The following is a 57,445-nucleotide window of genomic DNA, read 5'->3' as shown; positions in this document are numbered from 1 at the left end:
ATGTCGAACCCGTCGTGGGGCCGGATCGTCTTGAAAGACGAGGCAAAACCTGGAGCGATTGCGCTAAAGTTTTGATCAGCGCTTGCCGTTATCAAGATCAAATCGTTCAGGAAGCCCATCGTGAAAGTCGATTCCACAACCAATTCGAATCTGCCGACGTTGAAAGACGCCCTGTCGCGCTCGCAGCAAAGCGACGCGACGACCGCGAACGGCAACGCGCAGACTGCGGGCACGACCTCGCAGCCCACCACCAGCGGTTCGGGCGACGCCAGCGTCAGCCTGTCGGGTCTGTCGCAGCATTTGCGCAGCCTCGCGGCGTCCGGCTCGGCCGATATCGACACGGCGCACGTCGAGTCGATCAAGGCAGCCATCAAGGACGGCTCGCTGAAGATCGATTCCAGCAAGATCGCCGACGGCGTGCTGAATACCGCGCGCGAACTGTTGCAAAGCAAAACCTCGTCGACCGGCAACTAATCGACGCATCGAAGTACGGTGAATTGCCGGGCGGCATTCGACAAACCCGGCTCGTGAATCATGCGCGAGCCGTCGTGTTCAGCGAGTTGTTGAGATGAAAGACGCCCTGCTTGCCACCCTCATCGAAGAATATTCGGCCGTCGAGGCGTTCGCCTCGATTCTGACGCTCGAGACCAAGGCGCTGACTGCCTTGTCGCCGCTGGAACTGCTGCCGCCGATCGTCGAGAAGAAAACCGAACTGATCGGCCTGCTCGCCAGGCTCGAGACCACCCGTGACACGCTGCTTGCGGAAATGGGCCTTCCGGCCGGCTGGCCCGGCATGGAGCTCGCGGCCAGCGCGGATGCGCGGCTCGCCGACCAATGGGCGCTGCTGCAAAAGGCCGCCGAGCGGGCGCGGCGCTTCAATACGAGTAACGGTGAACTGATCCGCGTGCGGATGGACTACAACCAGCGCGCACTGACGGCGCTGCAGGTGGCCGTGCCGCAGAAGGTCGGTTTCTACGGACCGGACGGCCGGATTCCCGCGCGTCCCGCGGCCTGAAAATTTCGTTGGAGCGGTACGTTTCCCGCCGACGCACTTGAGTAGATTGCTTTGAGCAAAAGGGCTCGTCTTTGACGAGCCCTTTTTGTTTTCCCCTTCCCGCACAGGGCGCCCAAGCCCGCCTCCAACGCGCGTTAGCCATCCGGCCAGGTAGCGCGAAATTCTCCGCCACGTTGAAATCACGGCTTCCCCCACTGGGCCCATCCGCCGTCACGCGCAGCTTTCAAGGCTGCCTTCGACGAACCAGGCGGAACGTTACCCACTAGCGAGGTTGTGTAATCGTGTGTATAGTTCGAGGAGTGCAGTATGAACAGTGCCGAGGTCGTCAAAGTAATTCAAGCCGATGGTTGGCGGCTGATCCGCATATCGGGCAGCCACCACCATTTCCGGCACGCGGTAAAAGCCGGTCTCGTGACCATCCCGCATCCGAAGAAAGATCTTCCGCCCGGCACACTGAACAGCATCTTGAAACAGGCAGGCCTGAAATGAAGAACCTGATTTTCCCGATCGCGATCGAACCCGGTGACACGCATCAAGCGTTCGGCGTGGTCGTTCCCGATATTCCGGGTTGTCATTCGGCGGGAGATTCGCTGGAAGAAGCCTACGCGAACGCGAAGGAGGCGATCGAGGCGCATCTGGATACGCTGCTCGACGAAGGGTTGCCGATTCCCGAACGGCTGACGCTGGACGAGCATCGGCGTAATCCGGACTACGCGGGTTTCACGTGGGGTTTCGTGACAACGCGGAATATTCCGGCGTTGAAGAAGGCGGTGCGTATCAACATCTCACTGCCTGAGGCACTGGTCCAGGATATTGACACCTACGCCCAGGCGCGTGGCATGTCGCGTTCAGCGTTTCTCGCGCTGGCCGCGGAGCATGAGATGGCAGACGCGTAACAGGAGAAAAGACCAGGCGGACGTTGTGCGCACCGCCGGCCAGCCATCCACCTCAGCTCAAGTCGCCTCGGCGTTCGCCCATGCCATTTCGCGCAGACGCGTGCGCAAGCGCGCCACGGCCTGGCTGTGCAACTGGCACACCCGCGATTCGCTGACTTCCATCACCGCGCCGATTTCGCGCAGGTTCATACCGCGCTCGTAGTACAGCGACATCAGCAGCTTCTCGCGTTCCGGCAGGCGGTCGATCGCCTCGACCAGCGCCGAGCGCAGGCTGTCGTCCAGCAGCGCCGACAGCGGGTCCGAATGATCGACGCAGTAACGGTCGAGAAACGGTTCGTCGTCCGCGGAACGGTCGAAGTCTTCGTAATAGATCAGCTGGCTGCCGTGCAGATCCTGGAGCATCGACTGGTACTCGTCGAGCGGCATTTGCAGATGCTCGGCGATCTCCGTTTCGCTCGCCGAGCGGCCCAGATTCTGTTCGACCTTGTGAACGGCAGATTCGACTTCGCGCGACGTGCGCCGCAAGCTGCGCGGCAGCCAGTCGTTGCTGCGCAACTCGTCGAGCATCGCGCCGCGAATCCGCTGGCTGGCGTAAGTCTCGAACTGCGCGCCCTGGTCTTCCTTGTAGCGGCTCGCCGCGTCCAGCAGTCCGATCATGCCGGCCTGGATCAGGTCGTCGAGATCGACGCTTGCCGGCATCTTGGCAACGAGCTGCAAGCCGAGGCGACGCACGAGAGGCGCGTACTTCGTCAGAACTTCGGCTTGGGAAATCTTTCCCTGAGCGTTATACATCGTGCTCCCCTTGTCCTTGTGCCGCCTCTCAGGCGTGCTGCGCAGACGGTTGGTCGGCGTGTTGCGCCGCTGTAACTGTCGCAGGCGCCATCCACGGCGCTTGCGACGACATCGCTGGCCGCATCGGCCAGTACTGCAATTCGGCGGCAAGGTGCCGGAAGTCGCGCGCGGCCGGTGTCGATGGGAACGCATCGACGACACACCGCGACAACTCCAGGGCTCGCGCCATCCGCACATCGGCGGCAATGCAACCGGCGTCTTCCAGCGCCACCGTCAGGTAGCGTCCCGCCACGCCGGCCAGGTTAACAAAGGCGGTGTGCGCGTCTTCCACGCTCTGCACGTGGTTCACCAGCACGCGAAACTGCGCGGTGGCGTGCGCGTAATGCAGACGCTTCATGCACGCGTACGCCTCGGTGATCGCTTGCGCGGCCACCCTTGTTACGATCATCAGGTCGTGCGCCTGCATCGCGAGCGGCGACAGGTGGCCGTGTTCGTCGAGTTGCGCATCGATCAGCACGATGTCGGCGGAACCGCGCAGCAGCACGTCGAATTGCGCGGCAGTGCGGCCTTCGCGGTTGTTGCGCGAGGCGGCCAGCACGGAGAAGCCCAGCGCGTGGCGCGCGGCGGCATCGTCGAGCGTCATCTCGCCGCGCATCACCGCCGCAAAATTGCCTGCGCCGCGCACGCCGCCGAGCATCGCGCTCACCGATTTCTCGCCGAGGCACTCGTCGATCACCAGCACGTCCTTGCCTTGCTGCGCGAGCGCCGCGGCGAGGTTCACTACCGTCGTCGTACAGCCGACGTTGGCCGAGCCGCCCGTCACCGCAATCACGCGCGAGCCGCTACGGGCCAACAACCGCCGCAGTCCTTCTGCCTGATCCGACATGAACTTATCCAAAGCGAACCTCGTGCAGTTCGGCCGTCGAACGCGCCGACAGCGCGGACAGCAACGCCGGAATGTCGTCGTCGTGCGGCACGAATGGGGAGTTGTCGCGCGGGATGCAGAACGTACTCTTGATCAGGAATTTCTTCGTTGCGACGTACAGGTTTTCCGGCACCTTCTGACCGGTCGACACGTAGTGCACCGGCAGCTTGTAGCGGATCACCGTATCGAGCACGCCGCCCAGATTGGTGGCTTCGTCGAGCTTGGTCAGGATGCAGCCGGCGAGCGGCTGTTGATCCGGTGCGCGCTGATAGGCCTGCACGACTTCGTTCAGCGTATCGCCGTGGCTCGTCGCGTTGAGCAGCAGGAGACGCTGCACCGGCTGACCGGCGCGGCACAGCATCGCGATCTGGTCGGAGACCAGGCGGTCGCGCTGGCTCATGCCGATCGTGTCGATCAGCACGATGTGCTTGTTGCGCAATTCGGAGAGCGCGAGTTGCAGATCACCGCCGTCTTTCACCGCGTGAACCGAGACACCGAGAATCTTGCCGAAGATGCGCAGTTGTTCGTGGCCGCCGATCCGGTAGCTGTCGGTGGTGAGGAGCGCCACCTTGCTGGCGCCGAAGCGCATCACGCAGCGCGCGGCGAGCTTGGCGGTGGTCGTGGTCTTGCCGACGCCCGTCGGGCCCATCAGCGCGAACACGCCGCCGCGCTCCATCAGCGCGTCTTCGTCTTCCATCACCGGCAGGTTCGATTCGAGCACCGAACGTACCCACTCCATGCCACCTTCCATGTTGTCGACGTCGTCGGGCAGGTTGTCGACCATCATCTGCACGAGCTGCGCGGAGAAACCGGCGGCGAACAGGTGCTTGGTGAGCGCGGCGCGCGCCGGGCTGCGGCGCTGACGATCGCCCCACAGGAGGCCGGCGAAGTGTTCTTCCATCATCCCGCGCATCGACGACAGCTCGCTCATCACGGTGTCGTTGACGACCTGCTCCATGCGCGTCTTGATCGCTTCGGCGACCGAAGCGGGCGAGCGGGCGTCGTCGGTGGCAGGCATCGATGCGGCCACTTTCTGAGCGGCGCGGCGCGCGGCGAGTTGGGCGCCTTCACGCGCCCATTCGGGCGTATCGGTGACTTGCTGCGCGGCGGGTTTCGAGGCCTGTTGGCCGGCTTCCACTGCGGCGCCGAGGCCCTTGGCCATGGCAGCAGCGGGTGTCATCGCGGCGGGGCGCGCGCTGTACGCGCCTTGCGGTTGCTGTTCGGCGGCGATGCGGCGAGCGTGGTCGATCAGCCAGGGGTTCGATTCGGCCATCGTGCGCGGCGCTTGCGCTTCGGCGGCTTTGAGCAGATCCGCGCGGATGTCTTCGCTGAGACGCGTTGCAGCGGCGCGGGCGCTCGGTTGCTCGGTGTTGACCGCTTGCGGCAGCGACGCGGCAGCGGGTGCGGCCAGTGCCGCTTTGGGCGCGTTCGGCAGCGTGGCCTTCGGCGCGGCGGGGACGGTGGCGGACTTCGCAGCTGCCCCTGAAGCAGTGCCGACGGTGCTAACGACGTTCGGCGTCACATTCTCAGCGCCCGCTTCCGGGCTTGCGCCGAACACCGACGAGAACACATCGGGCATGCCGCTCGCATACGGATTCGCCTGCATCATCGGATTGGCGCGCGGTGCGGCGAGCGCGGGCTGTTGTCCGGCCATGGCATTCATCGGCGTGGCCAGCGGTGCGCCTGCGCTACCGCGCGGCGCTTTCGGCGTAATGGCGGCGAGGTCGCTATCGGCCAGGGCGACGATCTCGACGCTGCCGTCTTCCATCGTGCGGTTGGACAAAACGACGGCATCCGGGCCCAAGGCTTCGCGCACGAGACGCAGAGCATCGCGACTGGTAGCACCGACAAATTTACGAATGTTCAAGCTGGACCCCCGATGAGGTATACGGACTTACTGACTAACGGATTGGCAACATACCGCTTCCCATTGAGATCATTATTGCGAAACCCGTCGAGTGACGATCGATGGATAAAGACCGTTAAAGGCGGGCAATTCGGGCGATGGAAACGCACCTCAATTCACACGCGCGGCGGTTTGAAACAGGCTCTCCGGCGGTGTACGGCGGCGCTTTCGCCGACACAGCATGACCTCCGCCGGTCGCCTGCGGGGCGAAAAGTTAGGCGCGGAAATGAAAACCGGCGCTCGAGGAGCGCCGGCGGAAACCATCGGTCTGGAACGGCTGCGGCTACCTGGCAGGCTTAGCCGCACGGGGTTTAGCCATGCGCCCCGATCAGATTCACCACCTTGATATTGCGCGTATCCGGCACTTCGGCATAAGACAGCACCTTCAACTGCGGCAGGCTGCGGCGCAGGAAGCGCGCGAGCATCGGCCGCAACGCATGCTGCACCAGCAGCACCGGCGAGAGCCCGAGGTTCTGCTGACGCGTCATCGCCTTCTGCGTTTCGTTCAGCAGCGTATGCGCGAGACCCGGTTCGAGGCCCGGATTGGCGCCCGTGGAGAGCGCCTGCGACAACACTCGCTCCAGATTCGAGTCGAGGCCCATCACCTGCATGTCGCCTACACCCGGGAACCACTGCTGCGTAATCGCACGGCCCAGCGCGAGGCGCACGGCGGCGGTGAGATCGTGCGCGTCGGTGACCTTCGGCGTGTGTTCGGACAGGGCTTCGAGAATCGTGCGCAGGTCGCGGATCGGCACGCCTTCTTCCAGCAGGTTTTGCAGCACCTTTTGCAGCGTGGTCAGCGGCAGCGACTTCGGTACCAGATCGTCGACGAGCGAAGGCGTGTCCTTCTGCATCCGCTCCAGCAGCGCCTGCACTTCGCGGCGACCGAGCAGTTCGGACGCATGCGTGACCACCAGGTGATTCAGGTGGGTGGCCACCACCGTGCTCGAATCGACCACCGTGTAGCCGTACACCTGCGCCTGTTCGCGCAGATTCGTATCGATCCAGATGGCCGGCAGACCGAACGCCGGGTCCTGCGTCGGCGTGCCCGGCAGCGCGGCGGACACCTGCCCCGGGTTGATCGCCAGCCACTGCCCCGGATACGCTTCGCCGACGCCCACCTCGACGCCCTTCAGCGCAATCCGGTAGCCGTTCGGCCGCAATTCGAGGTTGTCGCGGATATGGATCACCGGCGGCAGGAAGCCGATTTCCTGCGCGAATTTCTTGCGGATGCTCTTGATCCGTTTGAGCAGTTCGCCGTCCGAATTCTTGTCGACGAGCGGAATCAGCCGGTAGCCGACTTCGAGACCGAGCGTGTCGATCATCGTCACGTCGTCCCAACTGGCTTCGGTATTCTCGACCGGCGCGAGTGTAGCCGGTGCGACATCGACCAGCGTTGCGGTGTTCTTGCGCGCTTCGCTGCGCTTTTTCATCGTGCGGCCGAGCTGGATCAGGCCACCGCCGAGAACCAGAAACGCGAAGTGCGGCATGCCCGGAATCAGGCCCATCAACACCAGAATGCAGCCCGTGATCACCAGTACGCGCGGGTTCGTGAAAAGCTGGCCGGTCAGTTGCGTGCCGATGTCTTCGTTGGTCGCGACGCGCGAGACGATCACACCGGCCGCGGTCGAAATCACCAGCGACGGGATCTGTGCGACAAGGCCGTCACCGATCGTCAGCAGCGTGTAGGTCTTGCCTGCCGACGCGAAGTCCATGCCGTGCTGCACCATCCCGACGATCAGGCCGCCGACGATGTTGATCACCATGATCAGCAGGCCGGCAATCGCATCGCCGCGCACAAACTTGCTGGCGCCGTCCATCGAACCGTAGAACTCGGCTTCCTGGGAGACTTCCAGACGGCGCTTGCGGGCTTGATCTTCGTTAATGAGGCCGGCGTTCAAGTCGGCGTCGATCGCCATCTGCTTGCCGGGCATCGCGTCGAGCGTGAAGCGCGCGGACACTTCCGCGATCCGCCCCGCGCCCTTGGTGATCACCATGAAGTTGATGACCATCAAAATGACGAAGACGACGATACCGACCGCGAAGTTGCCGCCCACGAGGAAGTGGCCGAACGACTCGATCACCTGGCCCGCCGCGTCCGGGCCGGTATGGCCTTCGAGCAGCACGACGCGGGTGGAGGCCACGTTCAGCGACAGGCGCAGCAAGGTCGAGAACAGCAGCACGCTTGGGAAAGCGGCGAAGTCGAGCGGCTTCATCGTGTACATGCTGACGAGCAGCACCATCACGGAAAGCGCGATATTGAAGGTGAACAGCAGATCCAGCAGAAACGGCGGCAACGGCAGAATCATCATGCCGAGGATCATGCAGATCAGCACCGGCCCGGCGAGGGCGCGCAAATTGGTGCCGCTCAAGGCATCCGGCCGTCGGGACAGGAATCCGGCGCGAGCGTTCATGCGGAGGCTCCTGAAGCGTCGTCGTTAGTCGGGTTAAGCACGTCGGCGGCTTCCTGCTCGGCTTCATCGTCCGGCACGCCGCCCTTGTCGAGGTCCGCCGGCACGTCGAACTCGGTCGGTGCGACCGGCGCGACGCCGCCTTCGGTGTTGAAACGCCGCAACTGATACACCCACGCAAGCACCTCGGCGACCGCGCCATACAGCGGGCCAGGAATCTCACGGTTCAGTTCGACGTTGTGATACAGCGCACGCGCGAGCGGCGGCGCTTCCAGCAGCGGCACGTTGTTTTCGGCGGCGATTTCGCGGATCCGCGCGGCCACCAGGTTCACGCCCTTGGCGACCACCTTCGGCGCGCGCATCTCGCCGTCGGTGTACTGCAGCGCGACGGCGAAGTGCGTCGGGTTGGTCACCACCACATCGGCCTTGGGCACCTGGGTCATCATGCGGCGACGGGCAATAGCGCGCTGTTGCTGGCGAATCCGCCCTTTGACGTGCGGATCGCCTTCGCTTTCGCGGTGCTCGCGCTTCACTTCTTCCTTCGTCATGCGCAATTTCTTGTGGAACTGCCAGAGTTGATACGGCACATCCAATGCGGCCACGACGAACATGCCCGCGACCGTCATGCCGCAGCACACCGCGATCAGATGCACGGTGTTGGCGAGCGCGAGATGCAGCGGCTGGGTTGCCAGCGCGAGAATTTCCTCGCGGCGATTCCAGATCGCCGAGCCGCCGATGCAGCCCACCACCAGCGTCTTCGCGAGCGACAGGCCGAGCTGAACCGGTCCGTTGATCGAGAATATTTTGCCGAGCCCTTCGATCGGGTTGAGCCGGTTGAACTTGGGCTCGAGGCCTTTCGAAGACAACTGCCAGCCGCCCAGCGCCATCGGCGCGAGCAAGGCGGCAGCGCCGGTGAAGGCCAGAACCGGCAGCAGCGCATACAGGCCCTCGCGGCCCGCGGCGCCCGCGCCGATCAGCATGCGGCGGGTTTCGAACACGGTGGCGTGGTCGAACGTGAAGGACGCCCGCAGCATGCCCTGCAAATGCTCGCCGATGCTGTCGGACATGCCCCAAACGCCGAAGAATCCCGCTGCCAGCAGCGCAAACGTCGACAGCTCCCGCGAACGCACGATCTGCCCTTCCTCGCGCGCCTTCTGCAGGCGCCGGGGAGTGGCTGATTCGGTTTTTTCGAGGTCGCTATCCTCTGCCACAAACGCTCTCCAGTCGGCTGAGGCACGGCGCCTCTTTCCAGTGAGAGCGATTATTCCCGCTCGACGCAAGCGACGATCGGCGGATAAGGGCGGAGAAAGGGGGGTATTTCGAGGGATGGAACAGCCGGCAAGCAGCGCCGGCTGCGGATGCAGTTGCGACTGCGGTTAGCGGACACCCGCGGCGTTTCGCGCGGGTGTCCAGCCGGTTCTTATGCGTACGACATGCGCCTTAGAAGCCGACGTAAGGCGCCTGAGTGCTGGTCGCGAAGCCGTAGTACATGTAGCGGCCATAAAAGAACGGCAAACCGAGATCGAAGCTGCTGTTGCCGCCAATCTGCCCGGCCAGATCGTTGAACGCATAGTTGCTGGTGTTGCTGAACAGCGTCGACGCGCTCAGGATGCCGATGCTGGCGCTCGCTCTCGTGCTGCTCAGGCCGCCCAGCGTGATCGACCGGGTTTGCGCGGACGACGGGCAATAGAACCCGGCGAAATTACTGCCGCACTGCGCGAGCGAGCTGTCGGCGAAGAAGTACGCGTTCGACCCCGAATCGAAGAACGCCTGCACGGTCGTGCCGTTAAAGACGCTATTGTTCATGTTGCCGAAGGCATCGGTCGTGAAAGTCTGCGTAGCCGCCAGCGCATTGTTCGACTGCGTGCCGATCCCGAACACCAGCGTGCCGGTAGCCGACGATGCACCCGTGTTCGACACCGGCGGCATCTGCACGATCACGCCGTTGTTGTCAGCCGTGAAGTTGGCGACCGGATTGGCGACTTGCTGGCTGAGCGGCACCGTCGCACGGGCGCAGGAGGTGCCACACGTGAAATAATTGCTGTAGTTGGTGGCGGTCCCCGCATTCGCGCAGGTCGCGCCGCAATCGTTGGGCGCCGTGCCAATCCCGAGAATGCCGTTGGCGCCGAGATCACTGGCCGTGTTTTCCGCCGAGCCGCTGCCGCAGCCGCTGGGCGCTGCGCCGGCCGCCGAATCACCAATGATCTGTATCGGGATGGGCGAGGCCGTCGTTTCGCCGCCGATCTGTATGGTCGCGGTGCGCACGGTGCCCCATGTGAAGCCGTCGGCGAAAGTTGCGCACTCGGCGAGTTGCGCGCCGCTGGCGAGGGTACTGATCGGCAACCCACCATTGAGCAACGAACTATTCAGCACCGAGCTGACCAGACGCAGCCCGAAAGAACCCGTATCGACCTGAATATTGTTGATGGTCTGACAGTTGGATGTCGTACCCGGCGGGCATACGGTCACGCTAACCGTTGGAATATTGATGACGCCGTTCACACCCCGCCCGACCGTGATCGCCACGGTGTTCGCCGCCGTCGCGGCGATTGGTTGCTGGGTCGGGCTGGCCGGCAGCGAGCCGCCGTTCAGCGTGGTCGACGAACTGTTGCTGGAACTGGAGCTGTCGCCGCCACCACCGCCACCGCAGGCGGCAATCACCGACACCAACGCCACGGCCACGACGGCCTGCACCCAGCCCCTGAGCTTCACAGCACTTTGCATGGTTCGCATCGTTCGTCCTCGCCCTTACTGGATGTCGGAACCGCTGACGCCGGCCGGCAACGCCGGCGGCAACCAGGCCTGACCGTTGAACCCGCCCATGTGGCCGCCGGAGCGGACCACGAGGTTGCTCTGATCGACCGCAACGGGGCCACGAGCGCCTCCGCGCGCCGCGCGCACGGCCTTTACACCGGCGACGTACTGCGGGAAATAGCTGCCGAGCAGATCGTTCAGATCCGGCATTTGCGGACCATGCCACGCGATGCCGAAGACCGAACCGTCCGCGGCGAGGTATTCGCGCACCACCGTGCCGTTGCCGAGCGTGGTTTCACGCACGGTGTAGGACGCCGAAGCCGAGGTGGAAGAAGCAGCGTTTGATGCAGAACGCATCACGCTTTGAGCCGCCGTTGCCGAACTGGTGCCGGGCTGCACGGTGCGGGAAGAAACCGACGCATCCGTAGGCGGTGTCATCGGGGTGCCGCCCAAGCCCGCATACGCGGACTGCACGGCTGACAACGAACAGGGTAATGCAAGCGCCATAACGAACCCGGCGCGGCGTACGCGACTCCACATGACAAGGCTCCTCCCGAGCTGCTGCTGCTCGGCTCGCACCTCGTGAGAACCGGCCGCATGTATGCAGATCATACGGCACCGCTGCGGTCGCACTCTGGAGGGATGCCTCACGGTGCCACCGACCGGTGACTGTCTCTCACCGGAATGCCATGCCGCTGCTTGAGTCCGTAGTATGCCTGTGGTTTGTGTCGGCAGACAGCAGGCGCACGCCGGAGCGTGGCCTGCCACCTGAACCGATCCGGCGATCCTGCCTCGCACCCGTGAGGGTGCGCCGGCGGGTCAGAAGCCGAGGCTCGCCAGCAGATCGTCGACCTGCGACTGGTCCTGCACCACATCCGTCTTGCCTTCCGGATTGATCTGCGGACCGTTCAGCAGATGTTCGGGGCTGCCGGTGGACGACGGCTCGGCCGCCAGCGCCGCCGCATTCGCTGCGAACTGCTCGCGCCGCTCGAGCGCGATGTTCTCGACCAGCACGCCGAGCAGCTGCTGCTCGATCAGGTACACGACATCCGTGATCTTCTTGATGACCTGCCCGGTCAGATCCTGGAAGTCCTGCGCCAGCATGATCTCCATCAGCTGCGAGTTGGTTGCGGTGGTCGCCTCGGGCACGCCGCGCAAAAAGGTGCGCGTGTCGTTCATCAGCGCGCGCACTTCCTCGCGCTCGATCGGCGCCGCGTACCACTGCTCCCAGCGCGCGTCGAGTTCGCCGGCGTCTTTCTGCAGTTGTTCCTGGATCGGCTTGGCGACGTCGATCGATGACAGCACGCGCTCGGCGGCCTGCTCGGTCATGTTCGCGATGTACTTGAGACGGTCGCGAGCATCGGGCACGGCTTCAGCCGCACGCTCGACATGCTTGTCGATCCCGAGCTCACGCATCGAGTCACGCAGCGTGCGCGTCAGTTGTCCGATACGGGCGAGGATGCGGTCAGACGCGAGGTCGCCGCTCTCGGCCGCCGCTTCGGCACCTTGCGCGTTGGTCGGCAGAGTCACATCAGCTCCCGGCTTTCGCCATCTTCTCGAGAATCTTGTTGAGCTTCTCGTCGAGCGTCGCGGCCGTGAACGGCTTGACGACATAACCGCTCGCGCCGGCCTGAGCCGCCGCGATGATGTTTTCCTTCTTCGACTCGGCCGTCACCATCAGCACCGGCAGATGCGTCAGGTGGGCGTCGGCGCGGATTTCCTTGAGCATGGCCAGACCGTCGAGGTTCGGCATGTTCCAGTCGGAAATCACGAAGTCATACGCACCGCTGCGCAAACGCGCGAGGCCGGCCTGACCGTCTTCCGCTTCGTCGACGTTCGAGTAGCCGAGCTCCTTGAGCAGGTTGCGAACAATCCGGCGCATCGTCGGAAAGTCGTCAACCACCAGAATCTTCATTCCCTTATCCATTTCATTCCCTTTGCTTGATCCATGATGCGGCGCATGACCGCCAGTTCATTCCGATGCGTATTGACCGGAGTGACTTACTCCGGCCCATGCCTGGCGCTCGCCGTCAGGCCCGCGCATCATACCCGCTGTACGCGGTCGCCCATTGACGACAGACGCGCCATCACACGTCGGCTCATTTCCGGCAGCGAAGCAATTTCGTCCGCGGCGCCGAGCGCAATGGCTTCGCGCGGCATGCCGAATACGATACAGCTCGCTTCGTCCTGTGCAAGGGTATACGCCCCCGCTTTTTTCATGTCCAGTAGTCCGGCGGCGCCATCGCGCCCCATTCCGGTCAGGATCACGCCTACCGCATTCTTGCCTGCATGCTGCGCGGCCGAACGGAACAGCACATCAACCGACGGACGGTGCCGGTTCACCGGCGGTTCGTCCGACAGGTGCGCAATATAGTTCGCGCCGCTGCGAGCCAGCAACAGGTGAGCGTGGCCGGGCGCGATATACGCATGTCCTGGCAGCACGCGTTCACCGTGCTCTGCCTCTTTAACGGTAATCCTGCACAAACCATTAAGGCGTTGTGCAAAAGATTTTGTGAAACCCGGCGGCATATGCTGCGCGATCAGCACGGCAGGCGCATCCGGCGGCAGCGGAACCAGCACTTCGCGGATCGCTTCGGTGCCGCCCGTCGACGCGCCGACAATAATCAGCTTCTCGGTACTGAGCAGCGGATTGTTGAAGAGCGGCGCGGCGGCAGCAGGCGCATGCGCCGCATGCGTGGCCGCGTGCTGCACCGGCGCGGCCTGGCGCACGCGTGCGCGGGCCGCGGCGCGAATCTTGTCGGCGAGCTTTTCCGAGTAGTCGAGCATGCCGTCGCGAATACCGACCTTCGGCTTGGTGACGAAGTCGACTGCGCCCAGTTCCAGCGCGCGCAGCGTGATTTCATTACCGCGCTCGGTCAGCGACGACACCATCACGACCGGCATCGGCCGCAGACGCATCAGCTTCTCGAGGAAGTCGAGACCGTCCATGCGCGGCATTTCGACGTCGAGCGTCAGCACGTCCGGGTTGTGCTGCTTGATGAGATCGCGCGCGACCAGCGGGTCAGGTGCGGTCGCCACGACAGTCATGTCCGGCTGGCCGTTGATGATTTCCGTCATCAGGCTGCGGATCAGCGCCGAATCGTCGACGCACAGTACTTTGATCTTTTGCACAGCGCTCACGCCTCCTCTGTAGTTCTGGCGTTGTTTGAATTAATCGGGCGCGGGCTTGCGCCGAACAGTTCGATGCGCGGCTTCGTTGCGCCTGCGCCGGCACTGCCGCCTGCCGCGCCGAACAGTTCGATCTTCGGCCGCGTGGCGGCCGGCGTCGAGAACAACTCGACCCGTTTGCGGGCCGCCGCGAGCCGCTCGGCACGCGCTTCGGCGCTTTGCCGCACGAGCGCCTGTTCGCGCTCCGCCACGCCCGCTTCCTGCTGCAGGCGCAACTTCTTCACCATCACCTGGCCGGTGCGCGGCATGAAGGCGACCTTGCGCGGATGATTGCCCTGCAAATCCTCTGCGACGATGCGGATCTTTTCGAGCGCCAGATAGCGGCGCACGAATTCCGAATTGCGATCGCCGATGTTCATCGTCGTCATGCCGGCCAGTACCGCGCCGCCGCCGAAGACCTTGGCTTCGAAGCGTTCGCGCCGGCCGCCGGCCTTGATCAGTTCGTTGATCAGCACTTCCATGGCATACGCGCCATAGCGCATCGAATCCGATGCGGGTTGGCCGGCGTCCGCGCCGTCGTCGGGCAGCATGAAGTGATTCATGCCGCCAATGCCGGCCGTGCGGTCCTGAATGCAGGCCGCGACACACGAACCGAGCACGGTGACGAGCACCATGTCTTCGCTCGTGGTGTAAAACTCGTTCGGCAACAGCTTCACGCCGGGGCGCTGGAAGTGATTGTCGAAGTACAGATTGGAGGCGATCGGCAGGCTGCTACTCATGCGGTCACCCCGCTCGTCGTTGCGCTGCCGGCATGGCTCGCGGCGCGTGCCGGCGTGCGTGCGGCGCCTGCGTCGCGCGTCAGTTCATAGACGGTCTGACCGCGCAGCTTGAACGCCTGCGTCACATAGGTGAAGTTTTCCGAGTGGCCGGCAAACAGCAAACCACCCGATTTCATCAGCGGCTCGAAGCGCGCCAGCACCTGCCCCTGCGTCGGCTTGTCGAAATAAATCATCACGTTACGGCAGAAGATCGCGTCGAACTGCGAGCGCAACTGGTAATCGCGGTCGGTCAGATTCAGCTGTTCGAAGCGTACCATCGCGCGCACTTCCGGACGCACCTTGACCATGCCGGCGTGCGCGCCGGTGCCCTTCAGGAAGAAGCGCTTGAGCCGCTCGGGCGACAGGTGCTTCACCTGGTCGAACTGATACATGCCGGCTTCGGCTTTCGCCAGCACCTGCGTGTCGATGTCGGTGGCGAGCACGGTGGCCTGACGCGCACCGCTGTCGCCGAGCGCTTCGATCAGCGTCATCGCGATCGAATACGGTTCCTCACCGGTCGAGGCCGCCGAGCACCACACGGAAACCGGCTGCGCGCGGCGCGGCACGAACTCGGCCAGGATCGGAAAATGATGAGCTTCGCGGAAGAACGCGGTCAGGTTGGTGGTCAGCGCATTGGTGAACGCTTCCCACTCGGCCGGATCGTTTTCCGCTTCGAGCAGATCGAGGTACTGCTTGAAGGTCTCGAGGCCACGGGAACGCAAGCGGCGCGCCAGACGGCTGTACGCCATATCGCGCTTGTGATCCGACAGGGAAATGCCCGCGCTGCGATGAATCAGATCGCGAATGCGAGCGAAATCCGCCGACGTGAATTCGAAATCCCGTCCTTGCTCGCCGGCTCTAGCCGGTTCCGCCCGGGCGGGGCGCGCCGGTTGCGGAGGTTGCTGTTCGCGCGTTGCCATTATGAGAGTCCCTGCCTGCAATACGAGCCATCCCGCTTTTCGCCAACCGAATTGCTTCTGGCGAAAGGGGTTGTGTTCGCGGGGTCGCGCCCACCCGCGAGTTCTGCCAACACGCGATCGGCCCGCGACACGCCTTGTAAGCGTGCTTCGATGATTCGCCCGTCATGGAGCGAGATGCCGAATGACCGCATGTCTCTGTGCCACTTCCTAGAACGTTTCCCAGTCCGCGTCCGATCCTGCCGACGCGGCGCTTGCCACGGCCGGACGTGCTGCGGAGTCGGATGCGGCGCGGGCCGTCTTCGGTTTGAGAGCCGGTTCGACGCGCGTAGTGTCGGCACCGTGGGTGGACGAAGCCGGCGTTGCCGCCTTTGCTGCGCTTGCCGTACTTGCTGCCTTGCCTGCTGCCGGATGCGCTGCTGCATGTGCGCTCGCTTGCGGCGCGGCCTTTGCGGGCTGCGCGTGCTGGCTGGCGCTCTTGCTGCCGTTCGAACGTGCCGCCGCTTGCGGACGCGCTGCAGCTACAGCTGCCGTTGCGACGCTGCGCGTCTGGCCGCCGGCTACTTTCCAGCCGTTCACCACCGCTTGCAGTTGTCGCGTCTGGTCTTCGAGCGACGCCGCCGCAGCCGCTGCCTGTTCGACCAGCGCGGCGTTCTGCTGCGTGACTTCGTCCATCTGCACGACCGCGCGATTCACCTGTTCGATGCCGCCCGACTGCTCTTCGGAAGCCGCGCTGATTTCGCCCATGATGTCGGTCACGCGGCGCACCGCCTGAACGATCTCGTCCATCGTGGTGCCCGCGCGGCCGACCAGCGCCGAGCCGCTTTGCACCTTGTCGACCGAATCGCCGATCAGTTCCTTGATTTCCTTCGCGGCGCTGGCGCTGCGCTGCGCGAGGCTGCGCACTTCGCCTGCGACCACTGCAAAACCGCGGCCCTGTTCGCCTGCCCGCGCGGCTTCGACCGCCGCGTTCAGCGCGAGAATGTTGGTCTGGAAAGCAATGCCTTCGATCACGCCGATGATGTCGACGACCTTGTTCGAACTGGTCGCGATGTCCTGCATCGTCGTGACGACCTGGCTCACCACGTCGCCGCCGCGTGTCGCGATATCCGACGCGTTGACGGCCAACTGGCTCGCCTGGCGCGCGTTCTCGGCGTTCTGGCGCACGGTGCCGGTCAGCTGCTCCATGCTCGAGGCGGTTTCCTGAAGCGACGCGGCCTGCTGTTCGGTGCGTTGCGAGAGATCGGTGTTGCCCATGGCGATTTCGCGCGCGCCGGTGTCGATCGATTCGGTGCTGCTGTGAACCGCCGTCACCATCGTCGCCATGCTTTCCTGCATGCGCTTGATGGCGGCGAACAGGCGACCGATTTCGTTACGGCTGAACACGTTGATCTGCTCGGACAGATCGCCCGAAGCGATCCGTTCGAAGCACGCCGTGGCATCGTTCAGCGGCTGCACGATCAGGCCGCGCAGCGCAAAGCGGATACCCAATACCAGCAGCAACGCGATCACGGTGACGCCGATGATCAGCGAGGTCATCAACGAAATGTTCGATTGCGCGCTCGATTGCTGATCCGTTGCGAGCTGCTGCAGCGACTTGATAACAACGGACGCGGCGTTGTCGTAGGCAACGAACCACGGGCTGATCTTCGTATCGGCGACGGCGTGATAGGCAGCCAGATCGTTCGCCCGCAGTGCGGCGAATTCAGGCTCCATGCCGTCGCGCATCAGGGTCGTGCGACGGGCCACCAGTTCGTCCAGTTGCGCCTGATCGACGCCGCTCTTCGGCGTGTCGAGATAGGTCTGCCAGTTCTGGTTGCTCTTGCCGTACAGCTCCTGCGCGCGGTCGAGAACCTTCTTGGCCTGCTCCGTGTCGCCGGCAGCGCTCAACGAATTGAAACGATCCAGCGACACGCGCGACCGCAACAGATACGCCGAAGCATCGTCGAGCGCGTGAATAGCGACCAGATCGCCGCGCGCGATACGGTCGAGCGACTGGCTCGCGCCGTTCAGCGCGGTCAGACCAAGCGCGCCAACCACGACGGTCAGCGCAACCAGAATGACCCCCACCATCGTCAGCGATGTGCGAATCGACCACCTGCTCAGCATCTTGATGCTCCCTCTTCGATCAGTCTTTCTTACTGGCGCGTAGTCATACTCACGCGCTGAGCGTTTCGATCAGCGCCATTTCGCGGCTGGTCATCAGCTTCTCAATGTCCATCAGGATCAGCATGCGGCCGTCGACGGTGCCGAGGCCCGTCAGGTACTCGGTCGTCAGCGTCGCGCCGAATTCCGGCGCCGGCATGATCTGGTCGGTGGCGAGCGTGAGCACGTCCGACACGCCGTCCACCACCATCCCAACCACGCGATGCGCGACGTTCAGGATGATCACGACGGTCTGGTGGTCGTACTCGACGCGGCCCAGATGAAACTTGATGCGCATGTCCACGATCGGCACGATGATGCCGCGCAGATTGATCACGCCTTTGATGAACTCAGGCGCATTGGCGATTCGCGTCACGTTGTCGTAGCCGCGGATTTCCTGCACCTTGAGAATGTCGATGCCGTACTCTTCGGCGCCGAGCGTGAAGACGAGGAATTCCTGACCGCCGGCGTCTGCCTGCTGCGCGTCGCGGCGACCATTCGTCGCGTTCGCGACGCTCGAATTGATGGATTGAACTTCTGCCACGTTAGCCCCCAAACGGTTGGGATGAAATAAGTTGAGTGAGTGTTGCGGATGTCATGCGAGGCTCATCGCGCCGTGCGCATGGCGCGTTTCCCGGTTCAGCGCCGCCACGTCCACGATCAGCGCGACACTGCCGTCGCCGAGAATGGTTGCGGCGGAAATGCCGTGCACCTTGCGGTAATTCGTTTCCAGATTCTTCACGACCACCTGCTGCTGCCCCACCAGCTCGTCGATCAGCATCGCAAAGCGGCGCCCTTCGGTTTGCATAATGGTGACGATGCCTTGCGTCGGTTCCTGCTTGGCGTCGTCGACGTTGAACACTTCGTGCAACGCGACGAGCGGCAGATATTCACCGCGTACGCGTACCACGCGTTCGCCGTTGGCCACCGTGTAGATGTCCTCGGCGCGCGGTTGCAGCGACTCCATCACGAAGTTCAGCGGCAGGATGAAGATCTCGTTGCCGACCTTGACCGACATGCCGTCGAGAATCGCCAGCGTGAGCGGCAAGACGATGCGCGTGGTGCTGCCCTTGCCGGCATGCGAGGTGATTTCCACGTGGCCACCCATCGACTGGATGTTGCGCTTCACCACGTCCATGCCGACGCCGCGGCCGGAGACGTCCGTGACCTGCTCTGCCGTCGAAAAGCCCGGCAGGAAAATCAGGTTCCAGACTTCTTCGTCGGACATCGATTCGCTGACCTGCATGCCCTGCTTGGCGGCCTTCGCGAGAATCTTGTCGCGGCGCAAACCGGCGCCGTCGTCGCTCACTTCGATGACGATGTTGCCGCCATGGTGAGCCGCAGACAGCACCAGCTGGCCGGTCGAATCCTTACCCGCCGCACGCCGCGCTTCCACGGTTTCAATACCGTGGTCGAGACTGTTGCGCACGAGGTGAGTCAACGGATCGATGATCCGTTCAATGAGGCTCTTGTCGAGTTCAGTCGCCTGACCGAAGGTGACGAGTTCCACTTCCTTGCCGAGTTTCGCCGCCAGATCGCGTACGAGACGCGGGAAGCGGCTGAACACGTAGTCCATCGGCATCATGCGGATCGACATCACCGCTTCCTGCAGATCGCGCGCATTGCGCTCGAGCTGCGCCATGCCGTTGAAGAGCCGGTCGTGCAGCGCCGGATCGAACGTGCTGGTGGTTTCGGCCAACATCGCCTGCGTGATCACCAGTTCGCCGACCAGGTTGATCAGCTGATCGACCTTTTCGACGCCGACGCGAATCGAGCTGCCTTCCGCGCCACCTGCTGCCGCGGCCGGCCGTGCCGCCTTGCGATCCTGTTCGGCGGTCGCCGTCGCAGTTGCTGCCACGCTTGCCGCCGGTGCGCTGGTCGCTGCTGCGGGTGCAGCCGCGGCAGGCGCCGGCGTAGTCGCCGTCGACGCCGGGGCGTTGAACAGTCCGTGCGTGGCGGCGGCTTGAGCGGGCGCAGCGGTGTGGGCCGCCGGTGCCGACGATGCTGCCTGCTCCGCCTGGTGAGCGTGTGCCGTTTGTGCTGCTTGCGCCGGGGCCGAATCGGCAGCGTCGGGCGTTCCAGGTTCGCCTTGCTGCGTCTCGTCCGCCGGTGCGGTGCCGCGGCCGATCGCGATCTGACTTTCGTCGATCACGAAACAGCACACGGCGATGATGTCGTCGGAGGTCACATCGGTCTGGAGCCACAGCGTTAGATCGCCGCCGCTCTTGACCTGCCCGACAATGTTCCCCAGGTTGCCGAGCTCTTCGGACAGCAGTTCCTGGTCCTTCTCACCTACGCCCCGTAGCGTAATTTTCAGATGGGGGCCGGCTGCATCGCCGGCGCCCGCGGCTTGTCCGGTCTGTGCCGGTTCGCCGTCAGTCCATTCACCCGCCGCCTGCACCGCCTGTTCGACGACGTGCTCGGGCGGGGTACCGCCTTGTCCTGCTGTTTCTGCTGTTCCTGCTGTTGATGCTTCTACTGGTGCTGTGGCTGCCACCGGTGCGGCGGCTGCCGGCGCCGCGGCCGCTTCGGCGCCCAGGCGGCTTTCGGCGTGCAACTGTTCGAGCTTCGCGCAGATCGCCTTGGCAACAGCCGTATCCGGCTCGGCGCTCGCACGGTAGTCGGCGAGCTGACCCGACAACACGTCCTTTGTTTCGAGGAACGTATCGATCATGTCCTTGCGCAGCACGAGTTCGTTATTGCGCGCGCGGTCGAGCAGCGATTCGAGAATGTGAGTCGTTTCCGTCAGCGCGGTAAAGCCGAACGTCGCCGCACCGCCCTTGATCGAATGCGCCGCGCGGAAAATTGCCGCGAGGTCTTCGGGGTCCGGATGGGCGATGTCCAGATTGAGCAGCAACTGCTCCATCTGCGCGAGCAGTTCGTCCGCTTCGTCGAAGAAGGTCTGATAGAACTGAGTGATGTCGAGTGTCATGCCTGGGTCACCGCGAGAGTTCCTGTCTACGCATGGGCTGTCGTGCCGCCGCGTCGAGAGCTTCTGTAACTTGTGTAAAGGTGGCGCTTATAGGGCGCTCATGCGTTGTCCGATTCGGCTAGTGCCGCGACCAGTTCGGTCAACATGTCGGGGTCGAGCGGCTTTTCAATCCAGCCGGTCGCCCCCGCGGCCCGCGCCGCCTCCTTGAACGGCTCGCCCGATTCCGTCGTAAGGACGAGGATGGGCGTCGCCTGGTAAGCCGGATTGCCGCGCAGTTCCGTGATCAGATCGAGGCCGGTTTTGCCCGGCATGTGCTGGTCGGTCAGCACGAGGTCGAACGACATGGCGAGCGCGTTTTCGAGCCCTTCAATGCCGTCCGCCGCGAGCGTCACTTCATAGCCTGCCGTCGTCAGCGTTGCGGCGAGGATTTGCCGCATCGATGCCGAATCGTCGATTGCCAGGATGTGCCTGATCATGAAAACCTCGCTGCACTTACGCTATGGACCGGCTGGCCGTCCGCGCCACCTGGGCGCATGGACCGGCCCGCCGGTCGCTGTCTGTTACTGGGCTGCCGGCGCTGCCGCCGGCACCTTCGGTGCAACCGTCACCGGTTGCGCAAGTCTTTGCAGCAGCGGCTTGGAGCCGGCCGCGTCGTCCGACAAGGTGGTCGTGGTGGAGTCGTCATGGTCAAGCGCCTCCTCCGACTTCTTGTTCAGCACGATGATGCTGATGCGGCGGTTTTCCGGGTCCATCGGGTCCGCCTTGTTCAGGTTCTGCGTCGACGCGAGGCCGAGTACGCGCATCACCTTCGCTTCGTCCATGCCCCCGGCGATCAGCTCGCGGCGCGACGCATTGGCGCGGTCCGCGGACAGTTCCCAGTTGCTGTAGCCCTTCTCGCCACCCGCGTATTGCGCGGCGTCGGTGTGTCCTTGCACGATGATCCGGTTCGGCACGTCGTTCAGCGTGTGGCCGATTTCGCGCAGGATGTCGCGCATGTACGGCTCAACCACGTCTTTCGCGGTCGCGAACATCGGCCGCTTCTGCGAGTCGACGATTTCGATGCGCAGGCCGGTCAGCGTCGAGTCGATGCGGATCTGCTGCTTGAACTGGCGCAGCACCGGGTTCGCTTCGATCGCGGCCATCAGCTTGACCTGCAGATCGTGCAGACGGACCTGTTCGCGGCGCTCCAGCTCGCCCTGCGACTGCTTGATCGAGTCGTCGTTGCTATGCGAGACCGTGCGCTCGGCGCGATTGTTCGTGCCGTCAGTCGAGCGCGTCACGCCCTGCGCGTCGGTCGAAATGTCGCGGCCGCCGCCCTTCAGAATGCTCGAGTCCTCTGCGCTGCGATCGCCGCCCCACAGCGTGATCTTCAACGGCTGGTTGAAGTAATCGGCGATGCCCTTCAACTGCACGGTGGAAGCCGAACTCAGCAGCCACATCAGCAGGAAGAACGCCATCATCGCGGTCATGAAGTCCGCATACGCGAGCTTCCATGCGCCGCCGTGGTGGCCTTTCTTGGCCGGCGCGGAGCGCTTGACGACAATGGCGCGGTCTTTATCCTTGCTCATCGAATCAGTTCCCGGCGCCCATTACTTGGCTTTGACGCGGCGCACGTGCTCTTCCAGCTCGGCGAACGACGGGCGTTCAGTCGAGAAGAGCACCTTGCGGCCGAATTCGACGGCAATCGCCGGCGCATAACCATTCAAACTGGCGAGGATCGTCACCTTGATGCACTGGAACATCTTGGTTGACTCGGTCACGCGCTGTTCGGCGACGCTCGCGAGCGGTCCGATCAGCCCGTACGAAAGCAGAATCCCGAGGAAGGTGCCGACCAGCGCCTGGGCGATCATCTCGCCGAGCACTGCGGGCGGCTTGTCGGCGGAAGCCATGGTGTGCACCACGCCCATCACCGCGGCCACGATCCCGAACGCCGGCATCGCGTCGCCGACCTTGTTCAGGGCGTGCGCGGGCGCCTCGCCTTCCTGGTGATGCGTCTCGATCTCCTCGTCCATCAGGCTTTCGATCTCGAACGCGTTCATGTTGCCGCCGACCATCAGACGCAGGTAGTCGGTCAGGAATTCGATGATGTGATGGTCGGCGAGAATCTTCGGGTACTGGGTGAAGATCGGGCTCTTCGACGGATCGTCGATATCGGCTTCCAGCGTCAGCGTGCCTTCCTTGCGCGCCTTGGCCAGCAGGACGTAGAGGAGCGCCATCAGCTCCATGTAGACGTCCTTGTTGTACTTCGCGCCCTTGAACAGGGTTGGAATGACGCGCAGTGTCGCCTTGATCGTCTTCATCCCGTTGCCGAGAATGAATGCGCCGACGCCGGCGCCGACGATCATCAGCACTTCGACAGGCTGCAACAGCGCGCCGAGATGGCCGCCTTCCAGCGCGTAACCGCCGAAAACGGACAATAGCGTCACGAGTGTTCCCACGAAAATCAGCACTGCCGAGCCCTCACAAAGAAGCGACGGTGACCGTCGTTAATCTGGTTTACGGCAACGGAGCAGAAAACTTTGGCGGAAAAGCGGCTCGTCGCTCCGGTGTAAACCAGAGGCGGGTTAAACCGGCCCGGCCGGGTCCCGTGTTGACCGATCGGGCTGGAAAGCCCGCCGAATGGGGATGTGGGCGTGTGAAACGACCTGTGCGCCGGATTGCGGGCTAAAGGCCGGCACCGCCCTACGGCTCAAACTTCGAGCGCGGCGAGGCTTTCGCGGGCCCGGGCGTCGGCAAATTTCTTTGTCTTACCCGCGCGCGACGGCGGCTGACACAACCCGCAAACAAAGGCGTGCTGCGGATCGTGGGCATGCGCGACAAAATGTCCGCCGCACCGGCAGCAGGCGGTCATTTGCAGCATTCCGGAGTCGAAGAAGCGCACCAGCGTCCAGGCGCGCGTGAGACTGAGCACGGGCTCGTCGTCGTGCAGCTGGACGTGTTCCAGATAGAGCCGGTAGCTCTTCACAATCGACTGGATCGTCGGACAGCCGCCGTGGCCGGCCATGAAACAGTAGATGTTGTAGAAAAGCGATGAGTGAAAGTTCGGCTGCCAGGTCATGAACCAGTCGGTCGAAAACGGCAACATGCCCTTGGGCGGCGACACCCCTTTCAGCTCCTTGTACAGCTTGATCAGCCGGTCGCGCGACAGGCTGGTTTCCGCTTCCAGCAATTGCAGACGCGCACCGAGCTCGATCAGCTCGATGGCGAGGGTAATTTCCCTGACTTCCTGCACAACGCTCTTATAGGCCATCCGCTTGCAATTCCCCAATCCTGATCGCTTTACTTGAACCAAAAGCTGCCATCAGCTGAGTTGCTCGACTGGCTGGCTTGCCATCAGGATCGCGGAATGCGCCTGGGCCACGGCGCTCGATTTGCCTTTGTCCGCAAGGGCGGACAGTACGGCATGGTCATCGAAACGGAAACGGCACAACACCTGATTGGACGCCGCCAGCTTCACGGTCTGCGCCAAAGACAGGTTGGCGAGGACGTCGGCCAGCTGGTCCGAAATCCCCATGCGAAACATGCCCATAGGCTTGTCTTCGCGCAGCAGACGCTGGGCGAGCAGGAGATAAGAAAGATTGACTTCTCTGATCTCATTGAGCATTTCGCTTGTCGCGCTCATGATTCCCCCGGGTGTATCTGGCTGGTCAGGCCGTTACGGAAACGTTTGCTCGAACGCGCGCACTTAAACCGCACGAATCGGCTCGTTTCTGGTCTTGGGAGCATTGTGTCGAAAGGGGGAGCGGACGAAAATCGGACAGACACCCTGCCTGTTTGACGGATTAATCCGTCATTCGTGTAGGAATTATTCCTACACGGAGGGGGTCGAAAAGCAGGCTGAAGCAGCCGAAGTGGCGCTCAGCTTGAGGCCAGCGATGCGTTTTGGCTATTTCTTCAGCAGAAATGTGAACCAAACGGTGAGTCTTGAGTGACTCACAATCCGCACCTTGTAGTGGTGAGGAAGAATTATAAGACGTTTTCACTTCTGTGCAACGCGCGTGGTTTAGGGCGCGTTTCAGCCCCCCGGGACCGCCCCTTGCTGGTGTTCCTTTAGCGTTCGGATGCCCATCCTGTCGTGCTTGCCGACTATCGGGACACCCTCCTGCCGACCTGTAACGCATCATGTTTCGCGCTGTAACAACATTAAGCGTTTGAAAAATAACTCGAATTAGCGCGGCCGATCCCGATAATGAAGCTAAGGGATTACCCGATGCAGGTTCGGAACACCCCCGGGCGGCGGCTTACCGCGCCCAACCGTCCGTCAGGCATTCGCTCCTCGCTCGACCCGAGCGCCGTTGTGCGAAGCCGTTTTGAACAGGAGAAACGCATGCGAATCGCACAAATTGCGCCGCTGTATGAAGCTGTCCCGCCGAAACTCTACGGCGGCACCGAACGTGTCGTCTCGTACCTGACCGAAGCGCTGGTCGATCTCGGCCACGACGTCACGCTGTTTGCAAGCGGCGACTCGGTCACCTCGGCGAACCTCGATGCGTGCTGGCCGCGGGCGCTGCGCCTCGACCCGACGATTCGCGATGCGCTGGCTCCGCACGTCCTGATGATGGAAAAGGTGCGCAAGGTCGCGCATGAGTTCGACGTGCTGCACTTTCACCTCGACTACATGCCGTTCCCGCTCTTCACGACCATGGACACGCCGTTCGTGACGACGCTTCACGGCCGTCTGGACTTGCCGGAGCTGCAACCGGTGTTCGACGCGTTCTCGAACGTGCCGGTGGTGTCGATCTCGGATTCGCAGCGCGTGCCGCTGCCCCAGGCCAACTGGCTGAATACGATTTATCACGGTCTGCCGGAGCAACTGCTCACTCCGCAGGCGCACAAGAAGCCGGAATACCTGGCGTTCCTCGGCCGAATCTGTCCGGAGAAGCGCGTCGATACAGCTATCAAGATCGCTGCACAAAGCGGTTTGCCGCTGAAGATCGCCGCCAAGGTGGACAAGGTCGACCAGGAATACTTCAAGAAGGAAATCGAACCGCTGCTCTCCATGGCGCACGTGGAGTTCGTCGGAGAGATCAACGAGGCGCAAAAGCCCGAGTTCCTGTCGGGCGCCAAGGCGCTGCTGTTCCCGATCGACTGGTCGGAGCCGTTCGGTCTCGTGATGATCGAATCGATGGCGTGCGGCACGCCGGTGATCGCCTTCAACCGCGGTTCGGTGCCGGAAGTGATCGACCACGGCGTGACCGGCTACATTGTCGAGGACGTTCAAGGCGCGGTAGCCGCGCTGCAGCGTCTGGACGAACTGTCGCGCACCGAGATTCGCGCGCAGTTCGAGCGCCGCTTCAGTTCGAAAACAATGGCCCAGAATTACGTTGACGGCTATTCGGCACTGATCGAAGCGACGCGCCGCCCAATGTTGCGCCGGGTTGCGGTGGGTTGAGCGATGGGCTTAAGTGGCTGAGGTTTTTATCCGCTCAGCCGCTTAAGTCGTACTTCTGCCGCTTACGCCGTTTTCTCGCTGTTTTCCGATTCGCACGCCAATCATGAGTAAATTTGCCTGGTGAATCGTTTGCGCGAGCGCTTAGCTAGAGTTAACCCGCTTCTACTACGGAAAAGCCGCCTCTCAAGGGCGGCTTTTTTAATTCAGCCATGGATGCGCTTCCATCCCGGATTAGCGCGACGCGAATAAACAACCCGGCGCCGTTCAACCTTCAGTTGGCTTTCGCCCGGACTACAGGGCATTCAGGCCGCGCCAATCAGAAAGCGTTCGCGATTCTTGCCGACAATCCACTTTGGCGGTTTGCCGCGTCCGCTCCAGGTATTGCCCGATTTCGGATCCTGGTACTTGGCCGGCAGCGGCGCCTTCTTCGGCGGGCGTCCACGCTTGGCGGCCACCGCAAAGCCGAGGTCTTGCGCGGTCAGACCGTATTCAGCGATCTTTTGGCGGATGTCGGCGACAACATTGTCGACTTCAGTACGACGGGCTTCGTCTGCCTGTGCCTGCAATTTGGCAATCTGCGCCTTGAGGTCTGCATATTGAGACATATCGGTTCTCCCCTTTTTAGAACTCATTCGCTCGCAGACTAGCTGCAATTATAAAAATTCGCAATGGACAATAATACCGATTTAGGAAGAAATCATCTGATAATTATTAAGCGTCGATGAATTGTAAAACGAGATCTTTATCGGGTAATAATAGGTAAAGGCGACTCCACTTTGACAATTCTTGACACCTAATCCGGCTGTCTTTCCCTAGAATTGCGCGCTCAATGGCATGCACTAGCGCTTAGCGTTCATGCCACTCCAAGCGTCAAACATTTTAGGATTACCAATCATGCAGTTGTCAAAGCGCCTTGCTGCCGAGCTGTTCGGCACCTTCTGGCTCGTGCTCGGGGGCTGCGGCAGCGCCGTCCTCGCCGCTAACTTCGCCGGCCCGGTCCACGGCCTGGGCATCGGTTTCGTGGGCGTCTCGCTCGCCTTCGGCCTCACTGTCCTGACAATGGCGTATGCGATCGGCCACATCTCCGGCTGCCACCTGAATCCGGCGGTGAGCGTCGGCCTGACCGTCGCCGGCCGCTTCCCGGCCCGCGACCTGGTGCCGTACATCGCCGCGCAAGTGATCGGCGCGGTGCTGGGTGCGCTGGTGCTGTCGTTGATCGCCTCGGGCAAGCCGGGCTTCGACCTCGTTGCCAGCGGGTTCGCCAGCAACGGCTACGGTGAGCGCTCGCCGGGCCATTACTCGCTCGTAGCGGCATTCATTTGCGAAGTGGTGATGACCGGCTTCTTCCTGTTCGTCATCCTCGGCGCGACCGACAAACGCGCGTCGGCCGGTTTCGCGCCGATCGCCATCGGCCTGTGCCTGACGTTGATTCACCTGATCTCTATTCCGGTTACCAACACGTCGGTCAACCCGGCGCGCTCCACCGGTCCGGCGCTGTTCGTCGGCGGCGCAGCGGTGGATCAGCTGTGGATGTTCTGGGTCGCACCGATTATCGGCGCGGTGATCGCAGGTGTGCTGTACCCGCTCGTCGCCGAAAGCCGCCGCGGCAATTCGCAGGAACTGGCGCTCGACTGATCGGCGAGTGCGCTGGGTGTGCTAGGGTGTGCATACCCTGCGCAATCAAAGCGGGCGCTACGGCGCCCGTTTCGTTTTTGCGCACAATGCGGGCAGCCCATGGCCTGCCGATAACCCGCTGCTAGAATCGTGCGACTTCCCAAGCTCGCACAGGTGCTACTGATGACCCGTTTCCGCGGATTCCTGCATGGCGTCGCACTCTCCATCGGCGGTTTGTGTGCAGGCGTGCTGGCGTTACCCGCGGCCCATGCGGCGGACAGCAATACCGAAACGCTCGTATTCGTGCGCCACGGTGAGAAACCCGCCAAGGGTTACGGCCAGCTCAATTGCCAGGGGCTCAACCGCGCGCTGGCCCTGCCGGCGGTGATCGCCGCCAAGTTCGGCAAACCGGATGCGATCTACGCACCCGATCCCGGCCAGCAAAAGGACGACAGCGGTCATCCCTATTACTATGTCCGGCCGCTTGCGACCATCGAGCCGACCGCCATCCAGTTCCAGATGCCGGTGCAAACGCCATACGGTTTCGCCCAGATCGATCAACTCGGCACAGCGCTCGTCAATCCGGCCAATCGCAACAAGCTGATTGTCGTTGCATGGGAGCACAAGTTGATCGTGAAGTTGCTGCGCCAGATGATGAGCACGCATGGCGGCAATGCCGCCGATGTCCCCAACTGGCAAAGCGACGACTTCGACAGTATTTATATCGTTCGCCTCAACTGGCAAAACGGCACGGCCCACGCCACGTTCAAGCTTGACCGCCAGGGGTTGAACGGCCGCGCTGCGGATTGCCCATGCGCGGCGCTGCCGGGAGCGCCTTCCGCGGCTGCGGCGGGTGCTTCCTCTGGCTCGGCTGATTAATTGGGTAATACAGATGTAAGCCGCGATTACGGGCGCAGCCGTCCGAATGCTGCAATAGACTATGGGAACTGGATGCCGGCTCGTCCCAGGAAGCCGGGGGGCCTTATTTGACGGGGCTTCGGCCGGAAAACGCATACCGCGTGTTGCGTTCGAATGTTCCTTCTATTGCCTTTCAAACCCTGCGACGATGCTTGCAGTCCGTAACATCTCGTCTCACTAATCAGCGACCGGAATGCGTAGATTGGTCCTGTGCGACAAACATACGTCGCCTCACAGGAGAACAACATGAAACGCATCGTCACTCACTTGCTGGTTGCTGCTGGACTCGCGGCGGGCGCATGCGGTGTCGCGCAAGCCCATACGGATCTGAATATCGGCCTGTCGCTCGGCGCACCGGTTTATGCCGAGCCTGCACCCGTCTACGCAGCGCCGCAGCCGGTGTACTACGGCAACGGCGGCTGGGACCACCGCTACGACCGCGGCGGCTACTATCGCGACGACCACCGGGATAACCGCGGCTGGAATCACAACGACCGCCACTGGGGTCACGATGACCACGGCGATCGCCGTGGCGGATGGCACGGCTAATCGTAGCGCTGGCTCGTAAGGCCTTCGCCTGGGGAGGCGAACAACCGGCCCGCATCCACGAAAGAGGATGCGGGCCGGTCCGTTTTCAGGACATCAGTTCGTCGTCGAGCGAGAACAGTTTGCGCAGATGGTGCGCCACGCCCGCTTCGAAGTTGTTGCCGATGCGCGGCACGTTTGGCAGACGCGTGATGAGATCGGGATTGGCGTTGTTCATCATGAACGGATGGCCGGCTGTCTCCAGCAGGTCGATATCGTTCATGTTGTCGCCGAACGCCACGCAGTGCGAGGCATCGACGCCGAGGCGCTCGAGCACGATCTGCAAAGCACGGCCCTTCGATACGTTCGACGTCATCACCTCAAGGCAATCCGGCAGCGAATAGGTAACGTACAGCGCGTCGCCAAATTCGCGCGCCAGGTTGGCCGAGATTTGCGCGAGGTCAGCAGGGTCACCGATGTAGAGGACCTTGGCAATGTCGACGCCGTCGTGTTTCAGCAGGTCGGTGACCTCGTAGGTGAAGCCGGAATCCTGATGGAATTTCAGCAGGTCCGGCGCATCGCGGTCGATCAACCACGCCTGGTCGGCGAACAGGTTGACGATCACACGTCCGTGCTCGCCGACGATTTCCGGCAGCACCAGCCGCTGCACGATGGCCGGCGGCAGGTCGTCGGCGTGGATCACGGCGTTGTCCGGCGCGTGAATGCGCGCACCGTTCGACGTGATCAGGTACGGCTCGATGCCCAGCAGGTCGCGAATGCCCGCAACGTCGCTATAGTGGCGCCCCGTGGCGATCACGAAATGCAGCCCGTCGCTTTCCAGCTTACGCACGGTGGCGATCGTGAACGGGTCCACCTGGTGATCGGCGTTGAGCAGCGTACCGTCGAGATCCGTGGCAATGACTTTGTACATAGTGTGGGCAGCCGGGCAGCGTCAAAGATCGCATTTTACCGTTGTGCGCCGCATCCGAGAGATCGCACCCGGCGCGCCCGACGATTCTCAACCGCCGATGCGAGCCGCTTCGCGCCGCGCCAACTGCAAACCGCCGTGTGCCGAGTCCGCCAACGGCTCGCGCAAACGGGCTTGATAGCTCTGCGGCACGTACTCGCGCAAGGGTGCGCCGAGACCGCCGCACAGCGCGACCGGCAGGGTCTCCGAAGGGTCGAGCGCGGCAATCATCTTGCCCACTTCCAGGCCGGCTTCGCCGAGCAAACGCGCGGCAAACGGATGCGTGCGATGTGCAAAGACGATCGGCGCGAGCCTTGCGTAAGCGGTTTGATTGGCTTCGCACAGCCAGACCACGAGGCTGTCGCTGTCATGTGCGCCGGTGTGGGCGAGCAGCGCCTGCGCCAGATCGTCGTTGGGTACACGGCCGTCGACCGCCTGCTGGGCGTACACGATGGCTCGCAGCCCAAGCCACGCGCCGCTCGCCTCGTCACCCGACGGGTAACCGAAGCCGCCGGCAGTTCGGCACTCGCCGTTGCCGTCAAGCACAGCCGCCTGACTGCCGGTGCCAAGCGCGACGACCACGCCCTGCGCGCCGCCGTGCGCACCAAGCAAGGTGGTGTACACATCGCTTTCCACCGCAAGCCCGGCTACCGTCGGCGCCTGCGCGCGAAACGCAGCCAGCCAGTCGCGATTATTGACCCCTGCCAACCCGCAACCGAGTACGCAGCGCGCCCAGTCCAATGACATGTCGGCCCGTGCGAATGCGGCGGCGCAGCCGGCCTCAATGGCCTGCCACGCGCGTTCCACGCCGAGACCCAGCCCCGAGGGGCCGCTCGCCGCCTGCGCCAGTTCGCGGCCCTGCGCATCGCCGAGTACGACTCGCGTACCCGTGCCGCCGCCGTCAATGCCGATCAGAAAGAGGTCTTTATTCATCGAATCGAGTGAGTTCAGGTGGTGAATAACGCATAGCGTGGCAGGTCAGTTTCAATCCCGCAATCGGCCGAATGGCCAGCTTGCGACGCGCACGACTTCCGCTATGCTGACGGACGACATGACAACGCGGGAGCGCAAAAGTGACACAGCGATGCAACTGGGTATCGAGCGAAGCGCTCGCACACTACCACGACACCGAGTGGGGCGTGCCCTCGCGCGACGATCAGCATTTGTTCGAACTACTTGTACTGGAAGGCGCCCAGGCAGGCTTGTCATGGTCGACGATTCTCAATAAGCGAACCGGCTATCGCCGCGCCTTCGCCGACTTCGACATTGATAAGGTCGCGCGCTTTACGCCCAAACATGTGGACGCGCTGGTGCTGGACGAAAGTATCGTACGCCATCGCGGCAAGATCGAATCGGCCATTACCAACGCGCGCGCAGTGCAGCAGATTCAGGCCGAGCACGGCTCGCTCGCCAACTTCGTATGGTCGTTCGTCGATCAGACGCCGATCCAGAACGATTGGGCATCGTATAAACAGGCGCCCGCATCGACCGAAATTTCGGACGCGCTCAGCAAGGGGCTGAAGCGCTATGGCTGCAAGTTCGTCGGCTCGACGATCTGCTATGCGTTCATGCAGGCGGTCGGCATGGTGAATGACCACGAGGCGAGCTGCATGTGCCGCGCGCGATGCGCGGCGCTTGGCAAGAAGGGACGCAATCGCAAGGCCGGCTGAAGCAGCGCAGCGGCAGCGGTTGGTAGCGCCTGGCGTAAAGCGTCTGAGGCGCCGCTCACGTTCCAGGCGAACGCCGGCCATCCGGTAAAGCCCTGTCTACGCTTTTCACGCGGGCAGTCGTTATAGAGATGGTGAGCGCTGGCCGCCACGGTGGCGGACGGTGTCGCCAGACCGGCATAAGCGGCAGAAAGGGCAAACGAGCCAAACCCGGGAATTGAAGGCTTTTCGCATTGCTAGTCCGGGCGTCATTAATTGACGCGTATCCGATACTGCCGTTCATGCGCTCGAACAACGAATAACCGCTGCGTAACGCATGGGAGACCAACCATGAAAACCCTTAATTTCCTGACCCATCAGGAGATTTTCGACCAGGCCGTGGACCATCTACTCGGCCAGAAACGCGCCGCCTTGCTACCGCGTGGCGGCGGCGCATACCGCGGCTACTGCGGCGGTTGCCCGATCGGCAGCTTCATCAAGCCGCGCGACTACATGACTGCGATGGAGGGCGTTCCAGTGCGCTACATCGGCCGCGCGGCCACCGAGGTGCCTGCGTATATGGATGCCGGCATCTCTGCGCTCAAAAAGGCGCTCCTGCGCGCCCGCCTCAATGTCTACGACCCGGCCACAATCGCTCTGCTGAGTTGCCTGCAGAACGTGCACGACGTGTTCGGCACGTGGGAATGGCATGAGCGTCTGAGCTCGATTGCCCGGCAATTCGGCCTGTCCGCCGAACGCCTGAAGAGCGCCGCGTAACGAGCCTCGATACGGCGGCAAAAGCCCAACGTAAATCGACTCCCCAAAAGCAAAACGGCGATGTGGCTTCTTTCGAAGCTCACACCGCCGTTCGGCGTACAGTGCGCGAAATGCAGCGCGAAAAAGCGTGCTTAGTGCAGCTTTTTCGGCAGCATCTGGCTGCGCAGGCGCTTGTGCAGGCGCTTCACAGCAGCAGCCTTCTTGCGCTTACGTGCCGTAGTCGGCTTTTCGTACGATTGACGCTCACGCAGTTCAGCGATCAGGCCATTCTTTTCGATTGCGCGACGAAAGCGGCGAATCGCCACTTCGAACGGCTCGTTTTCTTTCAGAAGAATCGTCGTCATGTAATTCCTAACTCAATCACTTGATAGGGGTAAATTGCGTGGCGGATACCGCTCACGCGCCGGCCCTCCGGTCGTTCCGATTCATGGCCAGTAACAGGCAAACGCGGGATAAATCCCGGCCAAACCACGAATGAAACGAGAGGCATAACGGCCACGGAGGCCGGAAAAGAGAGGTGGGGAGTTCACCGCGGAACGCGGACAGACGTAACGCATATGCCGCGTCTGCTGCCGTTTCGCCAACCTTTCATCAATGAAAAGCATTGACGAAACAGGCAAAGATCTCAATTCACTCCCGATGATATCAGGAAACTCTCCATCCTACCAGGGGTTTAGCGATCGCGCCAGGTCTCTGCGCGGGTCAGGCGCTTGCCTCGTCCAGCTCGCGGATATCGGTGCCGGTCAGCATCAGATGGACGGCGGCGGCCAGACTTTTGAGCTGGTCAACCGAGGTCGCGCTGGCAATTGGGGCCGTTACACTCGGGCGGGCGATCAGCCATGCCAGCGCGACCGTGGCCGGCGTGCTGCCGTGCCGCCCGGCGACCCGGTCGAGCGCGTCCAGAATCCGCAAACCACGCTCGTTCAGATACTTCTCGACCCGGCTGCCGCGCGCCTTGTTGGCCAGATCGGCCTGCGAACGGTACTTGCCGGACAGAAAGCCGCTTGCAAGGCTCCAGTACACCACCACGCTGAGCTGATTGGCGAGCGCCACCGGCTCGATGTCGCGCTCATACTCCGCGCGGTCGTACAGGTTGTACTCCGGCTGCAGCAACTGGTACTCGGGCAGCCCATGTTGGCGGGACACGGCGAGTGCTTCCTCGACGCGCGCGCCGCTGTAGTTCGACGCGCCGATCACCCGCACCTTGCCCGCCTCGATCAGCTTCTGATACGCGCCGAGGGTTTCGGCCAAAGGCGTTTCGGTGTCGTCGTCGTGAGAAAAATAGACATCGATGTAATCCGTCTGCAAACGGCGCAGCGAATCCTCGACTGCCGCCTGAATGTTCGCCGCCGACAAACCCTTGCGCTGCGGGTGCTTCGAAACCTTGGTGGCGAGCACGATCCTGTCGCGCTTGCCGCTCCGCCTGAACCACTTGCCGATGATGGTTTCCGATTCGCCACCCTGGTTTCCCGGCGCCCACGCGGAATAGACATCGGCGGTATCGATAAAGTTGAGCCCCGCATCGACAAATGCATCCAGGATCGAAAAGGAGGTCGATTCATCGGCTGTCCAGCCAAATACATTGCCACCGAACATAAGCGGCGCGACCTCTAATTCGGAACGTCCAATCCGGCGTTTTTGCATGATTTTTCCAGGGTTTGTCACAAGAGGAAAGGAGAATACGCCGTCTTTTCAATACCTGCAGTGGATCTCCCGAACAAGGCTGCAAGCGGCTTGCAGACGGGTAGCGGCCCAACCGGCTCGAAAAACAATTGGGTCGCTATTGCACAAAGTTCCTCAAGTTTTTTTTAGACGCGCCGTCAACCTTCACTGAGGCGGCCAGCAATGAACGAGTGCTTCCGCCGATGCCAACGTGGCGTATTGGGCTCAAGGCTTATTTAGGAGATTTTCATGCTCGGAATCAATAGCAACATCAACTCGCTGGTTGCACAGCAAAACCTTAATGGCTCGCAAAGCGCCCTTTCGCAAGCCATCACCCGTCTGTCGTCGGGCAAGCGCATCAACAGCGCGGCTGACGACGCAGCAGGTCTGGCGATCTCGACGCGTATGCAAACGCAGATCAACGGCCTGAACCAGGGCGTGTCGAATGCGAATGACGGCGTGTCGATGGTTCAAACCGCATCGAGCGCACTGTCCTCGCTGACGTCGAGCCTGCAACGTATCCGCCAACTGGCCGTGCAAGCATCGACCGGTTCGCTGTCGTCGAGCGACCAGGCAGCTCTGCAGAAGGAAGTGGCAGCACAGATCTCTGAAGTGAACCGTATCGCGTCGCAAACGACGTACAACGGCACGAACATTCTGGACGGCTCGGCAGGCAGCCTGACGTTCCAGGTCGGCGCGAACGTTGGCCAGACCATCAGCCTGAACCTGAGCCAATCGATGTCGGCAGCGAAGATCGGTGGCGGCCTGGTGCAAACGGGTCAAACGGTCGGCACGGTCTCGCTCAGCGTGGACTCGGCGGGTGCTTACACGACGGCTGCCAGCCCGGCAATCACGGCAATCAACGTGCTGTCGGACGGCCAGGGCGGCTACACCTTCACCGACCAGAATAACCAGGCGATTGCCGCGACCGTCGCACAAGCAGTTTTCGGCGCAGGCGCAACGGCAGGTACGGGCACGCAAGGTACGGCTCTGGCACTCCAGGCCGCTGCAACGACGACGGCAGGTGCGGGTTCCGCTGCTCAGGCATCGGCAGTCGCACAGATCAACGCGATCAACAGCCCGCCGACGGTTTCGAACCTCGACATCAGCACGGTCACCGGCGCGAACGAAGCGATGGTCTCCATCGACAACGCACTGCAGACCGTCAACAACCTGCAAGCTTCGCTGGGTGCCGCACAAAACCGCTTCACGGCAATCTCGACGTCGCAGCAAGCTGAGTCGACCGACCTGTCGTCGGCACAATCGCAAATCACGGACGCCAACTTCGCACAAGAAACGGCGAACCTGAGCAAGGCGCAAGTGCTGCAACAAGCTGGTATCTCGGTGTTGGCGCAAGCTAACTCGAACCCGCAGCAAGTCCTGAAGCTCCTGCAGTAAGAGCTGACGCAGTAAGGTGATGCGCCGCCCGCAAGTGCGGCGCATCACCGGGTTTCAAGCAACGGGAGGCATGCCTCCCGCTGTGCATTCCGCTTGAGAAGTGATGTAGCATCGCGCACCACCCAATACAGATTTCCAGACGCCCGGAGCCTCTGCATGTCCTCGATCTCAACCACGTCTACTGCTGCGTCGACCGCCGCCGCCAACTCAGCGCTGCAGTCGGCCGCTCAATCGATCATCAGTGGCTCGACCGGCAACTCGTCGATGGACGTGTCGACGCTCGTTACGGCACTCGTGAACGCGAAGACTGCCGGACAAACGGCGGCTCTGGCGGCGCAACAAACCACGGATAGCACCACGTTGTCCGCATACGGTGCCCTGAGCTCCGCGCTGAGCGCGTTGCAGTCGGGTATCACGAACCTCGCCAACGGCACCACGCTGTCGACTTTCTCGGCAACCGCCAGCGGCACCGGTCTGACGGCGACAGCCGGTGCGGGCGCCGTGGCCGGCAGCTACTCGGTCGCGGTAACGCAGATCGCCAGCTCGCAGGCATTGTCCTCGGCAGCCTTCGGCGCCACGACACAACTGGGCGCCGGCACGTTGACGGTTTCGCTCGGCGGCAAGTCGATGGACATCAACGTCGACAGCACCAACAACACGCTCTCCGGCATCGCGTCCGCAATCAACTCCAGCAGCAGCAACCCTGGCGTCACAGCGACCATCGTGACCGGTACGGACGGCGCCCACCTCGTGCTGCGCGCGGCGAACACGGGTGCCGCCAACGTCATCAACGTCTCGACCAGCAATGTCACGTCCGACACCGGCCTGTCGAGCCTCGGCGTGACCTCGACTGCCAGCACCACGGGCGGCCAATCGTCGATCACGTCGGCGAATTCGAGCAGTGCCTGGACGCAAAGCGGGTTTGCCCAGGACGCGGAATTCTCCGTCGGCGGAATCGCGGCCAGCAGCTCAACGAACTCCGTGACGAGCGCCATTTCCGGCGTCACGATGAACCTGACAGCGGCATCCGCGGGCACCACGCAGACGCTGACCATTGCGACGGATACCACGTCGCAGAGCACCGCGATTAACAACTTCGTCAGCCTCTACAACACCGTCGTCACGACGATGTCGACGCTCACGTCGTTCAACTCGTCGTCCTCGTCGCAAGGCCCGCTGCTGGGCGACTCGACGCTGCAGACGATCAAGAACGCGCTGGCTTCGATCGTGGGCGGCTCGGTTGGCTCGGGCAGCACCGGCACCACGCTGGCGTCGATCGGCATCACGTTGAAGGACGACCCGGCAGACGGCACGATGGTGGTCGACAACACCGCGCTCAGCACCGCCCTGACGGCCAACCCGGCAACAGTCGCCTCGCTCTTCAACTCGACCAACGGCATCGCCGAGCAGCTGAACAGCAGCATTACCACCTTCACGCAGACCGGCGGCATCATCGATACGCGCAACAGCGCGCTGAACGCCGACCTGAAGAGCATCACCACACAGCAAACGGCGCTCGCCGACTACACGGCGCAGCTGACGAGCCAGTATCAGGCCCAGTTCACCGCGCTGAACACGCTGATGGCGACAATGAACAACAACTCGCAGTACCTGACCGCCCTGTTCGGCGGCACCAACAGCGCCGGCGCGCTGGCGACCAACAAGAGCTAAGCCATGGCCCCGATCGAAATGAATCAGACGGAGTTGGTCGAACGCCTGCTGTCGATCACACGGGAAATCGAACAGGCGGCCTCGCTGGCCGATTGGCCGGAAGCGGCCCGCCTGACCGAACTGCGTTCGCCGCTGCTGATGTCGCTGTCGGCCAATCAGGAACCGGCCGCGTTGGAAATGATCCGCCGGATTCAGGACATCGACGCAGCGTTGCTCGCCGATGCGGAAACCACCCAGAACGAACTGCACACCGAGTTCGAAGCCGCGATCGGGCGCACCAAGGCCGCAGGCGAATATCAGCGGATGGCTCGCCTGTAAGCGGGCTAAAGGTTCAGCGGCCGCTCCTCGCCCGAACCGAACCGGCCGAACCGCGGGATCGACCCGCTGAAAAGGCTCCGCAGCATTGAACTGCAGTACCAGACAATAAGAACTACGCGCTGAAGCAAGGGCGCGCTCGTTCCCTCAGCCCGCCTCGTGCGGGCTTTTTTCTTGGCGTCCGGCCTTCCGCCGCCGCGGCCCATGCGCTAAACAGGCGGCTTTTTTACCGTCATCTCCGCGCATCGGAAACACCCTCCCGGTCGCACAATTTCCGTCATAGACCATTCTGCGCTGACACCATGACTCTCCTGTACGAGCAGCCGACCGCTGAACCCTTGACGCCCGAACAGCAGTTCGAGCATGACATCGCTCTCGTTTTGCAGACAGCGCTGGCGCATCACCACAAGGGGGAGTTCGACGACGCCGAGGCGCTGTATAAGGCGATCCTCGAAGCAATGCCCAGCAACACCGACGTGCAGTACAACCTCGGCGTGCTGTACGTGCAGCTCAGTCGTCCTGTCGAGGCACTGCCACACCTGGAAGCCGCGCTCGGCGGCGCGCCGGACAACGGCCAATTCTGGGTTGCCTACATCAACGCATTGATCGACGCAGACCAGACCCAGGCGGCCTGGCTGGCGCTGGAGATGGGGCAGCAAAGGGGATTGAAGGGGCCGGCAGTCGACGGGCTGATTACGCGGATGGCGCGCGGCGGTACCGGCTTAGCGACCGCCGCCGTCGTACCTGTCGTTGCATCGCCGGAACCCACTGTGACGGTGGCCATTTCGACAAACCGGGACGCCTCGGAGCCCCCAACGGCAGCACTCGATACGCGCCGCCCCTCTCCACAAGAAATAAGCCGCTTCAACACCCTCTACGCCAGGGGCCACGTTCCGGATGCCATCAAGCTTGCACAAAGCCTGACTGAACGATTTCCGTCGAGCGGCCTCGCATGGCGTTGCCTCGGTATCGCTCTGCATAAGGCTGGCCAATACAGCGATTCCGCCGAGCCCCTGAGAAACGCCATAAAGTTTGGTAGCGACGATTCCGATGTTCGGAAGGCGCTGGCCGACTTGCTGCGCTTGCTCGGTCACTACGCCGAGGCAGAAGCCGAGTGCAGAAAATTGCTCGAATTGCATCCGGACCATTCAGAAGGTCATCGTATCCTCGGCATGGTGCTCGCCGGCCTCGGCCGCACCCGTGAAGGGATCGCCGAGTGCCGTCGTGCAACCGAACTCACGCCCGACTACTCGGAGTCACATAGCACGCTGGGCGTCGTGCTGCTTAACGCCGGCGCCACAGACGAGGCCGAGCTATGCTTTCGCCGCGCGCTCGAACTCGATCCCAAAAATGCACCGACGCGCAGCAATCTGCTCTTTACCATCGCGCACAACCCTCACATCGCCCCTGAGCAAATCTACGCCGAACATCGCGAATTTGCCCGGATTCACGAAGCATCGCTACGCTTGCCGAAGCCGCGTCACACGAATAGCCGCGCGCCCGATCGCCAGTTGAAAATCGGCATCGTTTCCGGCGACTTGTTCCGGCACGCAGTCGCCTCCTACCTGATGCCGATCATGGAGCCGCTCGCAAAAGACGAGAGCCTGCAGCTCCATGTCTACTACAACCATGTGCAAGAGGATGACTATACGCAGTGGTTACGCACCCAGGCTGACCAATGGAACATGGTTACTGGCATGTCGGACGAGCAATTCATCGCCAAGGTTCGCGCCGACAAAATCGATATCCTGATCGACCTGAGCGGACATACCGGCCGTAACCGACTGCAGGCGTTCGCGCGCAAGCCCGCGCCGATTCAGGTCAGCTGGATCGGTTACCCGGCGACGACCGGTCTCGACGCGATGGACTACTACCTCAGCGACCGCTTCTTTACGCCGTTCGGCGACATGGAGCAGCAGTTCTCCGAGAAACTCGCGCATCTGGCAGCCATCGGACCGTTCCAGCCGGACCGGAATGCCCCGCCGGTCAACATCCTGCCGGCCATGCATAACGGCTATGTCACGTTCGGCAGTTTCAACCGGTTGAACAAGTTGCGCCCCGACGTGATCGCTGTGTGGGCGAGATTGCTTCGCGAGCTGCCCACTGCCCGGATGGTGCTCGGTTCGATGAACGGCGACGAAGGCGACGAAAACCTCATCAACTGGTTCGTCAACGAAGGCATTTCACGAAACCGCCTGACTTTCCGTCCGCGTTCCCGCGTAGAGGTCTACCTGCAACAACACTTTCAGGTGGACATCTGCCTCGACACCTTCCCCTATACCGGTTCGACGACCGTTCTGAACTCGTTGTGGATGGGCACGCCCACGCTGACGATAGCCGGCAGGACAATGGCAAGCCGGGCAGCGACGGCATGGCTCGCCCATGCGGGTCTCGACGCGTTTGCGGCCGAAGATGCGGATGATTTCGTGGCGAAGGGCGTCAAGCTTGCTTCCGACATTCCCGCGCTCGCCAGCATTCGCACGGCGTTGCGCGAGCGTTGCATGCAGTCGCCGCCGTTCCAGCCGGAAGTTGTCGCAGAAAGCCTTTCACGCGCATTTCGCACGATGTGGCAGCGCTGGTGCGCCGACCTGGCGCCGGCGGCCTTCAGCGCACACGACCCGCGAGCAGCAAGCGGCGATCCGGTTCATACCGCATAACGTCCGTCAAACGTGATCCGGACCAAAAAACAGTAGCGAGGAAACCATGGGCTCAAGCGCTCCTCTTCGTGCGATCGCGTCGCTGGACGACGAACGCATCTATGTGACCCAGCCGCATCTGCCGCCGCTGGCCGAGTTCATGCCGTACCTCGAAAAGATCTGGAACAGCAAGATCCTCACCAATGGAGGACCGTTCCATCAGCAACTCGAAAAGGCGCTCTGCGAGTATCTGGGTGTCGAGCATCTCGCGTTGTTCGCAAACGGCACATTGGCGCTCGTGACGGCGCTGCAGGCGCTGCGCATCAATGGCGAAGTCATTACGACGCCCTATTCTTTCGCAGCGACCGCGCATTCGCTCCTGTGGAACGGCATCAAGCCGGTTTTCGTGGACGTCCATCCGGACACGCTCAATCTGGACCCGGAGAAGATCGAAGCGGCGATCACACCGCAAACCACGGCCATCATGCCGGTGCACTGCTACGGCCATCCGTGTGATGTGAAGGCCATCCAGAAGATCGCCGACAACTACAACCTCAAGGTCATCTACGACGCCGCGCACGCGTTCGGTGTGCAAACCGAAGATGGCAGCGTGCTCAAGCACGGCGATCTGTCGATCGTCAGTTTCCACGCCACCAAGGTCTTCAACACATTCGAAGGCGGCGCGATCATCTGCCCGGATGCGAAGACGAAGCAGCGTATCGACCATCTGAAGAACTTCGGCTTCGTGGATGAGGTGACCGTTGTGGCCGCCGGCATCAACGGCAAGATGAGCGAAATCAATGCAGCCTTCGGACTGCTGCAACTGCAACACGTCGACAACGCATTGGCAAAACGCAAGGCGATCGACGCGCAGTATCGCGAGTTGCTGGCTGACGTGCCCGGCATTCGCTGCCTGTCGGACGCGGGCGAAAAAGTCGCGAACTACGCGTACTTTCCCGTTCAGGTCGAAGACGATTTTCCAATCAGCCGCGATGCACTGTATGACCACTTTAAGCAACACGATATCTATGCGCGCCGCTACTTCTACCCGCTGATTTCCGAATTCCCGATGTATCGAGGCCTGCCGTCGTCGCATAAGGACAATCTGAGTGCCGCCAGCGCGGCATCGAAACGGATCTTGTGCCTGCCGATCTATCCCGATCTGAATCCGGCACAGGTTGAACGCATTGTCAGCATCATCGCCGGCATTCAATGAGTTGAGCCGGTCTTAAAGCGGAATATGGGCAATGCAAAACATCGTGCTTGTCGGGTCTTCCGGCCACGCCAAGGTCGTTATCGACATCGTTGAAAAGCAGGGGCGCTACCGGATCGCCGGGCTCATCGACGCTTTTCGGGTGACTGGCGAAGAGACCCTCGGCTATCCGGTCCTTGGCGGCGAGTCCGATCTGGCGAGATTGACCACCGAACACGATCTGCAGGGCGTCATCGTAGCGATCGGCGATAACAGCGTTCGCGCCAAAGTGGTCGCCAAAGTGGCCGACGTCTGCCCGCAATTACCCTTCGTGAGTGCTGTGCACCCTGCAGCGAGCGTCGGCAAAGGGACAAGCATCGGCGCCGGCACGGTTGTCATGGCGGGCGCTGTTATCAATGCCGACTGCCGCGTGGGTCGGTTCTGCATTGTGAACACGAAGGCATCGCTCGACCACGATTGCGTGATGGAGGATTTTTCGAGCCTCGCGCCTGGCGTGACCACCGGCGGCAATTGCCGCATCGGTAGCCACGCCGCCGTAAGCATCGGCGCGGTGTTGCGCCATGGAATCACGATTGGCGAGCACAGCGTGGTGGGCGCCGGATCAATCGTTCTGAAGGCAGTCGACGCTTTTTCAGTGATGTACGGAAACCCCGCGAAGAAAATCCGGGATCGCCAGCAGGGCGACAAATATCTTTAGTCGGAATCTGCCGCCCCCGCTTCACCGCCTGAACCGCCCGCCTCCGCCGCCAAAATGCCGCTGCGGCTGAAACTGCCCACTCGCTCGCGCATTCCCAAGATCGTGCCCCTGCTTAAGCGAGTCGAGCCGCTGCGTCTGGCTGGCGTTCGGCTGAACCGGCTGCCAGCCATCCGCGCTGTGCTGCTCCCAGCCACCGCCCTGATCATGCCGGTAGACGTTGCCGTCGCTGCCCGCATACACATTGCCGTTATTCCACGCGACCGCCTTGCCCGTGTCCTTGTTGCCCACGATGCCTTTCGTGCCCGCCTGGTGGTCGCCTGAATACGCGTTGCCGGTCACGCCCGCTTCTGCTGCGCCATAACGCCCGGTCTGCGCGTTATAGCCGGCGCGCTGCCTGCCCGCCGCATAGTCGCCGGTGCCTTCATTGCCGACCACGCCACCGCGCGCCGCCCCGCTGCGTCCCGTCGACGGATTGCTGAACGAGCCTTGCCGGCCGGCTGCGAAATTGCCGTTGTATGCATTCTCGACAGCGCCGCGGCTCGCCTGGAAGTGACCACCGGTATAAGGATTGAATCCGGATGCTGCCGTTCCGGCCCAGCTATTGCCAGTCCAACCGTTCCAGCCGCTCGCGTGCGTCACGGTGCCCTGCCCCCAGCGGCCGTAGATATTGGCCTGGTTGACGTTCGCGTATTGCCAGCTCCATGGGCCGCCGCCCCAATACGGCCCCCAGTACGGCGACGGCGCGCCCCACGTGGCGCCGATCGCAAAGCCGAAGGCGAAGCCCACTGTCGTGCCGAGCGCGAAGCCGGCGCCGTAGCCATAGGTGGCCGGGTAGCCGTAGTAGACGTCGCCGACATACGGCGCGTACACATAGCCCGTGCCGTACACAACAGTGCCGTCCGCATTGACGACCACGCCCATGTAGCCCGGCGTATAGCCAACCACCACGGTATCCGGCGTCGCCGAATAAACGCGAACGTACGTCACGTAATGCACGGGCGAAGCCGCCGGAATCGTATAGATCGCGGCCGGTACGGTATCGGCAACATGCCACGGGCCACTCGCCGCGCTCGCGGTGAACCAGATCCCGTTGGCGACCGCGAAGAATTGCGACGGCGCCGTCTGGATCACCGGCGTCGCCGTGTTCACTGCATACGACAAAGACGTACCCGCGATCCCGACAAACTTCGGCGCGCCGTCATAGACCACCTTCAACGTGGTGGTCTTGCGCGATACGGTTGCTGTCTGCGGGATGGTCGCTGCAATCGCCGCTTCTTTGGCCTGCGGTGTGCCGGGCACGGAGACGAGCGCATTCGCGTGCGGGTCGTCGGCAGCGATCTTTGCGAAATCGGCGGGGAGGCTCTTGCCGTCGACGAAAGTCCAAGGGCCGGAGAGGCCCACTGCGGTGAACCAGCGGCCCGACAGCAGCAGGTAGTAGTGATTGTCGCGTGGCTCGACGAAGAGCGCGTGGTCGGCGTTAGTGACGGAGAGCAGATTCACGCCCTTCACCGGTTGCAGCGCCGGCTTGCCGTTCGTCACCACCAGTTCGGCCGGCTGCGCGGCGACCACCACGTCCGGCGCCTGCGCTGGCTTTTTGCCATCGGCGGGAAGCATCGGATCGGACTTCAGATTGGTCTGCGCGCTTTTCGCCGCGGCGACAAGCTCATTTGACGGTGTCGCGTTCAGATGCCACGGACCGCCGAGCGAATTCGCCTCGTACCAATAGCCCGTGGCATTCAGATGCAACGCGCCGCTCGCGTCCTTGAGCAGCATCGCTCGGGTGTTGATCAGGCGTTGATAGTGCGTGTCGCCGAGCGCACGCCAGTTCGCGTCGCCATCGACCAGCACGAGCAGCGTGGGACGTTCGGCAAAGATGATGTTCGGTACGTTGTTCTGCACCGCGAGGCCCGGTTCGCTGCCTTCGTGGGTGCTGGCGTAACTGGCCTGCAGTTGTTCAAGTGAGGTGATGAGACCGTCTTTGGGTATGCGGGCCTGCAAGGCAGTTTTCACCCCAGCGGCGGCGGAGGGCGTAGCCGGCATGTCGACCTGGTCGAAGACGATATCGAGCAGTTGCACTGTCGAACTCGTCTTGTCGACTTCAGCCCGCGCGGTGAAATGCGCGACGCCGTAGTTCGGCGTGGCGCTCTTCGCGCCGACCGCGAAAGCGGCGCGGCCTTCGATCCGGTTGCCCTGCCACACTTCCACCTGCGGTTGATACAACTCGATGCGCTGCTGTGCGCTATCGAAGTCGCGCGGCCAGACGGTCGGCAGCGGCTGCACCGCGGCGGCGGCGAGCGCCTGCCCGGGTGTGGCGAGTGTCACCGCAAGCGACGTGCAGACACCCGCGAGCAACTGCAAAGACCGCTTCATCGTAGTTTTCATTGTGCATCGCTCCATGAGCATTGACGGCGGGATAGACCGGTCATCAGACGCGGCGGACCCAGTCGGCAAATCAACTGGGCCCCGCTGATCGGCAAGGATGCGAATTCGCTCCTGCTCGCCGTCCGCATGACCTCCAATCAAGCAATGCCATCCTGCTCGGTGCAGACGCATCAAGTTTTCGTCGCGGCCATCGCCTCAGTGGACTGGCTTTTTGCGCGCAGCAACTCGGTCAGGATTTCCATCGACCGCCCCTCGTCTACCGTTAAGTCAACGAGAAAACGGTCATTATTTTTTTGCAGCCAAGGCATCGACATGTCCCACCATTCAAGTTCAAGAAGCTTCTCGCGGATACGCTCGGAGAAACGGAACCGAACAAGGCGTGCGGGGCTGCCCACATAGATGCCATAGGGTTCGCTTTTGAAATTGGGCGGCACCACGGTTCTTGCACCGATAACGCAGCCATTTTCAATCGTGGAACCGCCAAGAAACATCGCTTCGTCGCCGATCCATACATCGTTACGGATTACTGTGTCGCCGTATTGAGGCGGTGGGACGTTGTTTAGCCCACTGCCGAAGGCGCTCAGCATCGACGTTGAAATCGTCCGCATGTCGTGCTGCCCATTCAGCAGGAACTTCAGTCTCAAGCCACCTGCGACGAATTTTCCGACTACAAGCTTCTGCAACCCTGCGTCATATTTGGCGATTGAGCCGACACCGATTCCCGAACACTTGCCAATCGAGAAAGTCCCAACCTTCGCTTCTTCATCCAGCCAGTCGCGAAAGAAGTTGTTCGGGATCGTCGAGATCGATCCATCCCGATACCCGAGCACGATAAAAGCCTTCGAAAAAGGGTGTTGAGCTTGAACGCCAATAAAGTCGTCTGATGTGGTTACGTTCATGATGGTCCGCAAAAGGTGGTTCGCATCGCGTCGCCAGCCACGCCTCAACATTGAGGTCGCAAAAGCCGACGATGGTCATGAACAGCATATCGGCGAGCACAGAAATGCACTTTGCCGATTAGGACCGCATTTCACGACCAGTTCGGTGCGTAACCACATTGCGCGGATCAGCGCCATGCGCTGCCCACTTGCACATAAAACGCGTTCTGCCCCGGCCCGTGCGCGACGTCGACGGGAAGCGGCACACACGAGGAGCGGCGGATCACCAGATGCATGCCCCGTTACTGGAAGGTCGCGCTGATCGACAGTTCGACCGCATTCCCCTTGGGCCGGTTGCTGACGTTGAATTCATTGACCCAACGCAGCGACGCCGACACCGGCGTTTTCTGGACTTTGCCCGACCACGTGACCGTCGGCCCGATACCCACCGAGTGCCCTTGACTTCCGCCGATGACATCGGCTACTCCGCCGCTGTCATGACCGAGCTGCTGGATATAGCCGCCCACGACACCCACACCCCAGCCGCTGCCGAAGCGCTTGAGCGCGAGCAGGTCGAGCACGCTAACCGGTGCGTTGTGATAGTGCGTGTCGCTGTTCGGCGTGTAGAAGCCAACACCGTAGTTCAACGACAGCTCGATCTCTTCTTTCGGGAACAGCTTCGTGTAGGAGACCGTCGGCGTAAAGGTCCATGTGTTCTGTCCGGCATTGGCGAGCCGGCTCGTGCTGTAAGCGCCGGTCGGCGCGTAAATCTGCACGCTGAACGCGATGTGATCGGTCTTGGTCAGGTGATAGCCCGCCACCACCGGCGTGAAGAAGAGATCGGCGAACTGCGTGCCGTGATCATTCGGCAAACGGCCGTGAAACGACGAGATGTTGGTGTACTGGATTGGCACCCCGAACGAGGATGCGAAGTTCCAGCCGCCCAGCGTAATGCCCCACGTCTTGACCGCGTTGAGAATGGTGTACACCGCCGTGACGTCGACGCCCGCCGTGATCTGACCGGCGATCGGAATCGTCTTGCTCGCGCCGAGCGAGCCTTCGTAATAGATCGTGGTGGCCGACACGATCCAGTCGTCCGTGGGCGGTACGACGCCTGCGTACGGCGTAACCTGCATGCCGGTTATCGGTCTGCCGATGCCACCTTCAGTCGCCCACGCTTGCTGCGAAAGACCCACGCCGGCAGTGGTGAGAAGCGCACCCGTGCACAACCTGGCGAGTGACCGGCTTGCGGACAAACGGTTTGTGCGACTCATAGTCATCCTCACGAAATTAACTTTCCGCACTTCCACCTTGCGGAACAAGGTTTTGACAAACCGCGGCGGCAAGCCGCACGCGTGCGCATCGACGTGTTTTCTTACGGTTCACGCTTAACCGGCGGCGGCGTCCAGCTGCCGTCGAGCGCCGGCTGCTGCGGCCAATAGGCACGTACGTACAACGAGAACGCTTCATTGGCTGGCGCCGGCAGCCAATTGGAGACCTTGTCGTCACCTGGACTCGTGTTCTGCACGTAGAGCGTCAACGAGCCGTCTGCATTGAACTTCAGGTCCTTGTTCTTGGTGCCGAGCGAGTAGCGGTTCTGCGCATTCGGCGAGAAGAAGTGATGCGAGTTGTACAGCGTCAGCGACCAGAAGCCCTTGACCGGCGGCAACTGATCCTTGGCAAACGTCACCGTGTAGCGTGCGTTGCCATCGAGACGCTGACCTGAAGCGTCGGCATCGCCGTAGAAATACTTGGTCTCGTTAGGCTTGTTGACGAAGATGTTCGACTTCGCCACCGCCGTGCGCGTGAAGTAGTCCGTGCCGAAGGCGGCGCCGTTGCTAACGGTGTTCCAGTTCGCAGGCAGCCGCTTGCCAAAGGTGTTGAAGTTGAACAACGGCGTGACCAGATCCGCTTCGGCCTTGGTCCCCTCGTCGACAATCGCGGCCTTGATCGCCGGATCTTTCTGCGCTGCCGCGATCAACCCGCGCGCCTGCGCGTAGATCGCCTCTTCGCCGCGTTGCGGCGGCGTCTCGTCGAGCACGGTGGGCAGCATGTCCCAGAAGCGGTTTGGATCGACCCACTTGATCTCTTCGGCGTTGCCGCCCGCAGCACCACCGGCCTCACCGAAGCTCGGCAACTTCGACCAGTCGGTCTCCTTGACCTTGCCGTCGTATTCGGCGAGCGGATACAGGCCAATCTTCGCGAGCACCGGCTGCACGGCCACGCGATCTTCAGGCGTGTCGTCCATGAAAACGCGCGGAATGAAACTGCCGACCCCAGTCGACGAGCGGAACACCTGGCGGATGCCCTTCGGCACCGGGCCGTGCCAGTCAGGACCTGTCAGGAGATAGAAGCCCGGACGTGTGCCGTACATCTTGCCGAGACTCGCGAAACCGTCGGTACGCAGATCGACAGCCTGATAGACCCAGAAGCGTTTGCCGAAATCGGGCACCTGCACGACCACCGGGGTCTTATTCAGATCGAGAATCGACGAGCCATAGACCACGTCCTGGTTCGGACACGCGACAAATCGCTCCTGCGGCTGAATGTAGTCGCGCAGCATCGACAGATGATTCGGTGGTGCGACCGGCACAATGCCGCCGTTCAGGCCCGGCTGCGGCACCTGCTTCATCGCCAGCAGGCGGCCGTAGACGTTAACCATCGGCCACGCCCAGAAGTAGGTCTGGCGCGCTACCAGCCGTGCGTATTCTTCAGAGATCGCGTAGCCGGCCACTGGGCCCGGTACGGACGCCGCGGTGGCCGTTGCATGGACCGATTGGTCTTGCTGGGTCTTCGCCAGAATGGGCGCGGCGACCGACGCCAGTACGGCGGCCGTGACCCATGTCGCGGTTTTCTTATTCATATTGTCCTCAGGTTCGTCCATGCGCGGCTTAGCGCTTTTGGGGCTCGGGGAATTTCCAGTCGCCGTTGAGCACCTTCTCGTCCGGGCCGTAGATGCGCATGACGAGCGTGTACGCACCGGTGGGCGCCGGCAGCCAGTTCGACGTCTTGTCCGCACCCGGCGACGTGTTCTGCACGTAGATATCCAGCGAGCCGTCAGCGCCGTACTTCAGCCCCTTGGTGCGATCGCCGATCGAGTAACGGTTGATCGGATTCGCGACCAGATGGCGCGCAGGCAGGTCGTACAGCGTCATCGACCAGAAAAATTTCGCGGGCGGCAGGTCCTTCTTGTCGAAGTGCAACACGTACGGCTGCGAGCCGAGCAGTTGAGCGTGTTCGCTGTTCACGCGCGTGCCGACGTACACCGCTTCTTCCTTCGTGTTGCCGTAAATCCCCATCGCCGCCGCGACGGCGCGGGTGGTGTAGTCGTCTTTCAGATCCGCACGGCTGCCGAACAGGCTGAACGAACCGGTGGTGTGTTTTTCAGCGTCTGCCAATGCGGCTTTCCCGTCCGCGACACCTGCTTCAAGCGCGGCGCGCGTTTCCGGCGGCAAGGCAGCCTGATCAAACGGCGCGCCTGGCGCAATGCCGATCTTCGCGAAACGCGCCATCAATTCCTGCTCGGACGGCGCCGGCGGCTGCGTGAACTGCAGCATGAAGTTCAGATACGCGATGAAGTCGACCGAAGTCGCCTTCGCTTCATCCCACTTCGGAAAATCAAGCTTCGCGACGGGCGGCGGTGCAGCCGTGTGTTCGAAGGCCGACAGCGGCGTGAGCTTGTATTGTTTCTGGATCGCCTCGACGTTCTTGACGTCGCTCGCACCATTGAGCGCCGTGCGGCCGAGCGTCAGGATCAGGTCCGTCTCGGAGCGGAACACCTTGTCGATGCCCTTGGGCGTATCGCCGTGCCAGTTCGGGCCGGCGAAGAGATAGTGACCCGCGCCGTTGCCCGTGGCGCGCGAACCGACGTACGCGAAGTTGTAGGTATACAGGTCGATCCACTGGAAGACGTAGTAGCGCTCTTTCGGCACCGCAGGCACCGTCAGCACCCACGGCTCGCGACGCAGATCGAGCCACGCCCACGAGTACGGCGTGTCGTTGTTCGGCGTGACGATGTCCTTGTTCTCAGGACCGTACGGATGCGAGTAGTTGCGGAACTTGCCGAAGCCGCCCACATAAGACTTCGAGCCGGAATCGATCGCCTGCTCGTAAAGCGTCTTGTAGTTGAACAACATCGGATACGCGTAGAGGAACGCGTCTTTGGCGATCGCTCGTGCTTCTTCAGGCGAGGCGGTGACAGCCGCTGTCGCCGCAGTGGGGGCGCTCGCTTGAGCGACGGCTTGCGTATGCGGCAATGTGGTCAGTGACACGGCCGCGATGACTGCGCAAATACGCAGGCGGTTGAACAAGGTCATGGTTAAGCCCTCTGTTTCTATGCTTGGTTTTTTGTGCTTACTTGCCGAACGTCATGTTCAGCCCGGCGAAGATGGTGAACTTCGGCACGCCGGCGCCGGAATGCGCTACCGAGTATTGCGGCTCGATAAACGCGTTGTAGATGGTCGAGCCGCCTTTCCACGCCTTGCCGGCGCCGAGCCCGACCGGGATGTAATAGCTGCCATGCTGCAGATCGAAGGTCCAGGTGCCGGTCGAGCGGATGTACCAACCACCCGGCAGGTTGAAGATGCCGAACGGCTGCGCGGTGAGCGATTGCGTGGTGGGCCGGCTGCTTTGCCCGGCGAACGAGTGTTGCCACTGCACCAGTGCGCCGAGGAGCCGCGCCTTCGTCGCGCTGACGGCGACAGCGGCAAGACCGGCCTGCCACTTGCCGGTGCCGAGGCTAGGGTCCGTGGCAGTCGGCATCGTCACGAGCGGGCCGACGCCGACCTGCACATCGCCTTGCGAGAGCAGGAAGATGTCGAATAGATTCAGGTCGCCGAGACCGGTGTTGTAGCCGCCGCTCGGATCGGGCCGCGTACTGACCGGCACTGTGGCGCGGAAGATTTCCGGCACGCCAATCAGGCTGTTCGGGCCGATCGGCACGGTGGGGCGCAAGAGCAGATCGTTGGTATGCGCACTGGCGCCGAACACGCTCGGCGTGTAGTAATTCTGGATGTTGAATGAGGCTGCCAGATTAAGCGGGTTATTACTTTTATTGGCCTCGTCGGCCGAGGCCTGAGCGAACGCCGGCGACAACATCGCCGAGGCAGCGTATAACGCAGCCGAACTAACCACGCCTTTACAACCCATTCCCGCATCTCGTCTATGGGCATTTCTTATAGGCGAACGCATTCTTTTGCCCAATGCATATAAAGCAAAAGCAATGGCATTCGTATTTTCGAATTGTGTCGAACTAGCGCGAACTAATTCGAGCTAATCGCGGGTGTAAGTTCGCCCGCCCCGGCGGCTACGCGCAACGGGGAAATATGCAAAGCGAATGAGATACGCGATTAATTCGCGCTAAGTCTCTCGAGCAAGCTGGAAAGACAGTACGGCCGGATACAGGGCTTGCATGGACGCTCCTTTCAGACTCAAGAGACGCCGCACCAAACGACGCATGCGGAGGTAAGAAATTCACAATCTGGGAGTGTTGTGGCGGAATGGTAGCAAACGTTTCACGAGATTACAGAGATAAATTTGTAACACGATAGAAAGCTACGCAATTTCGGACGGAGTTAGATTTTGGCCGCCATTCTTATTCCACACAATTGCCATAGTTTTGAGCATTTGTTTGCTTACTGCATAAAAGCCGCATAGCGGCATACACCATTTGCAATTACCGGCATTGACGTCCCCGCTCAAAAAAGCAACAAAATGGGCTGCAACAATCGCCGTGTCCCATTAGACTTGCGCTCGCTCAAAGTTCGATCCACCGCTTTTAATGAGGCTTTCATGATTCGCACGATGCACCGGTACTGCATTGCTTTGACCGTTGTGGTTCTTTCCGCTTGCACCGTTACACCGCACCATGACGCGAGCGAGTCGCCAGCCAGCGCATCGACCGCCGCAAGCCTTGCGTCGTGGAACGACTCCGCGACCAAACGCTCGATTGTCGATTTCGTCACGCTGGTCACCACGCCGGAGTCGAAAGACTTCATCCCGCGTGCGGACCGGATCGCCGTGTTCGACAACGACGGCACGTTGTGGCCGGAGCAACCCGCCTCGGTCCAACTGGTGTTCGCGCTGCAACGCGTGAAGACAGTGGCCGGGCGGCATCCAGAATGGAAACGGCAGGAACCGTTCCGCTCGATTCTGAAAGGCAATTTGAAGAGTGTCGCGGCGAGCGGCGACGCCGGCTCGATGAAGGTGCTGGCGGCGGCACATGCAGGCATGACCAGCGATCAATTCGCCGCGCTCGTGCACGAATGGTTCGACTCCGCGAGCGACCCGCGCTTCAATCGTCCGTACGCCGACCTCGCCTATCAGCCGATGCTCGAGTTGCTCGCCTACCTGCGCGCCAACGGCTTCAGGACCTATCTGGTGACGGGCAGCGATGTCGAGTTCGTCCGTGACATCGCGCAGCGCGTGTACGGCATTCCGCCCGAGCAGGTGATCGGCAGCACCGTCAAATACAAGTACAGCCAGACGAACAGCGCCGTCGCATTGACCTGGCTTGCGCAGGTCGACACGCTCGTCGACGGCGCGGCCAAACCGCTCGCCATCGACCGTGCGATCGGCCGGCGTCCTGTGATCGCGTTCGGCAACGCGGACGGCGATGTGCCGATGCTCGAATGGACTTCGGCCGGCGACGGTCCGCGCCTCGCGGCGCTGCTGCATCACACCGACGGTGAACGGGAGTATGCGTACGACCGCGCTGCGAAAAGCGGCAAGCTCGACAAGGGGCTGGACGAAGCCGGCACGAAAGGCTGGCTCGTCGTCGATATGAAGGATGACTGGACAACGGTGTTCAAGCCGGATAGCGCGGCAACGGCTGCGGCACCGTCCAACTAAGGGCGGCTTGTTGGGAAGGCCGCGCCTGGCAGCGGCCTTCCCGGCCTTTCATCACTCGCTTAGCGGGTTAGCGTGATGACCAGATAGCTGGCGTACAACACGCCGCACACCAACAGCGCCCACACCGGCACGCCTCGCTCGCGCACGTTGATCCGCAGCCACGCGGCGGCGGCGAGCGTGATCACGATGCCGGTCACCACTTCGATACGCGGCGCCCACGGCGTCAGCAGAATTCCGATCGCGGGCAGCAGCGTGCCCTGAAACACCATCGCGCCGGTGATGTTGCCGAACGCCAGTGTGTCCTTGCCGCGGCGAATCCACAGGATGCTGTTGACCTTCTCCGGCAACTCGGTGGCGATCGGAATGATCAGCAGCGACAGCAGCAACGGCGAGACGCCGAGCACCTGCGACACGCCCCGCACGCCGTGGATGAAGCCTTCTGCGCCCCACACCAGCAACGCAACTGCGAGCACCAGTTGCACCGCGATGGTCACGAGATTGGTGGGCAAACCAAGACGCGACAGCAGCATCTTGCCCGGTGCTTCGGTGCCGTGACCGGCGTCGACCAGTTTGTTCGACGCACGGAACGTCATCACCACATAGGTGATGTACACACCGACCAGCGCCGCGCTGAACAGCCCCCGCACGATCATCTGTTCGTGCGGCACGTACATCGCCGCGGCCGCCAACACAAAGGCGCACAGGAAGTAGTTCAGATCCCGTGTGAAACCCGTGCGTTCGGGCGTGACCCAGCCGCCGGCGCCGCGCGTACCGAGAATCGCCAGCGTCATCAGGAAGGTGGAGAGGGTGGAAAGCATGAGCGGCGCGCCAAGAATCGCGCCGACGCCGATTTCCTGATTGACCGCGCTATCGGTCGTGCCGCCCGCAATCGCAAGCAGCGGGACAAGCGTTTCGGGCAAGGCGGTGCCGACCGCTGCGAACAGCGAACCCGTCACGCCCTCGGAGATTTTGAGACGCTCGCCGAGATGTTCGAGTGCGTTGGTGAAGAGCTCGGCCGCCACCAGAATGACGACCAGCATGATGGCGAGTTCGAACAGGAGACCGGTCATGCGTGGCTCCCTGCAAATGCAAAGGGAAAGCGGCACAGCGGACGGGCAAGTGGGGAGACTGGCAGGGCACAACGATGTTTCACAGGGCAACTCCGCGGTCGGACGCAAGTAACGAACCAATGACGCACCGCGACCCGTCCGACCAGAACGAAGCAGTGCGCCAATGGTCTCGCCAAACCGACCCGGTCGAACGCGCCATGACCCGTAGGCCAAGTATGTTGACGCGCTCTCCTTCAATGGATGAAGGAAGGCTACTCCCCAATGACCGGAGGATTCTAACGGGACGGGCGGCTTTCAACAAGCTTGGGATCCGGCGCCTGCGCCGCTCCCGGTTTCACCGCGCACGTCCAGCGCTGCGACGTCAGGCGGCCAAGTGCGTGATCGCCCCGCTGGTAAGATCACTCACCGTCTACGACAGCAGTGAGTCCTCACATGAACTACCAGAATCGCCAGTGGTTTTACGTCAAGCGCCCGGAAGGACGCGTTGGCGACGAGCATTACGAGTTGCGCGAAAGCGAGCTCGACGACAATTTGTCATCGAATGAAGTGTTGATCCGGGCGCGTATCGTCAGCGTCGATCCGTACATTCGAATCCAGCAGCATGAACGCAATACTTACGACGTGCCGCATCCGCTCGGGATCGTCCAGCGGGCGGGCGTGGTGGGTGAAGTGGTGGCGTCGGCGAGCCCGCTTTTCAAGCAGGGCGACTGGGTGTCGGCCTATAGCGGCTGGCAGCTCTACGCCAAATGCCATCACAGCGAGCTGACCAAACTGAACCCCGACGCGGCGCCGGTTTCGACTGCGCTCGGTGTGCTCGGCATGCCGGGACGCACCGCGTGGTTCGGCTTGATGGAAGCGGGCAAGCCGCGTCCTGGCGACACGCTGGTCGTGTCCGGTGCGGCGGGCGCGGTCGGCTCGCTGGTCGCGCAGTTCGGCAAGCGTGCCGGCTGCCGCGTCATCGGGATCGCCGGCGGCCCGGACAAGTGCGCGTTTCTGACGGACACGTTGAAGCTCGACGGTGCGGTCGACTACCGCGCGCATCCCACACTTGAAGGCTTGCAGTCGGCTCTGCAGGCAGCCACCGGCGGCGTCGATGTCTATTTCGACAACGTGGGAGGCATGGTTACCGATGCGGTAATCCCGCTCATCAAGCGCCGCGCGCGAATCGTGATCTGCGGCGCGATCGCTCAGTACGACGGCGGCCTCGACACGCCGGACCTCGCGCCGCGCTTCCTGCAGCACATGCTGTTTCAGCGCGCGACGATTCAGGGGATTCTCGCCCGCGACTTCACGCACCGGATGGACGAGATGTTACAGACCGTCGCGCCGTGGGTGAAGAACGGTGAAATCGTTTACCAGGAGACATACGTCGACGGTTTTGACGCGTTGCCGAACGCTCTCAATAGCCTGTTCGAAGGGAAGAACCTCGGGAAGCTGCTGGTCAGGGTGTGAAGGCGTGAGTTTCTGAACGACAACCCCGACACTGGCCGGGGTTGTCGTTTGTGGATTGTTTATTTCCGTTTGCTGCGTCTTTGCAGCAACGCGGAACGCCCATCCATGTGCTAAAGGAACTGGGAGGGTGGGAAACGATGGAAATGGTGCAGGGGTACGCGTACCTGTTGGCCGATCACCTGGCGCAGTGGGTGCAGCCGATGACGGCGATGCCAGCGAAACCGCAGTTAGTTGCAATTCGAGGGGACACGGGAACAGGTGAATTCGCGGGAACCCTTGTCAGGATTGGTGCGCCCGGCTGGGATCGAACCAGCAACCCCTGCCTTCGGAGGGCAGTACTCTATCCATTGAGCTACGGGCGCTTCAACACGAAAGCGCGGCAACCTGAACAGGAGCGACGCCAAAGCGAGACCGAAAGGATACCCGGTTTCAGCCAAACCGTCCACCGGACGGCCTAGATGGCGGGATTGCGCGTCTCCTGCCCGCCATCCCGGCGGCGCCGGCCGCACCCCGCGATGCGGGTAAACGCCTGCTGAACACCTCGCCGCGCCCCTCGCCGCCGCCGAAATGTTGCGTCTATAATCGTCCGTGCCTGATTAAAGAACAAGAAGTTGCCGTCACGCTGTACCGCTCACATACCCACGGAGACGAGACAAGCATGAGCGAAGCACCACACGGAGCCCCAATCAAAACCCCCGGGCAGCTCATCGCCGCGATCATTGCCAGCTTTGCGGTACCGATCGTCATCATCGTTCTGCTAGTGATCTACGTCGATAATTCGACGCGCACGGGCGCCGGCACAGACAGTCTTTCCGACGCCGAGGTCAGCGCGCGGATCAAGCCGTTCGCGCAAGTCGACATTCGCGATGCCAACGCGCCACGCGTCTACAAGACCGGCGAAGAGGTCTATAAGGCCGTTTGCTCCGCCTGTCACGCGTCGGGTGCGGCAGGCGCGCCGAAATTCACCAATACCGCCGACTGGGCGCCGCGCATCGCGCAGGGTTTCGACGCGTTGTTGCACACGGCGCTGACCGGCAAGGGCGCGATGCCCGCGCGTGGCGGCACCAGCCCGGACGACTACAGCGACTTTGAAATCGCCCGCGCGGTGGCTTACATGGCGAACAATTCCGGCGCGAGCTTCCCTGAACCGGCACAGCCGGCAGCGGGTGCGGCAGCCGCCGCGTCCGGCGCTGCCGCCGCGGCGCCGGCGGGTGCTTCGGATGCTGGCGCCGCACAAGCCGCTGCAGCAATGGCGGCCATGGCAAGCGTGCCGCAGGCGGCTGCGCCAGCAGCAGGCGGAGCACAAAGCGCGGACGCCTCGCAAGCCGGCAAGGCGCTGTACCAGCAGGTTTGTCAGGCGTGTCACGCGGCCGGCGTGCTGAACGCACCGAAGTTCGGCGACAAGGATGCATGGGCGCCGCGCCTGAAAGAACCGATGGACACGGTCTACAACTACGCACTGCACGGCAAGGGTGCGATGCCGCCCAAGGGTGGCTCGACTGCGTCCGACGCGGACGTGAAAGCCGCCGTCGACTACATGGTCAGCGCGGCGAAGTAAGGCGCTTCCGGCCCCTGTCGCAAAACAAAAAGTCCCTGCACCGTGGCGACACGGGCGGGGATTTTTTATGCGAAATGCGTTTACGCGCCGTCGGGTCAGCCGCCTGCCGATGCAACTGCGGGACGGCTGAACGCCTCGACAAATGCCAACGCCGGCGTGCTACGCGCCAGCGACGCCAAATGCATGTGCAGGTCAGCGGGGACAAGCCACGGATAGCTCAGTCCATCTTGCAACGCTTCGAGCAATTTGCCGTCCACGTCCGCCACAACGTCCATGCGTGCGATGTGGATATGAAACCCCGTGACGGCCGACGTCGCATCGAAAGTCCACCGATATACCCCGTGGCCGACGCGCAATGCGCCGGTTGCTCGTTCACGCATCACAACCAGCCAGGGCAAGGCGTCGATCGTGCCGTTCTCTACCGCAAGCGAATTGCACACGTAATAGGTGCGGCACTGCGCGTACTGCGCGCCGAAATCGGTGACGAGCGTTTTAGCAATCGCATCCGTACCGACTGTGCGCGCCGGAAACGCGATATTCGACGTAGCGAGCGAAATGGTGAGGACTGCATCCGGTGCAAAAGCCTCGGCAATGCGATTAGCACGCGTGTTGTCTTTCGCGTCGATGTAGGTTTCGAGCGCGCGACGATAGTGCGCGAGCGGTGGCGGGGGCATGCGAGCGGTCTCCGATTGATGGGCCGTGCCACTGTAGCGCGCGTACGTCGCAAAACCGCCGATGCACCTGCCGCGCCCGGGGTCTTGCATCCACGCCCACGTTCAGGGCTTCTGCAACAGCGCCTTCAAACTCGCAAGCCGGTCTTTCGGCGACATCGGCGCTTCTTCGGGTGTCGGCGGCGGGGCGTCGTCGAGCAGCATTTCGGGGATGAAGCGCGACGGCTCGCACACCACGGTTTCGCGCGCGCGCTTGCGCTTCTTGCACCAGTTCAGATGCAGGCTGCGCTGCGCCCGCGTGATTGCGACGTACATCAGACGACGCTCTTCCTCGATGCGCGCGTCGTCGATCGGCTCGTCGTCCGGACCGCCACGGTGCGGCATGATGCCTTCTTCGACGCCCACCAGAAACACGTGCGGATACTCCAGCCCCTTCGACGCATGCACCGTTGAAAGCCGCACGGCGTCCGGATCTTCTTCTCGGCCCTCGAGCATCGACATCAGCGCGACGGTC

53 protein-coding genes, 1 tRNA gene and 1 riboswitch (1 of these 55 running past the window's edge) are annotated in these 57,445 nt (G+C 62.4%); of the genes, 19 read left to right on the top strand and 35 right to left on the bottom strand.

Annotated elements, in window-relative coordinates; translation table 11 throughout:
- Positions 1-120: 120 nt before the first annotated feature.
- The 4 genes from flgM to M0D66_RS28850 all read left to right on the top strand — a co-directional run bounded on the left by flgM (position 121) and on the right by M0D66_RS28850 (position 1,911).
- The gene (gene flgM / locus M0D66_RS28865; RefSeq protein ID WP_093640838.1) at positions 121-474 is read left to right on the top strand and encodes a flagellar biosynthesis anti-sigma factor FlgM; all 354 of its coding nucleotides are present in this window, start codon (positions 121-123) and stop codon (positions 472-474) included.
- Between the two features lie 94 nt (positions 475-568).
- On the top strand, positions 569-1,015 hold the full coding sequence (locus tag M0D66_RS28860) for a flagella synthesis protein FlgN (RefSeq protein WP_093640835.1): 447 nt from the start codon (positions 569-571) through the stop codon (positions 1,013-1,015).
- 306 nt (positions 1,016-1,321) lie between these two features.
- Positions 1,322-1,504: a type II toxin-antitoxin system HicA family toxin gene (locus M0D66_RS28855; protein ID WP_028198502.1), complete on the top strand. Its 183-nt coding sequence runs from the start codon at positions 1,322-1,324 to the stop codon at positions 1,502-1,504.
- The gene (locus M0D66_RS28850; RefSeq protein ID WP_266212323.1) at positions 1,501-1,911 is read left to right on the top strand and encodes a type II toxin-antitoxin system HicB family antitoxin; all 411 of its coding nucleotides are present in this window, start codon (positions 1,501-1,503) and stop codon (positions 1,909-1,911) included. The genes M0D66_RS28855 and M0D66_RS28850 overlap by 4 nt, the downstream gene beginning before the upstream one ends.
- A 57-nt stretch (positions 1,912-1,968) precedes the next feature.
- Here M0D66_RS28850 and M0D66_RS28845 read toward each other — a convergent pair whose 3' ends face one another.
- The 20 genes from M0D66_RS28845 to flhD form a co-directional block, all read right to left on the bottom strand.
- Positions 1,969-2,703, bottom strand: a complete 735-nt coding sequence (locus M0D66_RS28845) for an RNA polymerase sigma factor FliA (protein ID WP_054038479.1) — start codon at positions 2,701-2,703, stop codon at positions 1,969-1,971.
- Positions 2,704-2,731: 28 nt separating this feature from the next.
- Complete coding sequence (locus tag M0D66_RS28840) at positions 2,732-3,601, bottom strand: AAA family ATPase (RefSeq protein ID WP_093640829.1); 870 nt, start codon at positions 3,599-3,601, stop codon at positions 2,732-2,734.
- A complete protein-coding gene (gene flhF / locus M0D66_RS28835; protein ID WP_266212322.1) occupies positions 3,594-5,495 on the bottom strand; it encodes a flagellar biosynthesis protein FlhF in 1,902 nt (633 codons plus the stop codon). Before flhF ends, M0D66_RS28840 begins: the two co-directional genes overlap by 8 nt.
- 350 nt (positions 5,496-5,845) lie before the next feature.
- The gene (flhA, locus tag M0D66_RS28830) at positions 5,846-7,948 is read right to left on the bottom strand and encodes a flagellar biosynthesis protein FlhA (protein WP_093640823.1); all 2,103 of its coding nucleotides are present in this window, start codon (positions 7,946-7,948) and stop codon (positions 5,846-5,848) included.
- On the bottom strand, positions 7,945-9,156 hold the full coding sequence (flhB, locus tag M0D66_RS28825; RefSeq protein WP_211706158.1) for a flagellar biosynthesis protein FlhB: 1,212 nt from the start codon (positions 9,154-9,156) through the stop codon (positions 7,945-7,947). Before flhB ends, flhA begins: the two co-directional genes overlap by 4 nt.
- Positions 9,157-9,385: 229 nt before the next feature.
- Positions 9,386-10,678: a DUF3443 domain-containing protein gene (locus tag M0D66_RS28820; protein WP_200620186.1), complete on the bottom strand. Its 1,293-nt coding sequence runs from the start codon at positions 10,676-10,678 to the stop codon at positions 9,386-9,388.
- 15 nt (positions 10,679-10,693) lie between these two features.
- Positions 10,694-11,239, bottom strand: a complete 546-nt coding sequence (locus tag M0D66_RS28815) for a DUF2844 domain-containing protein (protein ID WP_093640815.1) — start codon at positions 11,237-11,239, stop codon at positions 10,694-10,696.
- Between the two features lie 279 nt (positions 11,240-11,518).
- Entirely contained in the window at positions 11,519-12,229 is a 711-nt protein-coding gene (gene cheZ / locus M0D66_RS28810; protein ID WP_054038491.1) for a protein phosphatase CheZ, read from the bottom strand.
- 1 nt (position 12,230) lies between these two features.
- Positions 12,231-12,626, bottom strand: coding sequence for a chemotaxis response regulator CheY (gene cheY / locus M0D66_RS28805; protein WP_093640812.1), 396 nt, complete (start codon positions 12,624-12,626; stop codon positions 12,231-12,233).
- 116 nt (positions 12,627-12,742) lie between these two features.
- Positions 12,743-13,831: a chemotaxis response regulator protein-glutamate methylesterase gene (locus M0D66_RS28800; protein ID WP_167378470.1), complete on the bottom strand. Its 1,089-nt coding sequence runs from the start codon at positions 13,829-13,831 to the stop codon at positions 12,743-12,745.
- A 5-nt stretch (positions 13,832-13,836) separates the two neighbouring features.
- The gene (cheD, locus tag M0D66_RS28795) at positions 13,837-14,607 is read right to left on the bottom strand and encodes a chemoreceptor glutamine deamidase CheD (RefSeq protein ID WP_093640807.1); all 771 of its coding nucleotides are present in this window, start codon (positions 14,605-14,607) and stop codon (positions 13,837-13,839) included.
- Positions 14,604-15,569, bottom strand: a complete 966-nt coding sequence (locus tag M0D66_RS28790; RefSeq protein ID WP_093641141.1) for a CheR family methyltransferase — start codon at positions 15,567-15,569, stop codon at positions 14,604-14,606. The genes cheD and M0D66_RS28790 overlap by 4 nt, the downstream gene beginning before the upstream one ends.
- 204 nt (positions 15,570-15,773) lie before the next feature.
- Positions 15,774-17,672 (bottom strand): methyl-accepting chemotaxis protein, encoded by a 1,899-nt coding sequence (locus M0D66_RS28785; protein ID WP_266212321.1) that lies wholly within the window; start codon positions 17,670-17,672, stop codon positions 15,774-15,776.
- 49 nt (positions 17,673-17,721) lie between these two features.
- Positions 17,722-18,252 carry a chemotaxis protein CheW gene (gene cheW, locus M0D66_RS28780; RefSeq protein WP_054038497.1) on the bottom strand — a complete coding sequence of 177 codons (531 nt, stop codon included), beginning with the start codon at positions 18,250-18,252 and terminating at the stop codon, positions 17,722-17,724.
- 51 nt (positions 18,253-18,303) lie between these two features.
- Positions 18,304-20,640, bottom strand: a complete 2,337-nt coding sequence (cheA, locus tag M0D66_RS28775; protein WP_266212320.1) for a chemotaxis protein CheA — start codon at positions 20,638-20,640, stop codon at positions 18,304-18,306.
- 98 nt (positions 20,641-20,738) lie between these two features.
- Positions 20,739-21,116 carry a response regulator gene (locus M0D66_RS28770; RefSeq protein WP_093640799.1) on the bottom strand — a complete coding sequence of 126 codons (378 nt, stop codon included), beginning with the start codon at positions 21,114-21,116 and terminating at the stop codon, positions 20,739-20,741.
- An 84-nt stretch (positions 21,117-21,200) separates the two neighbouring features.
- Positions 21,201-22,208, bottom strand: coding sequence for a flagellar motor protein MotB (motB, locus tag M0D66_RS28765; protein ID WP_093640796.1), 1,008 nt, complete (start codon positions 22,206-22,208; stop codon positions 21,201-21,203).
- 21 nt (positions 22,209-22,229) lie between these two features.
- Entirely contained in the window at positions 22,230-23,090 is an 861-nt protein-coding gene (gene motA / locus M0D66_RS28760; RefSeq protein WP_006050895.1) for a flagellar motor stator protein MotA, read from the bottom strand.
- A gap of 239 nt (positions 23,091-23,329) precedes the next feature.
- A complete protein-coding gene (gene flhC, locus M0D66_RS28755; protein ID WP_200620183.1) occupies positions 23,330-23,890 on the bottom strand; it encodes a flagellar transcriptional regulator FlhC in 561 nt (186 codons plus the stop codon).
- A 51-nt stretch (positions 23,891-23,941) separates the two neighbouring features.
- On the bottom strand, positions 23,942-24,262 hold the full coding sequence (flhD, locus tag M0D66_RS28750) for a flagellar transcriptional regulator FlhD (RefSeq protein ID WP_093640793.1): 321 nt from the start codon (positions 24,260-24,262) through the stop codon (positions 23,942-23,944).
- A 705-nt stretch (positions 24,263-24,967) separates the two neighbouring features.
- On the opposite strand from flhD, the gene M0D66_RS28745 reads away from it, so the two are divergent.
- The gene (locus M0D66_RS28745) at positions 24,968-26,032 is read left to right on the top strand and encodes a glycosyltransferase family 4 protein (protein WP_154559871.1); all 1,065 of its coding nucleotides are present in this window, start codon (positions 24,968-24,970) and stop codon (positions 26,030-26,032) included.
- 302 nt (positions 26,033-26,334) lie between these two features.
- On the opposite strand, the gene M0D66_RS28740 is transcribed toward M0D66_RS28745, so the two are convergent.
- Entirely contained in the window at positions 26,335-26,637 is a 303-nt protein-coding gene (locus M0D66_RS28740) for an H-NS family nucleoid-associated regulatory protein (protein ID WP_093640787.1), read from the bottom strand.
- 289 nt (positions 26,638-26,926) lie between these two features.
- Here M0D66_RS28740 and aqpZ point away from each other — a divergent pair, with 289 nt between their 5' ends.
- The 3 genes from aqpZ to M0D66_RS28725 all read left to right on the top strand — a co-directional run bounded on the left by aqpZ (position 26,927) and on the right by M0D66_RS28725 (position 29,113).
- On the top strand, positions 26,927-27,667 hold the full coding sequence (aqpZ, locus tag M0D66_RS28735) for an aquaporin Z (RefSeq protein WP_266212319.1): 741 nt from the start codon (positions 26,927-26,929) through the stop codon (positions 27,665-27,667).
- A gap of 162 nt (positions 27,668-27,829) precedes the next feature.
- The gene (locus M0D66_RS28730; RefSeq protein WP_093640783.1) at positions 27,830-28,525 is read left to right on the top strand and encodes a histidine phosphatase family protein; all 696 of its coding nucleotides are present in this window, start codon (positions 27,830-27,832) and stop codon (positions 28,523-28,525) included.
- Positions 28,526-28,810: 285 nt separating this feature from the next.
- Positions 28,811-29,113 (top strand): PXPV repeat protein, encoded by a 303-nt coding sequence (locus tag M0D66_RS28725; protein ID WP_266212318.1) that lies wholly within the window; start codon positions 28,811-28,813, stop codon positions 29,111-29,113.
- 85 nt (positions 29,114-29,198) lie between these two features.
- Here the strand turns inward: M0D66_RS28725 and M0D66_RS28720 are convergent, their stop codons facing one another.
- Together M0D66_RS28720 and M0D66_RS28715 are read right to left on the bottom strand one after the other, a co-directional pair.
- Positions 29,199-30,020: a Cof-type HAD-IIB family hydrolase gene (locus tag M0D66_RS28720; protein ID WP_211706152.1), complete on the bottom strand. Its 822-nt coding sequence runs from the start codon at positions 30,018-30,020 to the stop codon at positions 29,199-29,201.
- 87 nt (positions 30,021-30,107) lie between these two features.
- Positions 30,108-30,989, bottom strand: coding sequence for a BadF/BadG/BcrA/BcrD ATPase family protein (locus M0D66_RS28715; RefSeq protein ID WP_200653784.1), 882 nt, complete (start codon positions 30,987-30,989; stop codon positions 30,108-30,110).
- A 140-nt stretch (positions 30,990-31,129) separates the two neighbouring features.
- Between M0D66_RS28715 and M0D66_RS28710 the strand changes: the two genes are divergently transcribed.
- Positions 31,130-31,726, top strand: a complete 597-nt coding sequence (locus tag M0D66_RS28710) for a DNA-3-methyladenine glycosylase I (protein WP_200653785.1) — start codon at positions 31,130-31,132, stop codon at positions 31,724-31,726.
- Between the two features lie 327 nt (positions 31,727-32,053).
- Positions 32,054-32,479 carry a hypothetical protein gene (locus M0D66_RS28705; protein ID WP_266212317.1) on the top strand — a complete coding sequence of 142 codons (426 nt, stop codon included), beginning with the start codon at positions 32,054-32,056 and terminating at the stop codon, positions 32,477-32,479.
- Positions 32,480-32,610: 131 nt separating this feature from the next.
- On the opposite strand, the gene rpsU is transcribed toward M0D66_RS28705, so the two are convergent.
- Positions 32,611-32,823 carry a 30S ribosomal protein S21 gene (gene rpsU / locus M0D66_RS28700; protein ID WP_006050883.1) on the bottom strand — a complete coding sequence of 71 codons (213 nt, stop codon included), beginning with the start codon at positions 32,821-32,823 and terminating at the stop codon, positions 32,611-32,613.
- A gap of 358 nt (positions 32,824-33,181) precedes the next feature.
- Positions 33,182-34,123 (bottom strand): aldo/keto reductase, encoded by a 942-nt coding sequence (locus M0D66_RS28695; protein WP_211703075.1) that lies wholly within the window; start codon positions 34,121-34,123, stop codon positions 33,182-33,184.
- Positions 34,124-34,390: 267 nt separating this feature from the next.
- Between M0D66_RS28695 and M0D66_RS28690 the strand changes: the two genes are divergently transcribed.
- From M0D66_RS28690 to M0D66_RS28665, 6 genes are all read left to right on the top strand, one after another.
- Complete coding sequence (locus tag M0D66_RS28690; RefSeq protein WP_200653787.1) at positions 34,391-35,539, top strand: flagellin; 1,149 nt, start codon at positions 34,391-34,393, stop codon at positions 35,537-35,539.
- Positions 35,540-35,695: 156 nt separating this feature from the next.
- Positions 35,696-37,210 carry a flagellar filament capping protein FliD gene (gene fliD, locus M0D66_RS28685; protein WP_211703076.1) on the top strand — a complete coding sequence of 505 codons (1,515 nt, stop codon included), beginning with the start codon at positions 35,696-35,698 and terminating at the stop codon, positions 37,208-37,210.
- Between the two features lie 3 nt (positions 37,211-37,213).
- Positions 37,214-37,528, top strand: coding sequence for a flagellar protein FliT (locus tag M0D66_RS28680; protein ID WP_200620174.1), 315 nt, complete (start codon positions 37,214-37,216; stop codon positions 37,526-37,528).
- 299 nt (positions 37,529-37,827) lie between these two features.
- The gene (locus M0D66_RS28675; protein ID WP_266212316.1) at positions 37,828-40,182 is read left to right on the top strand and encodes a tetratricopeptide repeat protein; all 2,355 of its coding nucleotides are present in this window, start codon (positions 37,828-37,830) and stop codon (positions 40,180-40,182) included.
- Between the two features lie 46 nt (positions 40,183-40,228).
- Complete coding sequence (gene vioA / locus M0D66_RS28670; protein WP_266212315.1) at positions 40,229-41,377, top strand: dTDP-4-amino-4,6-dideoxy-D-glucose aminotransferase VioA; 1,149 nt, start codon at positions 40,229-40,231, stop codon at positions 41,375-41,377.
- 31 nt (positions 41,378-41,408) lie between these two features.
- Complete coding sequence (locus tag M0D66_RS28665; protein WP_266212314.1) at positions 41,409-42,071, top strand: acetyltransferase; 663 nt, start codon at positions 41,409-41,411, stop codon at positions 42,069-42,071.
- A 21-nt stretch (positions 42,072-42,092) separates the two neighbouring features.
- Here M0D66_RS28665 and M0D66_RS28660 read toward each other — a convergent pair whose 3' ends face one another.
- The 6 genes from M0D66_RS28660 to M0D66_RS28635 form a co-directional block, all read right to left on the bottom strand.
- A complete protein-coding gene (locus M0D66_RS28660) occupies positions 42,093-44,453 on the bottom strand; it encodes a carbohydrate-binding family V/XII (RefSeq protein WP_266212313.1) in 2,361 nt (786 codons plus the stop codon).
- Positions 44,454-44,623: 170 nt separating this feature from the next.
- Complete coding sequence (locus tag M0D66_RS28655) at positions 44,624-45,352, bottom strand: CatB-related O-acetyltransferase (protein ID WP_200620192.1); 729 nt, start codon at positions 45,350-45,352, stop codon at positions 44,624-44,626.
- A gap of 281 nt (positions 45,353-45,633) precedes the next feature.
- Entirely contained in the window at positions 45,634-46,605 is a 972-nt protein-coding gene (locus tag M0D66_RS28650) for a transporter (RefSeq protein ID WP_266212312.1), read from the bottom strand.
- A gap of 101 nt (positions 46,606-46,706) precedes the next feature.
- Complete coding sequence (locus tag M0D66_RS28645) at positions 46,707-48,194, bottom strand: DUF1254 domain-containing protein (RefSeq protein ID WP_093641138.1); 1,488 nt, start codon at positions 48,192-48,194, stop codon at positions 46,707-46,709.
- A gap of 28 nt (positions 48,195-48,222) precedes the next feature.
- Positions 48,223-49,647 carry a DUF1254 domain-containing protein gene (locus M0D66_RS28640; protein ID WP_211703081.1) on the bottom strand — a complete coding sequence of 475 codons (1,425 nt, stop codon included), beginning with the start codon at positions 49,645-49,647 and terminating at the stop codon, positions 48,223-48,225.
- Between the two features lie 37 nt (positions 49,648-49,684).
- A complete protein-coding gene (locus M0D66_RS28635) occupies positions 49,685-50,479 on the bottom strand; it encodes a hypothetical protein (protein ID WP_167378469.1) in 795 nt (264 codons plus the stop codon).
- Positions 50,480-51,121: 642 nt separating this feature from the next.
- Between M0D66_RS28635 and M0D66_RS28630 the strand changes: the two genes are divergently transcribed.
- Entirely contained in the window at positions 51,122-52,180 is a 1,059-nt protein-coding gene (locus tag M0D66_RS28630; protein WP_266212311.1) for an HAD family phosphatase, read from the top strand.
- A gap of 59 nt (positions 52,181-52,239) precedes the next feature.
- Here the strand turns inward: M0D66_RS28630 and M0D66_RS28625 are convergent, their stop codons facing one another.
- Positions 52,240-53,250, bottom strand: a complete 1,011-nt coding sequence (locus tag M0D66_RS28625) for a sodium:calcium antiporter (RefSeq protein ID WP_200620166.1) — start codon at positions 53,248-53,250, stop codon at positions 52,240-52,242.
- A gap of 100 nt (positions 53,251-53,350) precedes the next feature.
- Positions 53,351-53,522, bottom strand: a riboswitch (yybP-ykoY riboswitch).
- Positions 53,523-53,682: 160 nt separating this feature from the next.
- Between M0D66_RS28625 and M0D66_RS28620 the strand changes: the two genes are divergently transcribed.
- Positions 53,683-54,702, top strand: a complete 1,020-nt coding sequence (locus M0D66_RS28620) for an NADP-dependent oxidoreductase (RefSeq protein ID WP_093640720.1) — start codon at positions 53,683-53,685, stop codon at positions 54,700-54,702.
- 286 nt (positions 54,703-54,988) lie between these two features.
- Here M0D66_RS28620 and M0D66_RS28615 read toward each other — a convergent pair.
- Positions 54,989-55,064: transfer RNA gene (locus tag M0D66_RS28615), tRNA-Arg, on the bottom strand.
- Positions 55,065-55,360: 296 nt separating this feature from the next.
- Between M0D66_RS28615 and M0D66_RS28610 the strand changes: the two genes are divergently transcribed.
- Entirely contained in the window at positions 55,361-56,260 is a 900-nt protein-coding gene (locus tag M0D66_RS28610; RefSeq protein ID WP_266212310.1) for a cytochrome c5 family protein, read from the top strand.
- Positions 56,261-56,355: 95 nt separating this feature from the next.
- On the opposite strand, the gene M0D66_RS28605 is transcribed toward M0D66_RS28610, so the two are convergent.
- Positions 56,356-56,934: a hypothetical protein gene (locus M0D66_RS28605; RefSeq protein ID WP_266212309.1), complete on the bottom strand. Its 579-nt coding sequence runs from the start codon at positions 56,932-56,934 to the stop codon at positions 56,356-56,358.
- Positions 56,935-57,036: 102 nt separating this feature from the next.
- Positions 57,037-57,445: the final stretch of a UvrD-helicase domain-containing protein gene (locus M0D66_RS28600; RefSeq protein ID WP_266212308.1), read on the bottom strand. 1,682 nt of this gene lie beyond the right edge of the window; the window shows 409 of its 2,091 coding nt (coding positions 1,683-2,091); the start codon falls outside the window, past its right edge — the gene reads right to left on this strand; the stop codon is at positions 57,037-57,039.

Source organism: Paraburkholderia sp. SECH2 (genome assembly GCF_030464795.1).
GTDB classification, from domain to species: Bacteria; Pseudomonadota; Gammaproteobacteria; order Burkholderiales; family Burkholderiaceae; genus Paraburkholderia; species Paraburkholderia aspalathi.
Note: the sequence above shows the minus strand (reverse complement) of the source record. Positions and strands in the feature narration are given on the sequence as shown.

Excerpts from the sequence above, each read along its gene's own strand:
- flhD (WP_093640793.1), bottom strand. The coding sequence starts at position 24,262 with ATGAGCGCGACAAGCGAAATGCTCAATGAGATCAGAGAAGTCAATCTT.
- M0D66_RS28770 (WP_093640799.1), bottom strand. The coding sequence starts at position 21,116 with ATGATCAGGCACATCCTGGCAATCGACGATTCGGCATCGATGCGGCAA.
- M0D66_RS28675 (WP_266212316.1), top strand. The coding sequence starts at position 37,828 with ATGACTCTCCTGTACGAGCAGCCGACCGCTGAACCCTTGACGCCCGAA.
- M0D66_RS28655 (WP_200620192.1), bottom strand. The coding sequence starts at position 45,352 with ATGAACGTAACCACATCAGACGACTTTATTGGCGTTCAAGCTCAACAC.
- aqpZ (WP_266212319.1), top strand. The coding sequence starts at position 26,927 with ATGCAGTTGTCAAAGCGCCTTGCTGCCGAGCTGTTCGGCACCTTCTGG.
- M0D66_RS28660 (WP_266212313.1), bottom strand. The coding sequence starts at position 44,453 with ATGAAAACTACGATGAAGCGGTCTTTGCAGTTGCTCGCGGGTGTCTGC.
- M0D66_RS28705 (WP_266212317.1), top strand. The coding sequence starts at position 32,054 with ATGAAAACCCTTAATTTCCTGACCCATCAGGAGATTTTCGACCAGGCC.
- flhC (WP_200620183.1), bottom strand. The coding sequence starts at position 23,890 with ATGGCCTATAAGAGCGTTGTGCAGGAAGTCAGGGAAATTACCCTCGCC.
- M0D66_RS28715 (WP_200653784.1), bottom strand. The coding sequence starts at position 30,989 with ATGAATAAAGACCTCTTTCTGATCGGCATTGACGGCGGCGGCACGGGT.
- M0D66_RS28620 (WP_093640720.1), top strand. The coding sequence starts at position 53,683 with ATGAACTACCAGAATCGCCAGTGGTTTTACGTCAAGCGCCCGGAAGGA.
- cheA (WP_266212320.1), bottom strand. The coding sequence starts at position 20,640 with ATGACACTCGACATCACTCAGTTCTATCAGACCTTCTTCGACGAAGCG.
- M0D66_RS28690 (WP_200653787.1), top strand. The coding sequence starts at position 34,391 with ATGCTCGGAATCAATAGCAACATCAACTCGCTGGTTGCACAGCAAAAC.
- M0D66_RS28645 (WP_093641138.1), bottom strand. The coding sequence starts at position 48,194 with ATGAATAAGAAAACCGCGACATGGGTCACGGCCGCCGTACTGGCGTCG.
- cheY (WP_093640812.1), bottom strand. The coding sequence starts at position 12,626 with ATGGATAAGGGAATGAAGATTCTGGTGGTTGACGACTTTCCGACGATG.
- M0D66_RS28745 (WP_154559871.1), top strand. The coding sequence starts at position 24,968 with ATGCGAATCGCACAAATTGCGCCGCTGTATGAAGCTGTCCCGCCGAAA.
- M0D66_RS28850 (WP_266212323.1), top strand. The coding sequence starts at position 1,501 with ATGAAGAACCTGATTTTCCCGATCGCGATCGAACCCGGTGACACGCAT.
- M0D66_RS28610 (WP_266212310.1), top strand. The coding sequence starts at position 55,361 with ATGAGCGAAGCACCACACGGAGCCCCAATCAAAACCCCCGGGCAGCTC.
- flhA (WP_093640823.1), bottom strand. The coding sequence starts at position 7,948 with ATGAACGCTCGCGCCGGATTCCTGTCCCGACGGCCGGATGCCTTGAGC.
- M0D66_RS28860 (WP_093640835.1), top strand. The coding sequence starts at position 569 with ATGAAAGACGCCCTGCTTGCCACCCTCATCGAAGAATATTCGGCCGTC.
- rpsU (WP_006050883.1), bottom strand. The coding sequence starts at position 32,823 with ATGACGACGATTCTTCTGAAAGAAAACGAGCCGTTCGAAGTGGCGATT.
- motB (WP_093640796.1), bottom strand. The coding sequence starts at position 22,208 with ATGAGCAAGGATAAAGACCGCGCCATTGTCGTCAAGCGCTCCGCGCCG.
- M0D66_RS28695 (WP_211703075.1), bottom strand. The coding sequence starts at position 34,123 with ATGCAAAAACGCCGGATTGGACGTTCCGAATTAGAGGTCGCGCCGCTT.
- M0D66_RS28625 (WP_200620166.1), bottom strand. The coding sequence starts at position 53,250 with ATGACCGGTCTCCTGTTCGAACTCGCCATCATGCTGGTCGTCATTCTG.
- M0D66_RS28635 (WP_167378469.1), bottom strand. The coding sequence starts at position 50,479 with ATGGGTTGTAAAGGCGTGGTTAGTTCGGCTGCGTTATACGCTGCCTCG.
- M0D66_RS28630 (WP_266212311.1), top strand. The coding sequence starts at position 51,122 with ATGATTCGCACGATGCACCGGTACTGCATTGCTTTGACCGTTGTGGTT.
- M0D66_RS28730 (WP_093640783.1), top strand. The coding sequence starts at position 27,830 with ATGACCCGTTTCCGCGGATTCCTGCATGGCGTCGCACTCTCCATCGGC.
- M0D66_RS28845 (WP_054038479.1), bottom strand. The coding sequence starts at position 2,703 with ATGTATAACGCTCAGGGAAAGATTTCCCAAGCCGAAGTTCTGACGAAG.
- M0D66_RS28785 (WP_266212321.1), bottom strand. The coding sequence starts at position 17,672 with ATGCTGAGCAGGTGGTCGATTCGCACATCGCTGACGATGGTGGGGGTC.
- M0D66_RS28650 (WP_266212312.1), bottom strand. The coding sequence starts at position 46,605 with ATGAGTCGCACAAACCGTTTGTCCGCAAGCCGGTCACTCGCCAGGTTG.
- M0D66_RS28720 (WP_211706152.1), bottom strand. The coding sequence starts at position 30,020 with ATGTACAAAGTCATTGCCACGGATCTCGACGGTACGCTGCTCAACGCC.
- M0D66_RS28725 (WP_266212318.1), top strand. The coding sequence starts at position 28,811 with ATGAAACGCATCGTCACTCACTTGCTGGTTGCTGCTGGACTCGCGGCG.
- cheD (WP_093640807.1), bottom strand. The coding sequence starts at position 14,607 with ATGAGTAGCAGCCTGCCGATCGCCTCCAATCTGTACTTCGACAATCAC.
- M0D66_RS28855 (WP_028198502.1), top strand. The coding sequence starts at position 1,322 with ATGAACAGTGCCGAGGTCGTCAAAGTAATTCAAGCCGATGGTTGGCGG.
- M0D66_RS28680 (WP_200620174.1), top strand. The coding sequence starts at position 37,214 with ATGGCCCCGATCGAAATGAATCAGACGGAGTTGGTCGAACGCCTGCTG.
- M0D66_RS28815 (WP_093640815.1), bottom strand. The coding sequence starts at position 11,239 with ATGTGGAGTCGCGTACGCCGCGCCGGGTTCGTTATGGCGCTTGCATTA.
- M0D66_RS28640 (WP_211703081.1), bottom strand. The coding sequence starts at position 49,647 with ATGACCTTGTTCAACCGCCTGCGTATTTGCGCAGTCATCGCGGCCGTG.
- vioA (WP_266212315.1), top strand. The coding sequence starts at position 40,229 with ATGGGCTCAAGCGCTCCTCTTCGTGCGATCGCGTCGCTGGACGACGAA.
- M0D66_RS28665 (WP_266212314.1), top strand. The coding sequence starts at position 41,409 with ATGCAAAACATCGTGCTTGTCGGGTCTTCCGGCCACGCCAAGGTCGTT.
- M0D66_RS28820 (WP_200620186.1), bottom strand. The coding sequence starts at position 10,678 with ATGCGAACCATGCAAAGTGCTGTGAAGCTCAGGGGCTGGGTGCAGGCC.
- M0D66_RS28740 (WP_093640787.1), bottom strand. The coding sequence starts at position 26,637 with ATGTCTCAATATGCAGACCTCAAGGCGCAGATTGCCAAATTGCAGGCA.
- M0D66_RS28605 (WP_266212309.1), bottom strand. The coding sequence starts at position 56,934 with ATGCCCCCGCCACCGCTCGCGCACTATCGTCGCGCGCTCGAAACCTAC.
- fliD (WP_211703076.1), top strand. The coding sequence starts at position 35,696 with ATGTCCTCGATCTCAACCACGTCTACTGCTGCGTCGACCGCCGCCGCC.